We start from the raw sequence: 57671 nt of genomic DNA, 5'->3' as shown, positions 1-57671 counted from the left end.
TGGCGGCGATCTTTGAGGCGAGTGTAATGCAAGGCTCTGGCGAGTTTTACTCGTTTGCCGAACGCTCTGCATGGGCTTATATCGAAGGTGAGATCCGCAGTGAGAACTATTGGCTCGAACGCTTAAAGGGCACCACGATTTGGGTTGCTGAAGCGGATAACATGCTGGTGGGATTTATCAATCTTAAGATAGGTGCCGACAGTGAAGTTGAAGCCGCTGCCGAAGTGGAATGTCTGTTCGTTCATCCCGAATATGCCCGTTCTGGGGTGGCCACCTCTTTGTATTTTGCGTTGTTTGAAGAAGTTAAAATTTTAGCGCTGAAACGATTAACGGTTGAAGCATCCTATCTCGCGCGACCATTTTTTGAAAAACAAGGATTTCGCAGTATTCGCCGTAATGAACATAAGCGTTTTTTGAATGCGGCGGATAAAGCACAGGGCCAAGCCCAAGTGTTGGTTAATTTCAGCATGACACTCGCGCTTTAACTCAGCTTATTAAAGTGCTGGTCTGGTTCGCTCAACGAGGCCGTTAGCACTGCTTTTATAACATCGCTTTATAACATGGCCATCAAAACGCCAATAAAAAACACTGCCAAAGATGACTTGTGGCAGTGCTTCTAGGTTTTCTAGGTGAGTGCTTATCAAGCTGGCATGTAATCACTTGCTCAATGACTTGCTTAATCGTTTGCTCAATCGTTAAGCGGCTGTACTGAGTGGTTCAGTTAAGCCGCTCGTATTACGCATTAGCCGACAAGTCGAATACTAGTGCGGTGACTTGGCCGCTTGTTGCCGTAAAGTCGACACTCGCAAGTTGGGTCAGATGTGCGCCGTCCCCCGCCGTCAGTGTTGTGTCATTGATATCCAGCGTACCTTCAATCAATTGAACATACAGATGACGACTCGCTTGTTCGGCGGTTCTGGCCATCGTCACTTTTTCGCCTTCGCTTAATACTAAACGATATAGGGTCGCATCCTGTTGTACTTTCAGCGTGCCATTTTCACCGTTTGGTGTCACCACAGCCGTCAGCGGTGAGCTTTGCTCGAATGCCTTTTGCTGATAGCCCGCATCTATGCCTAAAGTATCTGGGCGGATCCAAATCTGTAAAAAGTGCAGCGGCTTAGTATTAGAAGCATTGAACTCGCTGTGGTAAATGCCTTTACCCGCCGACATTAACTGAAACTCACCAGCAGGTAAGGTTTTGATATTGCCGAAGCTATCCTTGTGAGCGATAGTGCCGGATATCACGTAACTGATGATCTCCATGTCTTTATGACCATGGGTATCAAAACCTGCGCCGGGTGCCACTCTGTCATCGTTGATGACTCTTAGGGATGATATCCCCATGTGCTCTGGGTCATAGTAGCTAGAGAAAGAGAAGGTATGTTGACTCTTTAGCCAGCCTAAGTCTGCTTGACCGCGATCCTGTGCTTTTCTTAATGTGATCATCTTGCTTCCCCTTTATTTGATGCGGTTAGCGAATAGGTTATCGATAGCGAACTTACCAGCACCTGAAACCGCCAATGACACTGTGGCTGCTAGTAGGGCGAGACCAAATTCGTAACCGTTGTTGGCAAGGAACAGACCGTTGCCTATGTGTACTGAGAAAATCGCTATTATCATAGTGAATGACAATACTAGGGCGGTTGGGCGAGTCAGCAGGCCGAGTAACAGGAATAGGCCGCCGAAGAATTCACTTGAACCTGCCATCAGTGCCATTAAGTAACCTGGCGTCAGACCAATGGATGCCATCCATTGTCCAGTGCCTTCTAAACCGTAACCACCAAACCAACCAAACAGTTTTTGTGAACCATGGGCGATTAAGATAATCCCGATAGGAATACGCAGTGCCAGTGGGGCAAGACTAGGGGCTGATTTGAGTGTTTTTGCGATGAGTGCTTTCATGGGGTATTCCTTATTTCAAATTATTTAACAAGTATTTAAGTGTGTTGTTCAATCAGTTTTAACTCAGTTTTTAAATCTGTTCTAACTTAACTTTACTCAGTATCTACATCCGATTTCGGCAGTGAGTTCCGTAGAACCTCTCCATTGCTAAGCAGTGTAGACTTGACCTTTGGCAAAGAAAATCGGAACATTTTCAATGTCTACTTCAAATAATTTGAATATGAGGTTTTTATGTTGCCATCTATTAGTCTCGATGGATTAATCGTACTCGATGCCATTGATAGAAAAGGCAGTTTTTCCGCAGCGGCCGAGTCCTTGTTCCGTGTGCCGTCGGCGCTGACCTACACAGTGCAGAAACTGGAAAGCGATTTAGGCACAAAATTATTTGAACGTAAGGGCCAACGCGCCGAACTGACCTTAGTCGGCCAACTTGTGCTGCGCCAAGGTCGAGAAATCCTTTCGGCAACGTCTAGGCTGGAAGAAGCGGTACGTCAACTCGAGACCGGCTGGGAGTCTTCGTTAACCTTAGCAATCGATACTGTCGTGCCGGATTTACCCCTATTGCAGTTGATTGGGGAATTTACTGAGCTGGGTAAGCAAGTGACGGTGAACATCAGTGAAGAATCCCTAGGTGGCGGCTGGGATGCACTCTATTCGGGCCGTGCCGATATTGCCATTGGCGTGACGGGTGAACTGCCAAAAGGTCAATATCATGTGGTCGAAATCGGTGAGTTGGAGTTTGTGTTTGCCTTAAATCCTGCCCATCCATTGGCGCAACATGCGGGTCCTATTCCGACCGAGGCATTGTTGCAATTCCCTTCCATCGTGGTGGCAGACAGTTCGACGGCCTTAGCGCAGCGTTCGAGCGGTTTATTTGATAGTCGCCAAGTGATTCGGGTGCCAAATATGCAGACCAAGATAAAGGCGCAGCAATTGGGACTTGGCGTAGGCTATATTCCAAAACACTTGATTTTAGATGCGTTGGCGACGGGAAGCTTAGTGGCTTGTCATGTGGAAATGCCGCGCCCACCCCAAGCTGTGTTTATGGCGTGGCGTAAAGACGCGCAGGGCAAGGCAAAGGATTGGTTTACTGAGCGCTTGCCACAATCCGACTGGCAATTTTAAGAGCCTAGCAATTTTATAAGTCTAGCAATTTGAGATGACAGGCAATGAGAGCAACGTTTGTTTTGCATCACTGTCTATTCAACGCTTTGTAAGGAAGACAGTTACCCAGTCACTCGTTCATTTACTTTGCTCCTCACTGCATCAATGTTGACGGCATGAGGAGCATTGGCACTTAACCCATACGTTGGCTGTGGCTAGTGTAATGCACGTGCTGTGACAGTAAATCAGACAGATTCGGTGAGCGATTCAAAAATCGAATAAAGGCTTGTGGCAAAGTCAGTGACTCCATCGACTCCTGCCAGCGAGCTTGCAGCAATGGATGATAGCCTTCCTTACCCGCAGCTGTGTAAGAGGTCGATACTCCGACATACAGTGACTCAGGCTCAACCGGATACCAAAGGGAGTGGCTGTCTGGCTGCATCATCTCTAGTCTGAATAAACGTTCGCCCAGTGGACGGCGGCCATCGTAGTAATACCGTAAGCCGTAGGTGTAAGGGAAGCTACCCGCACCAGTGCCACGGACGCTGTTGTTGGTCGCCGCGTTAATCGCCGATTCGAGCGCTTGATAGAGGAATTGACCTTGAATTTCATACTTAACCAGCGGTAATTCGAAGGGCAGCAATTGCCCCATCACATCCGCCAGCGTCAACTGGCCTTGGGCCACCGACTGGCGGACACCGCCGGCATTATGCAGGGCAAAGTTCACCCTAGGATCGACAAGCTTAGCTTCTTGGAACATGCTGCGACTGACCCAAGGCGCAATTTCACTGCCGTGGGGCAGGGCCTTAGAGGGCAGGCGTGTATGGACTAAGTTTTTTGGCACCAGTGCTAAGACTTTGTTCTCCATATCCGCGATGGCGGGTTTGTAGATGTCTCGGATCACGCCATCAATATCGGCATCGGCATCATCCCAAAGGACATTCGGGTGCTGACTGAGCTGTTGACGCACCGCTTGGTAATCTTGATTATCGACAGCTGTGTTAGCACTTAAGATAAAGTGTTGATCCAGCATGAAATAGTTGCCGCCTGTTAGGCTCAGCACTTTCCCTTCAGCATCAAACGTTATCTCGGCTAAGCCGACGACTTCGGCATATTTACCCGCATGCACTATCGGCGTGTTGTTGATGACTTCACCGTAGGGCAGGTTGCTCAAACCTAAGGCGCGAAAATCGCCCTGTAGCGTATGCGTGTGACCACCGACGATAAGGCTAATGCCCTCCACTTCGGCCGCGAGGCGCTTATCCTGATCTAAGCCTAAGTGACTGAGCACTATGATATGTTTAATACCTTGATTTTTAAGGTGCTCAACCGTGCGTGCGGTTGTCGCGATAGCATCGACAAAATGAGTGTCAGGATCGGGGCGAGCGATCTCTTTCATTTGATCTAAGGTAATGCCGACAATGGCTAACGTCTTATCGTGGAAAGGCTTAAGCAGGTATTTCGCGCGTTTTTGCTGATGATCATAATCCAAGATATTAGGCAAACCGCGCAGACAACCGGGTTTGTTGAGATCTTCTTGGCTTAAATCCATGTTGCCCGCAAGCAATGGGAAATCAATCTGCTTAGCAAACTCGGCAAGTCTGGCGTTACCTTCATCGATATCGTGGTTGCCAATGACCATAGCATCGGGCGCTAGCAGATTAAGTAAGTGGGCGTTGGCCTTGCCTTTAAAATGGCTGAAATAAAGCGTGCCTTGGAAGCTGTCACCACCGTGCAGGAAAATAAACGGCGTATCGGTTTGTGCGGCGGCTTGACGTGCCTTAGTGATGTGATGGCCGATGCGGGCATAACCACCGCTATGGCTGGTTACATCAAGCTTATGCTGGCCGATATTAAGGTTAAATTGGACGCGGCTGGGTTCAAAATTCGAATGGGTGTCATTGATGTGCGCGAGTGAGAGTGTGTAACCCTGTGTCATAACTTACCTCTATTACGGCGGGTGAGTATATACCCAAGCGACCTCAAAATGCGAGGTTCAGACGGTTCTGAGTCATTTGCATTCTAAAAGAATAAAGGGAGCTAGGCTCCCTTTATATTAACAAGCACTAAATTTGCTTAGCCTTCAGCCGGATTTGGCTTCATCATCATCGGATGCGGCTTCAAAATCACCGTCATCGGATAGGCGAATGCCTTTTTGCTTCATGCGCTTAGTCCAAAGTTTACGTGCTAATTGCTGCATATCGGTCGCGGGATCGTTTAAATCGACAATCTCTAATCCTAACATAGATTCGATAATATCTTCTTGAGTCACGATACCTTGGCTACTGCCGTACTCGTCGACCACCATAGCAATTTGGGTGTTACGCTTAATCATACGCTCAAAAAGTGGCAGAATTTTTGCAGTTTCAGGCACCACAAATAAACTCCGTTTAAGCTCACCAATCGGCGCCTCTGGCGTGTAACGCTCAGCCAGCAACACATCGGTGCGGGTAATGTAACCAATCACATCATCATGATCTTGGTCGTACACGGGAATACGGGTAAAAGGTTTGTCGCGATATTGGCGCACAAACTCATTTTGGGTCAGATCCACTGGCAGCGAGAACATCACAGTGCGCGGAGTCATGATTGCCGTAACGGGCATATCACGTACCTTGAGCATTTGCGTCAGAATTTTTGACTCTTGCTCGTCAAGCTCACCGGATTCATGGCCGATTTTGGCCATAGCGCTCATTTCTTGGCGGATATAATGGCCTTCATCACCTTTGCCCATCAAACGAGTGACTTGCTGCGACATCCAGATCAGCGGTCTAGTGACACGCTTCATCCACATCACGGCAACAGACACGCTCGGTGCGAGGCGACGCCAATGGTTGGCACCCAATGATTTAGGAATAATTTCTGAGAAGAACAGAATAATAAAGGTCAATACGCCCGAGAAAACACCCAACATATCGTCACCAAATATTTTCGCTGCTTGCGCACCCGCAACGGCGGCGCCGACGGTATGGGCGATAGTATTCAACGTAAGGATTGACACCAAAGGGGCTTCGACATTTTCTTTCAGTTTACGCAAGCGCGTGGCTGCGGCACTGTCAGTTTGTTCGAGTGATGCGATATAACTTGGGGTAACCGATAGCAGAACAGCTTCGAACACACTGCACAGAAAAGAAACTCCGACAGCGACAAGGACTATAATGATGAGGGTTAACATATAGGTGGAATTACAACTCCGTATTTTAGGCCAACATTAGCCCGTGGAGATTCTAGCATAGGTTAATTGAGTTACTGGCTAAAATTTATTTGCGTCTGTATAATTCGCCGCCCTGTTACAGGATCCGGTTTTGGTGTTGAGGTTAGCTATATGAGTGAAAAGAAGATCAATTTATTAGACCTTGATCGTAAGGCGATGCGCGCATTATTTGCGGACATGGGAGAGAAACCCTTTCGTGCCGATCAGCTCATGAAATGGCTATATCATTTCGGCGTCAGTGACTTCGAAGAGATGACCAACATCAACAAAGTGTTACGTCAAAAATTGGCGGCACGCTGCGAGATCGTTGCGCCGGAAATTTCGAGCTTCCAAAAATCGACCGATGGGACGATTAAATTCGCGATCAACGTTGGTCAAGGCCAAGAAGTTGAAACGGTTTATATTCCTGAGGATGACCGCGCGACTTTGTGTGTCTCATCCCAAGTGGGTTGTGCCCTCGAATGTACTTTCTGCTCAACGGGTCAGCAAGGGTTTAACCGTAACTTAACGGTTTCTGAAATCGTCGGCCAAATTTGGCGTGTATCGCACTTTTTAGGTTTTGCTAAAGACACGGGCGAGCGTCCGATCACTAACGTCGTGATGATGGGCATGGGCGAGCCATTGCTCAACCTAGCCAATGTGATCCCAGCAATGGACATCATGCTCGATGATTTTGGTTTTAGCTTGTCAAAACGCCGCGTGACCTTATCAACATCAGGCGTAGTGCCAGCGTTAGATAAACTGGGCGATGCCATCGATGTGGCACTTGCCGTCAGTATCCATGCGCCAAATGATGAGCTGCGTGACATTCTGGTCCCAATCAATAAAAAATATCCGCTGGATGAGTTTTTAGCGGGTATTCGTCGTTATATCGCCAAATCTAATGCAAACCGTGGCCGCGTGACGGTTGAATACGTGATGCTAGATCACATCAACGACAGTACAGATCAAGCCCATGAGTTAGCTAAGTTGATGAAAGATACACCTTGTAAGGTAAATCTGATCCCATTCAACCCGTATCCAGGCTCGCCTTACGGCCGTTCGTCTAACTCACGTATCGACCGTTTTTCTAAGGTGCTTATGGAGTACGGTTTTACTGTGATCGTGCGTAAAACCCGTGGTGATGATATTGATGCCGCCTGTGGTCAGTTAGCTGGTGATATTCGCGATAGAACGAAACGTTTAGCAAAAAAACGCATGCAAGAAAACCAGATTTCAGTCACAATGAATTAACTCTTTGTTTGCACAGATTTATAGGCTTGCCCATGAAGCATGGATTGCCAAGGTTTTCGTTGATTTTAACCCTGTCATTATTGATGACAGGGTGCGTCACTGAGCGTACTTATACCGGGACAGATATTCCTGTTTCGGAACGAAAGTTAGACAAAGTCGCCGCCGCGCGCGAACGTTTGCAGCTCGGCTTAACCTATTTAAATCGAGGTAACTCGGAACAAGCCAAATACAATCTTGATAAAGCATTAGAATATGCTCCAGAGCTCGAAGATGTGCATACTGCTTTGGCTTATTACTATCAAACCGTGGGCGATCTAGTACGTACCGAAGAGTCGTACATGAATGCCATTAGTACCAAGGACGCCTCTGGCGATTCCATGAATAATTTCGGGGTGTTTTTGTGTCAACAAAAGCAATACGACAAAGCTGAAAAAATGTTTTTGGCCGCAATCGAGATGCCTAAATATACGCGAACGGCCTCAAGCTACGAGAACTTAGGTCTCTGTAGCCGTGAAGCAGGACAAGCAGAAAAGGCACGACAGTATTTTCAGATGGCGTTAAAGTATGACCCGAGAAGATCGGTGTCGTTGCTGGAGATGGCAGAGCTAGAAGTCGACCAAGGTGATTTTATTCAGGCGCGAAACCAATTAGCGCGATATCACCAAGTGGCTGAGCAAACTCCAGAAAGTTTAGCGCTCGGAATCAAAATAGAGCAGGCAGTGAATGATGATGCCGCTGTGAAGAGATTTGGTATTTTATTGCTTGCCAAATTCCCAGCATCACCTCAGGCCAAGCAATACAGAGTTAATTTGCATCAATGAAAGATCATGAAACCAATGCGCTAGTTGAGTCGGTAGCTCCGCAATCAGTCGCGCTAGATGTAACGCTTGGAACCTTATTAAAAGACGCCCGCGAAAAAATGGGCCTTAGCATTCAAGATGCGGCGGTTAAACTGCATCTACGTCCTCGCATTATTGAAGACATTGAAGCTGACAATTTTACCAATATAGCTTCATCCACTTATGTTCGTGGCTATGTGAAAAACTATGCCCGTATGGTCAGTGCCGATGCGGCCTTGATTGAAGCGTGTTTAGTGCGGCAAGTGCCGGTGGTGACTGAGCCTGCGATGCAAAGCTTTTCACGTAAGACGACTTACCAAGCTAGCGATACGCGCTTAACTTGGCTGAGTATTTTTATCGTTATTGTGTTACTCGGCTCGTTAGTTGTCTGGTGGATGCAAAAAACGACCTTGTTAAGCACTATCGATGTGTCACAGCCTACGGCCGAAGAGGTCGCTGCGGTGAATCAAACGCTGCCCGGTGACGTGCTATTGACCGAAACTGATGCCAGCCAGCAATTGACTGAAATAGCGGCTAACGGCTCTATGTCAATCGACGGTCCGATTAAAGATACCGATGCCAGTACTATCGACGTGAGCACTGGGCCTACTGACAACAATTATCCTCAAACGGCGGATACGAGCAATGAAGATGGTGGCTCAGCTATCGCTGCCACCACTGGGCCGCAAACGGCCGCGACTGTAGCTCAACAACCTGTAGCTCAACAGCCAGTTGCCACCGCAACGCCTTCACCCGCCTCAACATCGCCAGCCAACTCAGTCAACACTCTGGTTGCTGTTGCTGGACAATCGATTATTGATGTTCAGTTAACCGGTGATTGCTGGATAAACATTGTCGATGCTAAAGGCAAAGCCTTAGTCGATGGTGTGAAAGGCGCCGGCGCTGCTGTACAAGTGAGCGGTGTGCCACCGTTTAAAATTATTTTAGGGGCGCCCCATGTGGCGACCTTAAGCTTAGATGGTCAAATGGTTAGCTTAGCGGATTTCCCCAAGGGACGTGTCGCACGTTTAACCTTGCCGAGAGCCTAACGACCGCGTAATGATCTGCAGCACGTACCGAAATAGAGCGTATTAAGCATGTATAATGAAACTCCCATAAAAAGACGTCCTTCCACCCGCATCTATGTGGGTAATGTACCGATTGGTGATGGGGCGCCGATTGCCGTTCAGTCAATGACCAATACTAAGACCACAGACGTTGAAGCGACTATCGCTCAAATTCGTGCCTTGGAAAAAGTCGGTGCCGACATAGTACGTGTCTCAGTACCGACTATGGATGCGGCTGAAGCTTTTAAACTCATTAAGCAAGCGGTCAACGTGCCTTTAGTGGCCGACATCCATTTCGATTATCGCATTGCCTTAAAAGTTGCTGAGTACGGTGTCGATTGCCTGCGTATTAATCCGGGCAATATTGGCAATGAAGAGCGTATTCGTAGCGTGGTTGAATGCGCCCGTGACCACAATATTCCTATCCGTATTGGGGTGAATGGCGGTTCATTAGAGAAAGATCTGATGGACAAGTACAAAGAGCCCACGCCACAAGCATTGCTCGAATCAGCCATGCGCCATGTGGACATTCTGGACAGATTGAACTTCGACCAATTCAAGGTCAGCGTGAAAGCCTCCGACGTGTTTTTAGCGGTTGAATCCTATCGTTTATTGGCAAAGCAAATTCGTCAGCCTTTGCATTTGGGTATTACCGAAGCGGGCGGCGCACGCGCAGGTTCTGTTAAATCGGCAGTGGGTTTAGGCATGTTATTGGCCGAAGGCATAGGTGATACCCTGCGTATTTCCCTTGCCGCCGATCCTGTCGAAGAAATTAAAGTCGGTTTTGACATTTTAAAATCGCTGCGTATCCGCAGCCGCGGGATTAACTTCATCGCCTGCCCATCTTGCTCCCGTCAAGAGTTTGATGTGATAAGCACAGTCAATGAGTTAGAACGTCGCCTCGAAGACGTGACTACTGCTATGGATGTGTCTATTATCGGCTGCGTAGTGAACGGTCCAGGCGAAGCCTTAGTGTCGCACATCGGGTTAACCGGCGGACACAATAAGAGCGGATATTACGACGAGGGCGAACGTCAAAAAGAACGTTTTGATAACGACAATATTGTCGATTCCCTCGAAGCGAAAATTCGCGCCAAGGCCAGTCAAATGGCGAACCGGATTCAAATAAAAGACACAACTGAGTAATATGCATCTGCATTTGGGCATAGATTACGCCTAATGATTTTGAGCTAGGCCCCGAAACCGACGGGGTCGTTTTACGTTTTACGTTCAAAAGCCTATAATGCGTGACATTTTTTATTAATTTAGCTAAATCGGACGAGTCGATACAGTGGCAAAACAGATCCAAGCGATTCGCGGAATGAATGACATTCTGCCAACTCAAAGTCCTCTATGGCAAAAAGTGGAAGCGGTACTACGTTCGAGCGTCAGTGCTTACGGTTACAGCGAAATCCGCACTCCAATAGTGGAAAATACCGATCTCTTTAAACGCTCTATCGGTGAAGTGACTGATATTGTTGAAAAAGAAATGTATACCTTTGCAGATAATAACGGTGACAGCTTAACGCTGCGCCCAGAAGGTACGGCATCGACAGTGCGTGCGGGTAACGAAAACGGTCTGCTGTATAACCAAGAACAACGTCTTTGGTATATGGGTCCTATGTTCCGCCACGAGCGTCCACAAAAAGGCCGTTATCGCCAATTTAACCAATTTGGCGTGGAAGTGTATGGCATAGGCACGGCGGATATTGATGCTGAAGTCTTGATGCTATCGGCCCGCCTGTGGGAAAAACTGGGTATTAGCGATCACGTATCGTTAGAGCTGAACACCTTAGGCGATCCCGCTGAGCGCGCGGTTTACCGTGATGCCTTGATTGCGTTTTTAGAGCAGCATAAAGATGCGCTCGATGAAGACAGCAAGCGTCGCATGTACAGCAATCCGCTGCGAGTATTGGATTCAAAAGACCAAAATGTCCAAGCTATTTTGGCTGGTGCACCTGAGTTGATGGATTTCCTCGGTGAAGAATCGAAGACACATTTTTCACAATTGTGTGAACTACTTGACGCAGTGGGTATCAAATACACCATTAATCCGCGCCTTGTTCGTGGTTTAGATTACTATAATCGCACTGTATTTGAATGGGTTACATCGAGTTTAGGCTCGCAAGGTACAGTACTTGCGGGTGGTCGCTACGATGGCTTAGTTGCCCAATTAGGCGGGAAAGATACCCCAGCGGTGGGTTTCGCTATGGGCTTAGAGCGCATTGTCTTGCTGCTTGAAACCTTAGAGCTAAACAAAGATATTCCGTCAGAAGTGGATGTGTATGTCACTGCAATGGGCGATAGCTGTCTGGTTGAAGCGATCAAAATAGCGCAGGAATTACGCAGCGCGCTGCCAAACCTTAAAGTGATGAGTCACTGCGGTGGCGGCAACGTGAAGAAACAAATGAAACGTGCCGACAAAAGCGGTGCGAGTGTGGCGTTACTGATAGGCGAAGATGAACTTGCCGAAGGTATGGTGACGGTTAAACATTTACGCAATGACATCGAACAACAACGGGTAGCTCGAAGTGCCTTAGGCGCATTTTTAGCTGAACTGGCCATTAAGTAATAGATCATATAAGGGGACGTGCGCGTGGAAATTTATAGCACAGAAGAACAACAAGTTGATGCTATCAAGCAGTTCTGGAAAGATTACGGAAATTCAATTTTAATCGGTGCCGTCGTCGGTTTAGGCGGCCTGTATGCGTGGAATTATTATTCTGACGTTAAAGTGGCCCAAGCTGAAGAAGCCTCAAAAGCCTTCCACGAGTTGACCACTAAATCAGCCGATGAAGCCGCAATGCTTGCGGGCGTCGCCGAGTTTTCTAAAAGTCATGATCAAAAGGGCTATCAAGCGCTGTTAGAACTGATCGTGGCAAAAACGGCGGTAGAAGCCAAGGATTACCCTAAAGCAATAGAAGCCTTGAACAAGGTTATCGCGGCTAAGCCAGGTGCTGGTTTAGATGTGATTGCAACTTTACGTGTAGCCCGAATCCAAGCCGAACAAGGTCAAATTGACGCCGCTCTGGCGACTTTAGATCAAGTCACAGATAAAGCCTTCTTCGCCCTGCGCGATGAATTAAAAGGCGATTTCTTAGTACGTCAAGGTGAAGTTGAGAAAGCGAAAACAGCTTATCAAGCTGCCATGGACAATGGTGGTGTGGTGACAAGCCCTGCGCTTAAAATCAAACTTGATAGCCTAAATCAGGCATAAGGGATCCCTTGATGAAGTCTTGGTGCAAAAACCTGCTAGCCGCCGGATTAAGTCTGGCCATGTTATCCGCCTGTTCGTCGAGTGATGTTGAAGACGAGCCTGTCAGTGAGTTAACTGCCATTCAGGCGACAGTGTTCCCTGAAGTAAGTTGGAGCGCCTCTGTCGGTGATGGTGTGGGTGATTATTATTCTCGCCTCGCTCCTGCCGTCCGTTATGGAAAAATCTTTGCTGCCGATCGTTATGGCGAAGTCACCGCGTTTGATGAAGCGACTGGCGAGCGCGTTTGGACTAAAGATTTCAGCGAAGAATTTCGTGATAACGCGTTAGCAAAAAACAAAGGTGCGCGTATTGCCGCCGGTGTGACTGCTGCGCGTAATAAAGTCTTTTTAGGTGGTGAAAGCGGGCTGTTAGCCGCGCTGAACGCCGAAGATGGCCAAGTGTTATGGCATGTGATTGCGGGCGGTGAATTACTGTCAGCACCAACGGTTGCCGATGACGTCGTGGTTGTCAGCACCAGCTCAGGTTCACTCGAAGCCTTTAACGTCGATACTGGCGCTAAGTTATGGGTGTATGAAATGCAACTGCCGAATCTGACCCTGCGCGGTACCGGTTCTGCAGCTTATGAAGCGGGTGGTTTCTTCATCGGTACTGCCGATGGCAAAGTGGCTGTTGTGATTAAAAACAATGGTCAAGCTGCATGGGAACAGGCGATTTACAATCCAACGGGCGGTAACGAGTTTACGCGTATGGCCGACGTGGATATGACGCCGCTGATCCTTGGCGACAACTTATATGCGGTGAGCTACAACGGTAACTTAGTGTCGATGGAACTGCGCACGGGTCGAGTTGTGTGGACACGTAAGTATTCTAGCTTTAACGAGTTAGCATCAGCGGGCTTAAGTTTGTTCGTCGTTGACGATCACAGCCGTATCTACTCAGTTGATAAACGTAACGGTCTAGAACTGTGGAGCAACTCAGAGTTAGCTAACCGCACTCTGACGTCACCAGCTGTGTATAAAGACTATTTAGTTGTGGGTGATTTCGAAGGTTATTTACACTTCATCGATCGCAGTACAGGGACTATTGTGGGTCGTGTCCAAGTGGACAGCTCTGGATTATACAGCCAGCCATTAGTGGTTGACGATAAAATCTATGTTCAAGGTCGCAGTGGAAAGTTAGCTGTTGTAACACTTCCATAGTTAAAAGTGTTATCCTTGTAGAGCCCCTGGAAGTGTGTTCCGGGGGCTTTTTATTGAAAAGTTTTTTAGAGGCAAAATCATGATCCCTGTAGTGGCCCTTGTTGGTCGGCCGAACGTCGGTAAATCCACCCTATTTAATCGCCTTACGCGCACGCGTGATGCGCTGGTTGCTGACTTTCCTGGCCTAACACGTGACCGTAAATATGGTCGAGCATTCTTATCCGGCTATGAGTTCATTGTGGTCGATACCGGTGGTATCGATGGCACTGAAGAAGGGATCGAGACGAAAATGGCTGAGCAATCCCTTGCCGCCATTGAAGAAGCCGATGTCGTTCTATTTATGACAGATGCGCGCGCCGGTTTAACCGCTGCGGATCTGTCGATTGCACAGCACTTACGTAGCCGTGAAAAAACCACCTTCGTGGTTGCAAACAAAGTTGACGGTATCGATGCCGATTCGGCCTGTGCAGAGTTTTGGTCTTTAGGTCTAGGTGAAGTTTACCAAATGGCGGCGTCTCAAGGACGCGGCGTGACCAACATGATCGAATACGCATTGACACCTTATGCCGAAGCTATGGGCATTGTTCGTCAAGGCGAAGACGAAGTTACCGAAGAGCGTGAATATACCGAAGAAGAAGCGGAAGCTGAGCAAAAGCGTCTGCAAGATTTGCCTATTAAGCTGGCGATCATCGGTAAACCTAACGTCGGTAAGTCAACCCTGACTAACCGTATTCTAGGTGAAGAGCGCGTTGTGGTATTTGATGAGCCCGGCACGACCCGTGACAGTATTTACATTCCAATGGAACGTGAAGGTCGCGAGTACGTGATTATCGATACCGCGGGTGTTCGTCGTCGCAGTAAAGTACATCAAGTCATTGAGAAATTCTCAGTGATCAAGACTTTGAAAGCGGTTGAAGATGCTAACGTGGTGTTGCTTATCATCGATGCCCGTGAAGGTATCGCCGAGCAAGATTTAGGTTTGTTAGGTTTCGCGCTCAATGCGGGTCGCGCTTTGGTTATTGCCGTTAACAAGTGGGATGGTATCGACCAAGGGATTAAAGATCGAGTGAAGAGCGAGCTTGACCGTCGTCTTGGCTTTATCGACTTTGCCCGTATTCACTTTATTTCTGCGCTGCACGGTACAGGTGTTGGCCATTTATTTGAATCGATTGAAGAAGCTTACGACAGTGCTACGCGCCGCGTCAGTACTTCTATGCTGACACGTATCATGCAAATGTCGCAGGACGATCACCAGCCGCCATTAGTAAATGGTCGCCGTGTGAAGCTCAAATACGCTCACGCCGGTGGTTACAATCCGCCAATCGTGGTGATTCACGGTAACCAAGTGAGTAGACTGCCTGACTCGTACAAGCGCTACATGATGAACTACTTCCGTCGTTCATTGAAAGTGGTGGGTACGCCAATCCAGCTACGTTTCCAAGAGGGTGATAACCCATTTGAAAACAAGACTGAGAAGTTGACTATGAGCCAAGAGCGTCGCCGCAAGCGCGCACAAAGCCATATCAAAGACAGAAAAACCAAATAGTGTTTTTTAAGACACATTTGAAACAAAAGGAACCTTAGGGTTCCTTTTGTGTTTTAAAGCTATTTAATCGGGGTCTCCACCAATATCAATTTCCTCTGCAGAGTGGATTTTAATACTCTGTTTTTAGGTTAAATATTGCTTCAGATTAAGCATGAAACACACCTAGCTTTAATATCTTGAATATTTTAGGCAACGATCTGTTTCGGTTGTTTTGTTGGGGTTAGCTTTGTATCGAATAAACATGAACTAGAAGTCCTTCTCGCCCTTTATCAAGACGGGATGACCCGATATTGCTTTTGAGGTGTGCATACCCGCCATCGTCGCCGCTTCGACGCAGCCCACATTTAGGCCTGTCTTTATCCAATCGCCCGTCATATACAAGTTATCTATCCCTGTGCCATCTGTTGTGATGCGATACTGCGAACTGTCCTTAACCGACAACACATAACGTTCGGATGGGTCCACATTTGCGCGCCAATATTGGCTATCGAAACGGGCAACGCCTTGGCGGTCTTGTTCATCGTGTAGCCATTCCCAAGGGAAGCTATCACCGACATTTTGCCAAAGTTTATGGATTTCGGTATTGAGCTGGTGGATAGCACCGGCTTTAGCTTCTAAGGTTTTCCGTTGTTGGAAATCCACATCCGAGCTTGGTGGATAGGCTTCGACAGGCAATGCCGAGCAAAAGTAGCTGGCGTTTTTAGGTTCTAAGCCGCGCCAATCTTCTTTGTCTAGCAGTTGGTTCATCGATGCCCAAGTATCGTAGGGTTCGGTGAAGCCCGATAATACAGGCTCCTCGCCATCTTCAGAATAATTTGGCCAGCCTATTCCATTAAGATCTTGGTTCATCCACAGTTGATAGGCTTGAGTGGCAACGGTTTGCACCTTATCAACACAAAGTGTGAGGGCGGGGCTTTGTGCCATCACTTCACTCGCTACATGGGGCACAGAACCGATGGAAAGACCGAAGATGACTTTGTCGAAATCCACACCTTTGACTAAGCGCTTTTTCGGCAGGGCTTTGCCAAAGTGCGTTTCATATACGCTGTCCCAATCGCTCCAGAAGTGTTCCAGATTGATATTATGGGCTTTAAGCAGCGCCGCTTGTTCAGGCTCAAGCTGCTCATAATTGGGCGTACTTGGCCAGCAGGCGAGACCTTTAACATCAACCAAGGGATCGTAGCTTGTGACAGCTGGTGCCAAGGCAACTTGCTCGGTTATTTCAATTGCTTGAATACTTTGATTGCGGCATTCGAGATTATCGACGCGATTGAAGTAGTGGAAGTTGACACCTCGGCGTTTGAGCACTTCGTAGAAAGGCGTAAAGACCACATCGCCCATGCCGGCCTGCATTTTCCACATTACGCCACCTTGATAGCACAGGGCGATACGCAGCATAGAGCGGATAATCGTCCCCGCCTCGACATTGGGTTTGTCGAAGTTGCCTTTTTCATAGGCGAAGACTAAGTCGTAAAAACCACGCACGGGTGCGCTGTCGACTGTGTACTTAAGGCTGGCGCCGTGTTTGGTTAACCATTCGCGGTAATCATAACCATTGATGGCATCGAAACCTTTTTCAAACACATCATCGGCAAACATGCCCTTGAGAATAGTGAGCCCAAGATCGGCGGCTATGTACAAGTGGCGCAGTTCGTCATTGTTATCTAAATGGCCGCTAAAGCGTTTGACGAGTCGTTTATGCAAGGCATCGACGGCCGATTCGACCAAGCCATCGTCACTTTCACTGTGGACATGCTCATCGCACTCGCGGCCAATCATTTGATTGAAATGGCATTCGAGCTTATCGCCGAGCGCGTCGAGTGATTCTTTAGCATCTTCGACCGAATCCTCTAACTTATCTTTTAAGCGTTCAAACCAGCTGCTATCGAGCCAGTTTTTAGGTGTTCCCATGGATTTTTCATCGGCATCAAGCAAGTCATCCATGTCCTTGAGCCATTCTTTGATCCACGCAAAGGCGACTTTAACGACTTTCCAGAAGGTGAGGGTTTCGGTGCCATCACCAGGAATGCCGGGTAGCATCGGGAAAGTGATCGGCCAGCTTACCGAGCGGCCATCGACCTCTTCCTGTAATACGATGAAATTATGGGGTTTAAAGGCATCAAAAAAGGTTGCGAGCGGCGCGTCTGCCGGTCTATCCAATTCCTCATACGCTTTACGCATTAGAGCAAACGCGTTTTGATAGAAGCCAAACCAAATATGTAAGCCATGTTCTTCAATGCGATGTCCCATTGCTGCATTGCGGCCGCTTGCCCCTTTGCCACCGATACGCCAGCCGAGTTGATAGACATCAATCTCATATTGATTCTGCCAGCCGGGTTTGTCGGTCAGATAACAGGCAGCGGTCATCGCCGCGACACCGCCACCGAGAATGGCGATTTTCTGTTTTTTGATTTCGGAGTTATCGACTAATACTTCACCGGGCGGCACTTCAAAATCAAAGTTAACATGGTAAGGCAGTAAGACGTGCTGCTCGCCAATCTCAACCCCGAGCGTGTCCTGTAACGGGAAGCTGGCATTATCAAATATGGTCGCGACAAAATCATTTTTGAGCAGGGCAACACTGTGCACTTTATTCACTTGGGCAGGTGCGGCGACGATGGCTTGATAAACGGCTTTTTGCCCTGATGAGTCGGGGAACTGCTTTAAAAACACTTGATCGATGGCGGGTTTAAATAGCAGATGAAACAGCTGTTCTTCGCCGAGCTGGTCGAGCTCTGGGATGAAATCGGTCTGTTCTTTAAAGAGTTGCCAGGTTTGGGTTATCGCTTCAAGGGTTGAAAGCTGCGCCTCGGGTTTGGCATCGCAATTCACTTCAATCAATGGATGCAAGGCGAGTTCAGTTTCTGGTGAGAAATGTAAAAAGCTTTTGGCAGCAAGGGATAATCGCGTCAGAGGCTCACCCACAGCTGGCATAGTGTATTCACATAAATATTTTGGATAACCAAAGAGTTCACGGCCATTAATTAAGGCCATAGCATCGTTCACCCAAATGTGGAGTGGCTGAAAATAGACTTGGCTGATTTGTGTGCTGTTGCTGCTATCTTGGCGCCCGACCATGACCCAAGTGATGATGTCCGTTTCTTGGATCCAGCCCTTAGATCTGTCCTCTGGATAAGCGGAATACGCTTTTTCAATCTGAGTGAAGGTTGTCAGTACGTAGGGAGATAATACTTTAAAATACATGGCACTACCGGCAACTTGATTCAAGGTCTTATCGATAGAGCGTTGGAGATTTGCCTGTTTCCCCTTCAGAAAAAAACCGTACATATCGGCTTTATTTAACACTAAGGGGGAGTGCATCAACATACTGCCTTGGGGATAAATAAAGTCGGGGCGCTGTTTTTCCATGGCGTTCATCCTTAAATTTCAGTGTAAGTCCAATGATTTGAAAGCTATAACCCAAAAAGCATAGGGCAAATAAGCCATTAAGCCCATTGATTTTACAATTGAGTTATTAAGAATTTGAGAGGGGGTAACAGGATTGAGTAGCAAGTTGGATTTTATCCAACTTGCTCAGATTTGGCAGGTTTAGCACAGAACGAATTCGTTAAACAAACCCGTGGGACTAGGGGACTTAGGTTCAGTTACTTCGATTTATTTTGGTAGAAATCCACCTCTGTATTATCGTCCGAGTAACGTCGCTTAGTATCCCTGCGGCGCTGTTTCACGCGTTTATTCTTTTGCTTACCTTTGACGTTATCGCCCCATGGCGCATCATCGTCGTCAAATTCATAGGAGTGTGACATGGTCAAAATTCCAAAAATACCTGTGCCATTCGCAGCACCCGATCTTTTTACCCAAAGGTGAGATGAAGCTAAAGCGAAATATTTCATCATTGATGGTGAAAAGTTTTGCCCAAGAGTCATATCTTGCCACTGAAATGGACGTATCTGAGATTTTAACTGGAAGGATGTGGTTTATCTTGATGATAATAAAAGAGTAAATCTGATTTTAATCGTAAGTCACATTATTCGATTGAACTTGGCGCCTAGAAAGGAGGGCGCCAAGTTTTGATACAAAATAATGAGTTAGTGTTACTTACCGCGCAGCATACGTGCGACGAACATGCCATCACTGTTGGCCTCAAAGGGCCACACGGTCAACATTTCTGTTTGTTCACCGCTAAAAGGATGGCGTATCGGCGTGAGCGTGAACTCTGGATGTTGCTGTAAAAACGCCGTTACCACGTCTTGGTTCTCGATGGGCGACAAGGAGCAAGTGGCGTAAACGAGGATGCCGCCGGCCTTAACTGCGCGGCTACTGCGGCTTAAAATATCGAGCTGTAACGCGGCTTTATCGGCCACGGCTTCAACACCATCCAACCAACGCATATCAGGATTACGTCGCCAAGTGCCAGTACAACTGCACGGGGCATCGACTAACACACCGTCAAAATGATCCGCAGGCACGGGGAGGGCATCACTCTTCCAACGGGCCACACTAATGCCGTTAAAGTGGGCTCTTTGGGCGCGTTTCATCAGTTCTTCTAGGGCATTGGAGCGAATATCGGACGATATGATGCTGCCCGCAGATGACGTTTGGTTATCAGCAGCTTTAGCTAGCATCAAAGAGCGCAGTTGCAGGGTTTTGCCGCCAGCACCGCTACAAGCATCCCACCAATGGGCATCGGGTTCAGGCGCACAAATTTGACCAATGACCTGTGAAGCCAAATCTTGGATCTCGATGTTACCGTCTTTATACAGGGCTATTTCATTAAGATTCATACTCTTACTGCCAAGATTGATGGCATCGCTAAAGTAATGACCATAACTCGCTTCTATGCCGAGCGCTTGCAGTTGTGTCGCCGCATCTTGACTCGTGATCCCTTGCGCGCGTCCCCAAATTGGCGGGCGACTGGACATAGCTGCAATTAATTGCGTTTGTTGCGCTGTATCAACAGGGCACACTTGCCAGAACCAGTCGGGTAATAAATCCTGTGCCTTAAACTCAGTCGCGGGAAATAAATGCTGTATCAATGCCAGTTTGTCGTCGAGACTTTCAACGGCAAGTGCTTGAGCTTGCTGATAATCGATGGGCGATTGTGATAACTCATGCCAAGCGCTGGCAATATCTTGCCAAGCGTGAGCTTCCAATAGGGCACTGGCGCTTAGGCTGGCAAAATAAATCGCTGATTCTTGTTGATCGCCTAATCGCTGAAACCACCCCCACCAGCGGAATAGACTAAATAAGGATTCACGAATGACTTTACGATCCTTTGAGCCGTGTTTTTTATGTTCTCTAAAGTAATTTGCCAAAATACGGTCGGCGGGCATTTTACTGCTTTGAATTTCATCGAATAATTGCTTAATTGTGCTGGCGTAACTGAGCGCACGTTTTTGCGCTGGGGTGTTCGCCTGAACATTTAACGCCGATGATGTGACTGAGTTGGATGCCATACCGGAAGAGAAGCTGCTTGGATTACCCATAAATTTAGCCTAGATCATGCTTCTGTGACTGCGCCTTATTTAAGAGGCATAGCTGAACAGAGGAGAAAAATAAGTGGCGCAGAGTGTAGCAGTTTTGCCCGATAACAGGCAGTAAAAAAGCCCCGAATTAGCATTAGCTAATGGGGCTTTTTTGGTTGAGTCACTGAGACTCATAGTGTATTCAGTACCTAGCGGCGATTTGAAGGCTATTCGCGCAATGACCGTTTAGCTGATGACTATTTCGTCACCATCTTTTGGATTTGTTTAGCTCGTTCTTCATCACTCATTTCCACCGGTGGCGGCGTAACTATGCCTTTTTGGCACGCAGGTCTGAGTGCTAATTCATCTAACCAACGTTGCAAATGGGTCAGACCTTCCATATTGATGCCGCTCCACTCGTGGATACGTACCCAAGGCCAAGTGGCGATGTCGGCAATCGTGTATTCGTCACCTGCAAGGTATTGATTTGTGGCGAGTTGAGTATTCATTACTTCAAATAAACGTCGACCTTCTTTTTGATAACGGTCAATGGCTGCGGGGATTTTCTCAGGGAAGTATCGGAAGAAGACGTTAGCTTGACCCATCATGGGTCCGACGCCGCTCATTTGGAACATTAACCATTGGATCACCTGTGAGCGCTTTTTAGGATCGGCTGGCAGGAATTTACCTGTTTTCTCGGCGAGATACAGCAGAATTGCACCGGATTCGAATACCACAAAATCTTCGTTGTCGCGGTCGATAATGGCGGGGATTCGGCCATTTGGATTAATGGCAATAAACTCAGGCTGTTTTTGCTCGTTGGTGCTGAAATCTAGCTTATGGACGCGATATTCTAGCCCCATTTCTTCCAGTGCGATGGAGATTTTAAAACCGTTAGGGGTCGCGGCTGTGTATAAATCTATCATGATGATTCCTTTAGGTTATAACGCTTATAGCTACTCACTTTAGGGCCTATTCAGGCATTCGTGCCGCTATTTTGTAGGGGTTAACGATACTATGGCAGGACGCTGCGCCGTAGCGATGAACCAAGCCTTAAGATGCGGCAAGCTGTCAGTGACTTCAATATCTAAATTCTTAATAAAGCTGATAAAAACGTAAGCCGAAATATCGGCAATGCTGAATTCATCGCCTGCCACAAAGGGTGACTTGCTCAATTGTTGGTCTAAGCTTGGTAGGAAGTCAATGACTCTTTGGCGTGATTCTGCGCCCCAAGACTCGACACAATTTTCCCTGTCTTTATAGACGCCGCTTAAATTACGAAAGGCTTGAAACCCAACCATTAAGCCTTGTAACTCTATGATACGTTGCCACATTTCTACTTTAGCGCGCTCAAGTGGCGTATTGCCAAACAGCGAGTGAACACTTGGGTGGATTTCTTCTAAATAGCGGCAAATGGCAACTGATTCACATAGGTAGCTGCCATCATCGAGTTCGAGTAATGGAATGCGGCCATTTACACTTTTGGCTTTAAACTCGGCACTTAAATTTTCACCGCCGCGGATATCGACGTTCACTCTTGGCACTTCTATGCCTTTTTCCGCAAGAAAAATACTGACGCGACGCGCGCTGGGAGTCGGAGCTAATTCGTAGAGTTTCATCTAAAGTCCTGTAGTTTTTATCTGTGCTTTATGCTCGATTTGAGCATATAAGGCTTTAACGGAACGATCGGTTAGGATAGAATTTACGCCATATCTAAACGATCAGTCAAGAATGATTTTCTCCTCAACTTTCTGTAGTAAAGAAGAGTGTGGTAAAGAGGAATGGTAAAGCTGATCGTGAGCGCGTATTCAAGAGATTAGGTCGCAGGCTTATGGCACGAAGTTGTAATTTTGAACGGCAGGAAAAACTCATATTAGCGATGGAGCTTTTTTGGCAAAAGGGCTTTGCCGAAACCTCGATTTCCGATCTCGTCGGCCATTTAGGCATTAATCGATTTAGCCTTTATAACAGTTTCGGCGACAAGCAAAAGCTTTACCGCGAGTGCCTCAGTTTCTACCTTGATAATTACTCTTTTGGTGCCTCAGATACTCTGCTGCATGAAAAAGCAGGCTTGGCCGAAATAGCAGCTTATCTAGCCCGCTTTGTTGCCCTGCAACGGGAACAAAAATACGGCTGTTTTATGCAAAATGCCGTGTTAGAAAAGAGCCTCGACGATGAGAGTGTACTGCAGGAATGTCAGCGTTTATTTTGCCGATTACAGACCTCATTCACCCAAGTGTTACAGGATTGCCAAGCGCGAGGCGAGTTATTGGCCAATTTACAGCCGCATCAGGTCGCTGCATTTTTAGTACTGCAATTACAAGGAATTAGAGTGTTAGGTAAAGCGGGTGAATATGAACTGCTAGACAATGCATTCGCAGTATTGCAGGGCTACTTAGGCAGTTTAAATACAAAAGTTTAAGTGTAGTTTAACTACAAATGCTTAAGTGCAAATCAAGCCGTTTAACAGCACAAGTTGCTGTTTAAATGGCCTAGGTTTTGCCTAGGCCATTTTGCTTTTTAAAAGTCTGTATTTAAAATTCTATTGTCTAGAAATCCAAGTCCAGCGCGAAACACAGATAGGCCATCAATTGAGTACAGTGCGCAAATTGCTCGGCACAGAAACTGGCGGCATCTGGGCGGCAGAGTTCTTCAAAGGTGATATTTTTTACGGCGATAAAATCTTTGCGTTTTAGCTCTACCAGCATAGGGTGGTTTTTATCAAACCCTTTTGGTGGTCGAGTTAAGCTGTCACCGTCCATGTTAAATCCATGACTCTGCAAGATTTGTAGCGCTTTTTTATAGCCGTTGGGATTATCATCGATACAAGTGCGAATGGCATTTAAGGCTTTCGATTCTGGGTGCCAAATCCCCGCAGCAATAAAACAGCCATCCTTGGCAATGTGTAAGTACAGTCCCGGCGCATGCACGTCTTTGCCCTGAAAATGGCGAAATTGAATACCAACATTGGTTTTATAGGGCGTTTTATCTTTGCTAAAACGGCTGTCTCGCTGGGGGCGCATAAGACTGCCACCGACTTTTTTCGGTACGGCAGTGAGCCGAGGCGAGAGGGCGAGGATACTGGGCTGCATTTGCTCGATAAACTGTAGCGCTGGGGTTCTCACTGTTTCTTCGTATTCCGCCTGATGGGCTTTAAACCAGTCGCGGGAGTTGTTTTGCGCCAGTTGATTTAAAAATTGCAAACTTGCAGCGCTGAACGTTGCACCAGTCGCAATAGGCATTTTAGTCGTGAGCGTGGCCATTATCGGTGAACCTTATTAATGCATGTGAAACGAGTGCCAACAGCCTAGAGATGCAAGCAGGGCGAACTGCCGTATATTCAACTATTTCAAGGTCGCACACTCTATAGAGGATGAAAGGCTATCAAATATGGCAGTCATACTGCCATCCTTAGGCAAGATCTTCACTTAAATTTTTTGAAGCGTACCGTTTCTATCTTGTTTTCAACCAGACCGTTATTTACACGTAAAGCCAAGTGAGAACTATTCTTATCTTCTTCGTTAGTGCCTATAATGCCGCCCTATTTTTAGATTGGTTTGTTAATAGGAAGACGTTAAATGGGTTGCCTGCCTAAATTTGGGAAATGGAAAGCGAATAGAAATCTGTCGCTTATGGGATTATGTATATTGCCCTCAATGCCGTTGTACGCCGCTGAGGTATTGGGCGAGCCTAAGGTTGAGCCGATTGAAATCCTGCAGGTTCATGGGCAGCAATATCGTAGGGCCATCACAGTCGCTAAACCGGGTGAAGCGATTATTTCCATGGAACAAATCGAGGAGATGCAGGCGACGACCTTCGCCGAAGTGATTGATGATATGGCGGGAGCGCATATCGATGGTGGCACCCGCAGCGGCGGTGAGCGGATTAATATTTGGGGCTTTGGCGAGACCGAAGATTTTAACGTTTATGTGGATAATGCTCCGGTGGGATTTGAGCAGTATCGCTATGGCTCATTTTTCCTCGATCCTGATCTCATCAAACGAGTGGAAGTGATCAAAGGTGCCCATGATGTGCGCTCGGGTAATGGCGGTTTTGGTGGGGCCATGTATGTGGTCACTAAATCGGCCGATGATTTTCTTAAATACAATCAAGCGATTGGCGCGCGAGTCAAAACCAGCTACGCCAGCAATAATGACGCTATGGGTTATACGGGAACTGTCTATGGCAGGGTGAATCCACATTTATCGGGGTTGTTGCACCTTACACGCCGTGATGCGGGGGATGTGACTTTAGCCAATGGTGATGAGTTTGAATATTCGGGCTATGAGCAAGATAACTATCTAGGCAAGATTGATTATGAGCAGGGCGATCACCAACTGGCCTTGAGCGTGACCCATTATCTCGATGAGGGCCGCAAACCTTGGGCTAATCGCCGTGGCCCCATGCCTGCCATCTCAGACTACAACATCAAAAAGTACGGCTCCTACGAGCAGGCGCTGTATGCCACAACCGCCTATAACACCTATGAAGACAACACTTGGTCTGCCAATTATCGTTATTCGCCGAGCAATCCGCTGATTGATACCCAAGTGGTGATCTCCCATTCGGCGAATGCGCGTCACTGGGTAAGACCCGATATTGCGTGGGAGAAAATGACGGTTTCCGTAGGCAACTTCGGCCACGAATCTTGGCTAGATTACAAACGTGATTATATTGATATCAACAACTTGAGTTTGATTGGCGATCACGAGATCACCACAGGATTGCAGTACCGCAGTCTCGACCGTACTTCGCTCGTGTTTAACAAGAGTTATGAGAAGAATCCTGAGAAAAACTTTGGCTGGTACACACCTTATTATCAACCTGAAGGTCGCCAAGACACCTATGCCGTGTATGTTCGCGATGCGATTCATCTCACCAACGACTTAACCGTTACTCCCTCGCTGCGATATGACTTTATCTACAGCATAGGTCGGCCAAATATTGCGCCAGATTATAACGACATCAGCGCGGGTCACGATTATAGCTCGACTCACCACTCGGGGTTCTCACCAAGATTAGGCATAGATTACCAACTGACAAACTACGCTCGGTTAAACTTTGATTACGCCTATAGTCTGCAAGCCCCTGTGGTTGATGAGATTTATGCCGTGCAATACGCGAGAGCCAGCATTACCGGCACGAGTCGCGACATCGATGTCGAACGCTTACATGCCTTCAAGCTAGGCTTGATGACACAGCACCAGCATCTGCTTGCCAACGATGATGCGCTGACGACGCAGCTTACTCTGTTTGCCAACCTAGGCCGCGATGATATCGCCCAGCGCCGTGGGGCTAAGTCTGATAAAACCCAGTTAATTCAAAGCGGTTATACCAATCTTGATGGTTACCATATTTACGGTGCTGATTTTGAGGCCCAATATCGCTATCAAGACGTGTTCAGTGATCTGGCGGTTTCATGGCTGCAAGGTCAGCACAATGGGTCACTCAGAGACAGCCAAGATGACGACGAGTATTTAGCCAACATGGCACCGCTCGATATTCGTCTGCGTTTAGGCATGTATATTACCGATGATATTTCAGTAGCTTGGCAGGGTGCTTGGTATGATGCGCAAACTAATGTTCCCCACGGCGATATCTTTAATGCCGAGTCGCCGAGCGAAAATTACTTCTTGCAGAACCTGTACCTCGCCTATGAGCCCCAAGCTGGTTTAAAGGGATTAAGCGTGCGTTTGATGGTGAAAAACCTCACCAATCTGCAAGTGGTGCCGTTTCTCTCCGATGGGATCCCAGCTGCGGGGCGCGATGTTCGCTTGAGTTTAGCCTATGAATTTTAAAGATTAAGAACCAAGGCAGTGTGGGCGCGGTTTATAAAACTTATAAAAAATAGGGTTATATTGCCTCAGCCCCCTGCCGAAAAAAGCCCGTTTATGGCATAATCCGCGTTTTACTAGGCATATAGAACAGAAAAATGACTGAAAATGAATTGCTAAGTCGCTGTGGCGGCAAGTGTGAACTGTGTGGCAGCGAGATCGAACTCTCTATTTATGATCTGCCAGCCTCCGATGGCCGTGACAATGAGATCATGATTTGTGAAACCTGCAGTGGCCAAATTGCGGCACCGGATACCATGGACATGAACCACTGGCGTTGTCTGAACGACAGCATGTGGAGCCCTGTACCGGCAGTTCAAGTGATGTCATATCGTATGCTTAAGCGCTTAAATGGCGAAAGCTGGGCGCAAGATTTACTGGATATGCTTTACCTTGAAGACGATGTAAAAGCGTGGGGCGATGCTGAAGTTGCCGCCGCAGGTGACGATACTGCCCCAACGTTAGACAGTAATGGTGCCGTGATTAACGCTGGCGATACGGTCGTGATCATCAAAGACTTAAACGTGAAAGGCACTAGCTTTGTGGCTAAGCGCGGCACAGCTGTGCGTAATATTGCTTTGACTAACAACCCAGAGCACATTGAAGGCCGTGTTAACGGTACTCGCATTGTGATCCTGACGTGCTTCGTTAAAAAGTCTTAAGTTGTTTAAGTTGTACCTAGTGTGGGCTCGATTTATCGAGCCGCATACCATAAAAAACCGCCATACTCGTTAATCGACATGGCGGTTTTTTTATTTTGAATGAGAGAGTTAAGATACGCAACGGGTGACTTGATATTGGCGTGCATAACCCTGCGGATTAAATTGCCAAGATAGTATCCACGCCATCAGACTTAAGCCCCCGAGCAACAACCATGCACTGTTAAAGCTATTGAAATTATCGCGGATCAATCCAGCAATCCAAGGCGAAATGGCGGCAATGGTATAACCCACACCTTGTACAAAGGCGGTTAACTTACCCGCTAACATCGGATTTTGTTGATGATCCATAGTCACAATTAATCCGAGTGGAAAAATCCCGCCTATGCCTAATCCCGCTAGTCCCGCCCATAAAAATAGCGACACTTGAGGGGCGAGTGCGAGCCCCATAAAACCGATGAGTTGCAGTAAGCACAGTAGGGCAATAATAGCGCGTCTGTCCGTTGACTTGCTGGCAAGCCAAGGAAACACTAAGCCCGCGATCACTTCCATGCTGGTTAAGAAACCTAACACTAATCCCGATTGAGTTTGGCTATAACCTAACTCGACCGCGTAGGGCGCTAACCATGCAAGCACGCAGACATAACAGCTTGTGCCTAAAGCAAAAAATATCGCCAATAGCCAACTGCGATGAAAACGCCAAAAGCTAAGCTGTACAGTTTGCTCCGCAGTTTGACTTGGCAATGCGGCGTTATGTTTAACCATCAGCCATAGCGCCAGTGCTGCTACACCTAACCAAGTCCAATGGCCTAACCCCGCGCGCCAACCTAAGTTCATCCCGATAAAAGGCGCACTGCTGGCGGCCAAAGCGGCGCCGCCCATAATGGCGGTGACGTAAAGCCCCATTATTAAGGGCACCCGTTCACCGAAATTGAGTTTGATCATGGCAGGCATGATGGTTTGAATAAGCGCGATACCGATTCCCGCCAGTAATGCCGAGCAGATAAGCCAGCTTGCATCCATCGCCCAAAAACGCATTGCCGTGGCGACGATCAAGAGGAGCAACGATCCCGTCATCACGGTATTAAAACCTAACCGTTTAGCAATACTAAAACCCGCAAAGCAGCCCAGTCCCATGGCGAGCACGGGCAGCAATGTCAGCATAGACGCTAAGGTAAAACTTAAGCTGATATCCTCTTGTATGCTGGGCAGTAAAGGCCCGACGGAAGCGAGAATGGGGCGCAGATTTAGACCGATAAGAATGAACGCGATTCCGAGAAGCAATAAATTCGCTTTCTCTGACTGGGGTGACCGCATGGATTGTCTCCAAAAATAAGCTGAGTTTGATTTGCTGAAAGAGTGACCTGTAGCGGCATTTAGCACATTTACGATGATTTCCTATCAACAACAGTAAGTTGAAGCAGCATCGCTACAGTTCAAAAAGAATCTCTTTCAGATGTATCTTGATATAAAGATATTTTAATTCTGCGAGAAAATGGCTAAGATGTAAAGAATGATATAAAGAATCTTTATGTTGAGATAAAGCTATGACAGCGAAAACGACACTCACTCACATGAGCCCTGCGGATACTAACTCGAGTTCTGCGGATAAAGACCAAGCAGCTTCGAGCACCAAAATAGATGGCTTGGACAGACAAGATGGTTTGGATAGCATTGTCGGCCAATGGCAGCAACAAGGGGTGACTGATGATTTGATCCCTATGGCTGTGCTCGGGCGAATCGCGCGTTTAACGAAATATATTGAAGTGGTACTGCTGCAATGCCATGGCGAATTTGGCTTAGGTCAGGGCGAGTTCGATGTGCTTGCCACCTTAAGGCGTTCGGGTGAGCCGTTTACACTCTCGCCTTCACAGCTTTATCAGAGCATGATGCTAAGCTCTGGCGCTATGACCAGTCGTTTAGACAGACTCGAAAATAAGGGGCTGATTGAGCGGGCGCACAGTAAGGAAGATCGCCGCGCCGTCCATGTCTCGTTAACTGCTGAGGGTAAGGCGCTCATTGATAAGGCCTTGCCGCAGCATATTCAATGTCAGAGTGCATTGTTAGCGGGCGTGAGCGTTGAAGATAGACCTATGTTGTTGCAGATTTTAAAATCTTGGCTGAACCAATTTGAGCCGCAATAAATTGTTGAAACTTCACGTGATCATTTAGTTTTTGTTTTCTAGTTTTAAGCTTCTATTTTTTAGTTTCTAGTGTTAGACATCTGGCGATAAGCGATAGCCGAGCGCTATTGGCTAATATGGGTCCGCCGTGCGGGACAACATTCGATAGTACAAGGGAGTTGCCATGGTAAAAAGACGTGAAGCATTTGAATTAGCAGGTAAACGAGTCACAGCAGGGACTCAACTGGGGATCAAGCTGGCCGCCGCTAAGTTGTATACCGATACGCAACTCGATATTCATGTGGAAGTGTTTCACGGGGCCAAACCCGGTCCAACTTTGCTGGTTTGCGCCGCCATTCATGGGGATGAACTCAATGGTATCGAGATTTGTCGGCGGTTATTAGCCAGAGTGAATCCCAAGAATCTGACGGGCACGTTAATTGTGGTGCCGATTGTAAATGTGTTTGGTTTTATTCAGCAATCCCGTTATTTACCCGATAGACGCGATCTTAACCGCTGCTTCCCTGGCTCCAGTAAAGGGGCGTTGGCAAGCCGGTTAGCCAACCTCTTTGCCACTCAGTTATTAGTCCATGCAACCCATGTTATTGATTTGCACACGGGCGCGATTCACAGAGACAACTTGCCGCAAATTCGCTGTGATACCAGCGACGAGACTATGCTGGCCATGGCGAATGCCTTTGGTGCGCCGCTTATTATGCATTCTAAAGCGCGCAGTGTTTCCATGCGGGGCTACGCTAACCAGCAGGGCATTCCGTGTATTTTGTACGAGGCGGGCGAGGCATTACGTTTCAGTGAATTGTCGATAAAATCTGGCCTTAAGGGCGTGCTCAATGTAATGCGCAGTTTAGGCATGTTGAAGGGACGGGTAAGCAATAAGGGGTCGAGTGTTAGCGCCATTCGAAGTTATTGGGTGCGCAGCGAATCCGACGGCTTAGTGAATATGAAACTCAAGCTCGGCCAGCGGGTGACTAAGGGTTATATCATCGCCCATATCGTCAGCCCCCACGGCGGTGACAGTGTGGCCATTCGTGCACCAACCGACGGCATCATCATAGGGATCAGCAATATTCCTGTTACCAACGAAGGCGAGGGTATGTTCCATATCGCCCAGTTTGAAGGTGACGAAATTGAAATGGCTAACGAACAGCTCGATGAATTTTTGATGGAATATGCTTAACTGCAGATGTGTTGAAATTGGATAGACAGCCACAGAAGTCGCTAAGATAGTTTTGCGACTTCTGTGATCATTTTTAAGTGCTTATTTTTACCTCGCTAACTCTTGTCTCTAGTCATCCCACGAATACCATTTTCGACATTACTAAAAACCTAAACTCACTAGAGTTTAAAGCGTTCCACTGAGCTGGTGAGTGAATGCGCAAGCGTGGTGACTTCGTTGCTGCGTTTGGCCATGTCCATGGCTTCATTGGCATTTTGATCTGCTGCTTGCGCTGCCTCGCTCATGCTCGACTCAATACGTTGACTGTAATCTAACTGCTCATGGGCGGCGTGGGTGATCTCTAGACTCATGTCATTGAGCGTGTGTAAGGTACTTTCTATGTGGGCGATAGCATCCTGCAGGGTTTGGCTTTGTCCGACACATTCGTTTGCCTGATTTTGCCCTGTGGTAATAGCACTCGCTGCCGTGGAGGTCTCTTTTTGCAGGGCCGTAATCATGGTTTGAATTTCGGCGGTGGCAGCTTGGGTGCGTGAGGCAAGGGATCGCACCTCATCGGCCACGACGGCAAAACCCCGTCCATGTTCCCCCGCTCTGGCGGCTTCAATGGCGGCGTTCAGTGCCAGCAAATTGGTTTGTTCGGCAATGCTGCTAATGGTGGTTAAAATGCTGCCAATATTATCGCTTTGAATGCTCAAGCGAGACATGACCTCAACCGAACTACTTAAACGGGCGCTCAGTTCGGCAATTTTATTGCGATTATCATCGGCAATTTGCTTCACTTGATTGCCGTATTTCGAGGCTTGGCTAATTTGTTTCGCCGACTCACTGGCCTGTTCTGTCACCAAATTAGAACTGGTAAACATCTGTTCTGCTAAGGCTTTAGTTTCATCTACGCGGCTGATTTGCGCGGTTGCGGCATTGGCGATGCGCTGACCTTGCTCATTGGTTTGGGTGGCTGAGCTGTCCAGCGAATGGGCATTTTGGCTGATATTGGTTAATAGCTTGGCAAGATCGTCACTCAAGGTATTCATGTTATCAATTAGGGCGCCAAATTCATCATCATGGCGTTTGTGAATGCGTTTAGATAAATCCCCACGGGCGATGCTTGCGAGTGCGCCATTCACTAAGGCTAATGGATTGAGCATGGCCTTGGAGGTGAAGAAGGAAATAAAACTCACCATAAGGATAAACACTATGGCGAGCACTATCGCTAAGGTTTGCCCTTGCTCAATGGCATTGCTGGCAATGGTTTGCAGGCTGCTAAATCGGCGATCGGCTAAGGTGATTAACTTGTCTAAGGCGAGATTGTTGGCGTTAAATTCTTTATCGGCATCGAGGTAATGTTGCTCGGCTTGTAGCTGCGCCTCAACCACGGCTTGTTGTGTTTTATAAAGCTCGGCAGGCGCTGCGAGTAAGGTATTGATAATCGCATATTGCTGTTCGAAGGTTTGCAGCAAGCCTAAGGTATCAAGCCCATCAGTTTGTTGTTTTAAAAAGGTAAAGTTAGTGGTGAGGTTACCCAGTAAGATGCTGACATCTTGCTGGTGCGATTGGATCACCTCCAAACTTTGAGTGTGGATCAGCTCTCCCATAGTGTTGGTTAGCGTATACAACATGTCGTCGATACGCGTGCCAGTACCGACAATCTCTTCGAGCAGAGTAGGATTATCGGGGATGGACAGGGTTTCGAGATCGATCATCGCATTACTGGCGTTGGTCTTGGCATCGTTAAAGCGTTGGAAAAGTTGTTGGTATTGCTGCTTTGCTTGTTCATTGGCGAGTTTCGCACTAAACATGGCTTGGCTTTGTTGCAAATAGGCTTGGTATCTTGCCTGCGCCTCGTGCAGGGAAGTCTGCATCTTAGGTTGATCTGCCACTCGCTCCGTTAACTCATTTTCGATACTTTGATATTTCTTCTGCAGCGCTGTAAATGCTTGCTGACTTTTGGTTAAGGCGGCTGTGTCTTGCTGGCTATGGGCCAAGGTGGCAAGGCGTGACATTTTCAACAGTACCAGTTGCAAGCTATTACTCTGCTTTTGCACCGGTACGGCTAAGGTTTCGATATTTTGATAGGCGGTTTGTACTTGTGAGAGTGAATAATAGAAGAAGCTGCTGCCAGCGATGAGCAGGGCGCCGATGGCACTAAAGCTAAAAATGATTTTTTGTTTTATGGTAAGCGTCAACATAGTGCGAAAACCTCTTCTAGGACTGTCCCTGTAAAATGGGTTTATTAATGATTAGATCGCTGTTTTTATTGAAATATTAATTCAAGTGTAGCAGAGTTCGTCACAAGTAAAGTGAATTTTTCTATTGAGAGTTTAGCGCTAGTTAAGGTTAACTTCTTGGTTTGATTATTTAAAAATAATCTCAACCGTATCGTAAAAAGGATTAAAAATGAAATCAGTCGTGTTGGGTGAAAAGCGTATCGTACCGACAAAAATTGTCTGCATTGGACGTAATTATGTCGACCATATCCATGAGTTGGGCAATGACATACCCGACGACATGGTGGTGTTTTTAAAGCCCAATTCGGCGATGTCGACTGTGCTGCTTGCTGAGCATCAAGGCGAAGCCTTGCACTATGAAACCGAGCTGTGTTTTATGTTTCAAGATGGCCGTTTTAGCAGCGTTGCCATTGGCTTAGATCTCACTAAACGTGATTTACAAAGCAAGTTAAAAGCCAAGGGATTGCCTTGGGAGCGGGCAAAGGCCTTCGATGGGGCCGCATTATTTAGCCCCTTTGTGGCGATTGATGATGCCGAGGCGCCGCTGCATTTTACTTTGAGTATCAACGATAACTTGGTGCAAGAGGGGCATATCGATTTAATGATCTACAAACCTCAGACCATATTGTCCGAGTTGCAAGCGTTTATCAGTCTCGATGAAGGCGATATTGTGATGACAGGCACCCCCAAGGGCGTGGGAGTGATTCCCGCTAAAAGTGTATTTAACGTCACGCTGAGCCGAGGTCTGCAAGCGAGTGCTGAACCTTTGCTCGAATGGCAATGGCAAGTGTCTTGAGTCTTGAAAAGGTTGAAGTTCGCACGAACAATGTCAATTAATCGCGAAGTCATCAGTGCTGCTACGGCGAGTTATCCGTAATACCGCCGTAGTGTTAATTCGAAAGTGTTAAGGCAAAAGTTTTGACTCTAATTTGCTAGAGTCCCGCAACGGCTTCCATATCGAGTTCGATATCAGTACAGCCTTTGGCACAGTAAATTCCTGCAGCTTGTTCTGTCTTTGCCTGCTCAGGCAATATCACTTTTAATGTCTGTTTACAGCTAGGACATTGCACTGGCTTACCTTTAAATACCCGTTTAATCAGATTCTTCTGCTCATTGAACGAGGTCGCAGTGGTTTGATTTAACACGGCAAAGGGGCTAGTAGACGCTGTTGTCATCGGCAGTGAAATCCTTAAAAATTGAGTGAATGATATGGCTTAAAAATGAGCAACTCACGACGCTGTCAATCGGCATTTGCCTTAGTTGTGGCGATTATAGCCTGAGTTTAGGTGATATTGAAAAGCTCAAATGCAAATAGCGAACGGTGCTTTCATGGCTTAGGCCGCTTTTAGCATTTTCCTCGTCTACTGATATAGGTTGCATATGAGAACTAAACCGAATATAAATGGCATATGCTATAAACGAGGTGTAACATGGTCAGACCAAAAATCCCCAGAACTATTTGTGGCCAAAGAGCCAATATCTGTTTTAAGCCTAATGGCATTCCTATGACACAGTTAGAGCAGGTGCCGCTGGCCGAGGACGAAATCGAGGCTATGCGCTTAGTTGATTTACTCGGCATGCAGCAACAGGAAGCGGCTAAATCAATGGGTGTATCACGTCAAACCTTGGCGAATTTAGTTAAAGGGGCAAGGTATAAGGTGGTTGATAGCTTAATCAACGGTAAAGCGCTGATGACAAACAATATCAACTGAGTATTGAACACTGGTAACGCGTATCGACGTGTCTAGGTAAGTGTAATGCAAGCAGTATTGAAAGACTCGGGCCTTAAAGTCACCACTCAAAGATGCAAGTTGCTTAAGTTTTTAACTCAAGTCGATAAGCAACATTTAACCATCGAAAATATCTATCAGGGGTTAAATGCGCAGGGCGAGACCATGGGCCTCAATACTGTGTACCGAATCATGGCGCATTTCGAACAAGCCGGCTTAGTGGTAAGGCGGCTTTTTGAGTCTGAAAATGCGATGTATGAGCTCAATGGGAAACCGCGTCATGAGCATTTAATCTGCTTAACTTGCGGCAAGTTAGTTGAGTTTGCCGATCCTTTGATTGACTTACGTTTATGGTTAGCAGCTGAACGTCACGGTATGAGTATCGATCATCACAGCCTTAATATTTATGGTCACTGTTTTGATTGTAAGCAAAAGCTTGAGAGCAAATCGGGTAGATAGACGAAATATTATTCGTTAATTTTATTGGAGAAGAACATGACTAAAATAGTGATTGTAGGCGGTGTTGCTGGTGGCGCATCTGCAGCAGCAAGAGCAAGACGTGTATCAGAAACTGCTGAAATTATCATGTTAGAGCGAGGCGAGTTTATTTCATTTGCGAACTGTGGCTTGCCTTATCATATTGGCGGTGAGATAGAGTCTAGAGAGGCCTTGTTGCTGCAAACGCCTGAAAGCTTTAAATCACGTTTTAATATTGAAGTGCGCGTGTTTAATGATGTGATTGCAATTAATCGACAAACCAAGCAGTTAAGCATACGTAATCTGCTCACAGATGAAGTCTATCAAGAGTCATATGATAAGTTGTTGCTAAGTCCAGGTGCCTCGCCAATCAAACCTCCAATTAGCGGCATTAATAGTCATTTTGTGCATAGCCTGCGAAATATTCCCGATATGGATAAGGTGTTAGCTAACCTTTTGCTGCATAAACCTAAGCATGCCACTGTCGTCGGTGGTGGCTTTATTGGTTTAGAGATGGCAGAAGCACTACGACATCGAGGATTAGAGGTGAGTTTACTAGAGCTTGCCGACCAAGTGATGGGGCCGGTCGATGTTGAAATGGCCAATATACTGCATCAAAAATTAGTCGATAATGGCGTGGATTTACGTTTAAAAACAGGATTGACCGCAGTTCATGAGCGTCCTATTCAACCGGCTGAATCCGACATTACCGATGACTACGATACGCCAGTGTTTCCTCATTACCATCTACATTTAGATTTGAGTGATAACAGCAGCTTAGCTACAGATTTAGTGATCCTTGCCATAGGTGTTAAGCCTGAAACCCGCTTAGCATCTGAATGCGGTTTAACCTTAGGCAAGCTCGGTGGAATTTACGTTGACGCCAGTATGCGCACTTCTGACCCGGACATCTATGCCGTAGGCGATGCGATTGAAACTGATGATTTTGTTACAGGTAATCCAATACTTATTCCACTCGCAGGTCCCGCCAATCGTCAAGGTCGATTAGCCGCAGATAATATGCTTGGCGGCAATAAGCTGTATCGTGCCACCCAAGGTACTGCAATTTGTAAATTGTTTGATATGGCAATCGCCTCAACGGGGTTAAACGAGAAGAGTTTGCTAAGGCAAGTTATTCCGTTTGAAAAGATTTATGTGCACACCGCTAGCCATGCCAGCTATTACCCTAGAGCACATCCCATTACCCTAAAGCTGTTGTTTTGCCCTGATAACGGCCGTATTTTAGGGGCTCAAGCCGCTGGGATTGATGGCGTCGACAAACGCATTGATGTGTTAGCAGTAGCACAACGGGCAGGAATGACAGTTTATGATTTAGCCGATCTTGAACTCACTTATGCACCACCCTTTGGCTCGGCGCGTGATGTAGTGAATCAAGCCGGCATGGTGGCTGCAAACGTCTTATTAGGTGATGAATCCATTTGCCATTCTCAGGAACTAGATCATCTGACGGCTGAACAAGTCATTATCGATGTGCGCAACCCGAGCGAGCTAACGGCAGTGGGTGCCATTGTTGGTGCGATTAATATTCCGTTGCCAGTACTGAGAGACAGGCTCAATGAACTTCCTAAAGACAAAGAACTGCTCGTATTTTGCCAAGTGGGTCTGCGCGGGCATGTCGCTTATCGGATGTTAGTGCAACATGGTTTTAAGGTACGCAACCTCAGTGGTGGCTATAAAACTTATCAAATGGTTAATGCACGTTTTTAGTGAAGAACAGCATTAAAGATGGATTTTAAAACCATTTACATCCATCAATAAATAGGTGCAGCGTGAACAATTATCAAGATTGTAAACAAAGCCACAGCCAATGCCTTGTCTGTGGCGACGCGACTCAAAACCCTTTGTCTTTGCAGTGTAAGTTTTTTGCTGACGGTAAGGATCAGGTTGTGGGTTATCATAAGGTCAATCGCCAGCTTCAGGGCTATAACAACCTACTACATGGAGGCGTTGCCAGTTCCTTAGTGGATGCCGCTATGACCCATTGTTTGTTTATGCAGGGCATAAAAGCATTAACTGCTGAAATGACTGTGCGTTTTGTTGCGCCAATAAAGGTGGGAGATGCCATTAAAATTGTCGGCCGAATCGTGAGCCAGCGTATGGGAATGTACCAATTGGAAGCCTCACTTTATGTGGCTGATATCGCGTGTGTGACTGCTAAGGCAAAATTTATTCAACCTAAGAGAGGTGTAATAAATTAACCCTGTTAGGTAGCTGTGTAGCAATTTGATTTTAAATAATTAATTAACTTTTTAGAGAGCTTCAAGCATAAAGTCGCAATCTCAGATTGATAACGTGAGCGTTTCCAAAAAAAACAAATATCAGCGGCATCAGTTGGGCGTTAACGCGTCGGCCATCACATGTGATGGCCGACATTGTGCGATGAACGATTAGAGTGAGCTTTGCCAAGTCGATGGGCGAGAGTAACGTGCGCCATCTTTGACTCTAGCGCGGATGTGTTTGACATCATTAAGCTTGAATGATTGGCGGTAGCTTAGCCAAGGTCCTGAGTCGAGTTGGTATTCCAGCTCGGCATTGGGATATAAGCTATTGAGCACTAACAGCTGATTTTCAATACGTATTCCAGGTGGCGCTATGCGGTAGAAAACTCCCGCTTTTGCTAACTTAGGCTGCACTTTATTGGCGTAAACCGCGGCGAAGGTTTGCCAATCCTGTTTGAGGACTTGCTCGGCTTGGCCATTGAGTTGGCTGGCAAAATGTTGAGTCTGTTGGCTATAGATTTTACCTTGATAATCATAGGCTAATTCCCACGGTGCCTTGTGCCATGCCCGTTCTGCAAGGGCTATCATGCGCGGGAATAGCATGTATTCTGCTTGCTCATCCGATTGCACCATTTCGCTCCAAAGATGCCCCTGCAAGCCGTAAAATCTGTGTCCCGGTTTGAGCTGGCTGTGGCTGTCGTCCGCGATAAATGGCTGATTTAAACTATTGCGCCAGCGCTCGGCATGGGCGGGCAGGTTGTCGGGCATAAAGCTAAACACCTTAAAGCTGTCTATTGCCCTTGCAGCCCAATGATTACCGCGCTCATCTGGATGGCTAACATAGGGAAAATCAAAATAGGTGACTTCCGGCGTTGAGAGCACGACCTTCCAGCCAAGATTTACTTGCTTATGGGCGATTTGATGGCCGTTGTCCGAAATCAGTGACCAAGCGTTAGATTGCACTTGGGGGGGCATGTTTTCGGGGCGCACTTCACCCATACCATCATTCCAGCCAGCGGCAATAATCCCTTTATCTGCCAGCATGTTAGCAACGCGTTCGATAAAGTAACCATTGAGTGAGTGCAGTCCAGCTAACTCATCGGCTTTTTGTTGCTTCATTGCGATACACGCGGGAGAGTCGACCCAAGCGCCCGCGGTTTCATCGGCGCCTATGTGGTAATGCACTAAGGGAATGCCTACGGCTTGGTGCATTTTTTTAACTTCATCAATCACAGTATCGATAAAGTGATAGGTGCTCGCCAAGCACACATTGAGTGTGTTGTCGTGATAATACTGAAGCGATGAATATTGGGTTTTATCTGCAAATTCAGTCAGTAAAAACTCCTCCGCCTTAGCTTTGTCTCCCTTGGCGAGGTAATGGTGATAACGCGCCTCCATGGATTTTATCGCGGCGCGGGAATGCCCTGGCATGTCCAGTGAAGGGATCACTTCGATATGGTGAGCATCAGCCAGTTGTAATATTTCTTGGTATTGTGCCACGGTTAAGTAGCCATCGACGGGATTAACGTCCGCAATTCCGCTGCCTAGTTGTGGCAATAAACAGCTTTGCTCGGTTAAATCGAAACAGCGTTTTGCGCCCACATCGGTCAGTTCGGGTAAGCCGGGTATGGCTAAACGCCAGCCTTCGTCGTCGGCTAAGTGCAAATGCAGTTTATTGATTTTATAGGCGGCGAGCTGTGGAATGATGCGTTTAATAAAATCTAGCGAGTGGAAGTTACGGGCTAAATCGATGTGCAGGCCGCGAAAGGCGTAGCGAGGCTGGTCTTGGATCTCGATGGCGACCAGTTGATCGTCACTTAAACTGATCAACCCTGCGAGGCTTTGTAGACCGTAGAAGAGTCCCGCTTCACTGCCCGCTCGAATACTGATTTGCTCGGCCGTTATGGTTAACCGATAGGCTTCGCTTGTTTTCATTTCACTATCATGGGCTTCAGTGCTGGCGACTTTAGGAGCTTGGGCATCGAGTTGCAATAACAGCGGCGTGCCTTTGTCCTTGGCCGCAAACCCTAAACTGGCGAGGTAATCAAACGCCGCCTGCCGTCCCTTAAAATCGACAGTCGCAGCCGTGAGTCGATAACCTTTGGCAAGAGATAAGGGCGCCGAGTTTAGGCTTTGGCTATGAAGTGGCGTGGGGATGAGTTTGCCGCTAATGTCAGGTGCCTTGTCTGCAGCTAAGGCTTGGTATTGCTCGGCTAAATACTGGCCATCGGCGAAGGGGGTTGCATCGTTTTTTGCCAGTAAGAATTGTTGACCGGCATTAAAAGGCGCGAGGTAGGCTTGCTCGGGCAACCCCGTCTCTTTATTGCGCTGGGTTTGAGTGCTCTTTATAAGCTGCGCTTTATCACCCATAGCGACAAAGAAGTTTGGCATAAACTCGGAACGGGTGATTTGGCTACCTTGGCTGTAAAACTCAATACGATAAACCTGATCGGCGACGAAGCCCTTAAAGCTGGCTTTAGGAGTGATTTTGTGTAAATCGCCATTGATATGCTCAATGCTAAAGTCACCCGCATCGACGAAATAAACGGGCGATAACTGGCTGAAATAAATTTGCCAGTCGCCGTGATTTAACTCTTCATTAGATAACTGAGTGGGCAAGGTCAGCTCAATGGCGGAGTGATAGCACTGGGTTTCTTTAGCGGGACAGGTTTCAAGATAACTGGCGGTTAACTGATAATTTAATTGGAGCTTATCGGCCAATTGATTCAGCGCGACATGATTTGCCTCCTGCACGGCGTTGGCGGCCTGTACCGATGGCATAATAAATATTGAAAGCACTGGCCCCAAGGGAAGCACTGCCATTATGCCGCTGATTAATGCCGTCTTAATCCTCTGCCACTTTATCTTCCCTTTTCCTTTAATTAGTCCTTTCACTTAACTGAGTCCTTTTGTTGTAAAAACCATTGCGCCGCGCCTATGAGTGCCGCATTGTGATGTTGGCTGGCTGAAATCGTCAAGTCCGCCAGTTGGGGGCCATAGACTAAGCTTTGCAATTTCTGTTTAAGCGCTTCAATAAAGAAGGGAAAGCTTTGGCTGACTGAGCCGCCAAGGACGATATCTTTGGGATCGTATACCAGTAAGGTTTGGGCGATCATGTGCGCCAAGTGTTCACCAAAATGGGCGAAGGCTTGCAGCGCTTGGCTGTCTCCTTCACAGGCTTTTTGATACAAATCTTCGCCACTTATGTGATGGTGAGTGGTGAAGTATTGCCCCGAGCAGTAGTGCTCAATAATGCCATCGCGATAACTCAAACTGCCGATTTCGCCTGCGGCGCAATGTTTACCCGAATACAGCTGACCATTAAAAATCACCCCAGCGCCCACGCCTGTGCCTAAGGTAATCCCGAGCATGTCTTGATTGTGATTGAGAACAGCTTCGCCAAGGGCAAAGAGGTTCGCATCGTTATTTACAACCACATCCATTTCAAAGGTATTTTTAAGCTGCTGAGCTAATTGCGTTGCCGTTAATGCAGGGATATTGAGCACTTCGAGTAAGGTGCCGCTGTGCATATCCACCATGCCGGGTATCCCGATGGAAATACCATAGGTTTCAGGCGTGAGGTGGCTGTGGATACAGGTCACGAGGAAATCGAATAATTGTTCGAAATTGCCATCGGCGGGAACGGGATACCGCCAAGTGTCGAGTAAGGTTTTACCTTCCACCTGTGCCAACATCAGTTTAGTTCCCCCAAGATCTAAACATAGGACGCTCATAATAGCTTGTTGCCTCTCGTGTTGGTTGTCGCCATCGGCTCGTCATTCTTTGATGCCGCTTTTGTTGAAAATAGGGTGGTGTTTTTAATCAAGGGGCGAGCCGTTAGCGCGATATAACCTATGTAAGCCATAGGGATTAACAGCACTAACATCCCGAACCGTAACTCGCCGGACAGCTCACTGATAACACCAATGATCGGCGAGATAAACGCGCCGCCGATAATGCCAGTGCAGAGAATGCCAGCGAATGATCCATGATCTTGGGCGCGAGAATTGAGCGCCAGCGAGAAGATCACCGACCACATGATAGAAATGAAAAAGCCAACCAATGGGAAACAAATTAATGCTAGTTGGCTCGGTCCCCAAATCGCCACCAGAAAACAAACCAGTGAACTAAGGGAAAAACTGAGCAGCAAGATCTGACTGTCGATAAGCTTAAGTAGCAGCAAACCGAGTAGGCAGCCGAGCGTCATGTAAAACCAAAAATCGCTAACCACATTGGCGCCGACACTTAAGGTATCAAGGCCATGATATTGCGACAAAAAGACTGAGATACTATTAGCAAGCCCTTGTTCAAGTGCGACGTAGGCGGCGATAGCGAAGAAGAATTTCAAAACGGTTTTATCTTTGAAAAGGCGTAAATGGGTCTTCAGTGCACCCGCAGACTCATCCGCCAATTTATCCACTTTGGGCATCTTCACTAGGCTGGCAAAGAGCACCATGGCGAGTGCGACCACGGCAAATAACCAGTACATGGCGAGCCAACTCATGTTCTCTGGCAATAGCTGTTGCACATAGTTGGCTGATGCTGCACTTGCTTGATCTAAGGCGACAAAATGCTGGTACACCAGCGGCGCTAAGGTTGCGGCACCGCCAAAGGCGAGTTGGGCCAGTACGGAGAAAAAGGCAAAGTGCTCAGGCCCCGCGGCTTGGCGCAGTAAGGGATTCACTGCTACCTGCAATAAACTCATGCCAGTGCCGATGCAAAACAGGCTAAACATGGCGATGCTAAAGGTAGGGAGACACACAAAAGTGACGGCGCCGATAAACGCGAGGCTAAAGGCTAAGATGATCACTCGCTTTTCACCGTACTTGTCCACCAAAATCCCCGCAGGAATCGATGTCACCCCGTAGGCGATAAAAAACGCAAAGGGAAATAACCCCGCCAACGTCAGGCCGATAGCATAACTGTCAATTAACGCAGGGAAAATCGGCCCCATACTGTTGGTCATCAAGGAAATCACAAAGAAAGTACAGAGGACAAACAGAATGATGAGTTTGTGTTTCATGTGCTTAGCCAATTGAATTAAGTGAAATTCATTGTGGACTGACGTTCGCTATGGCGGTGATACGAATGGTGCCTCTGTCGATACTTTTCTCACATATGCAAATCCTGTTCGTGCTGATTTAGCTGATTTAGCTGATTTACATCAGGTGCAGTTAATACGGGCTGTAGATACTTGTAAATACTGGCGATAGATAATGGTGATAGATACGAGTTGCAGTTAGCTGCTGCGGATAGGCATAGGTAAAACCGTGTTTTAGTATCTGCTGATAAAGTGTTTGCTTGTAAAATAGTTACCTTTAATTAACATTGGATAGAATAGTATTAGAGTAACGGAGTTGAGTATCACTGTAGGGCTGACTTGCTATAGACAATAGTGCGCGAAGACATAGCGATTTCGCCGCGCTGATAGGTCAAGGCTTGCATTAAAAATAAGGTCTAAGTAATTGAATAATTTAACTGGATGGCATAACGGCTAGCTTGAGTGAATAGCGTTGATCTGTAAGAGTTGATTGAAGCTAAGGTAAAGGAATGAGTAACTGGAGTTTAATGGATGAAACCTCTGTGTGAAAAAGTGATCCCCGATGAAAACAGCTCTTGGCGTTACTTTCGCTATGAATGGGACCACATGGATCTCAACTGGCATTATCACCCCGAGTACGAAATCTGCTTAACCCTCAACAGTTATGGCATGCGTTATGTGGGCGATCATATTGCCCGCTATGGCGATTATGATTTAGTGATCATCGGCCCTGACATGCCCCACGGCTGGCAATCCGAGGCTAACCTTGATATTTCACCTGACGAGGCTTCAAAGAACGATTGTTTGAAAGGCGGCGCTTCAACTGCGGTCGGTTTGAAAGAGCCCAGTTTGAAGGGATCCGCTTCGAAAAATCGAGTGTCGGAAGTCGTCTATGTGGCACAAATTCCCGCAGCCTGGCTACACCAAATTGTGAATGAGCAGCGCGAGTTAGCATCCTTGCATTCTCTTTTGACCCATGCCAAACGGGGCGTGTTGTTTAGTGAGGAAACGGCACGCAAAGCCCATAGCGTGTTTATCGCGATGGAGACGGCTAATCCCTTTAAACGCTATATTTTGTTATTGGAATTATTAGCGTTATTACAACAGGATAGTCAGCAAGAGCTCTTGTCCAGCACCTTGTTCACCCACGGCAGTAAGCTCGACTTTACCGTGAAAAAGCTCGATAAAGTGATTGAGCATATTTATGACAATTACACTCAGGCCTTGTCGGCGCAGGATTTGGCAAAGTTGGCGCACATGAGCACCAATCATTTCCATCGCTTCTTTAAAAAACGCACCGAGAAAACCTTAACTGAGTTTATCAACCAACTCAGGATCGCTAAGGCGTGCAAGTTATTACTCTCGAACCAGAGCCCGATTTCAACCATCAGCGATCAGTGTGGTTTCAATAATTTATCTAATTTCAATCGACGCTTTATTCAATTTAAAGGCGTCACGCCGAGTCGCTTTCGTCAGCGGTTTAGCAGTAAACAAAGAGCGATTTAACCCCTTACTATCACGAATACTTAGGCTGAAAATACTGCTCCACTAAGGTTTGGCAGTAGCTTATCGCTTGCGCCGTGATCTCCGCTGAAATCGGCTCAAATGGGCGCTTCAGTTTTGGGTCACGGTAATCCATTCCCGCTAACAGCGCATACCAAGAAGGGCGAAAGTAGGCGAGCTGCTGGTCGTATTGGTAAAGCAGCAGATCAAAGTCTTCCCCTTGATACCAAGCTTTTAATAGTTGCGTCAGCCTTTGGGAAATCGCGACTTTTCTCGCTGCCACCCAATAAGGTTCGCTGCGCTGACTGGTGACATAATGGGCCTGAATGTAATCCTTTATGCCGAGCACTAACTGCATTACTGCTTGATTTAATGTTTGTCGACTTAAGGTTTCTGCCTGCTTATTTAATTGATAACGCTCGAATAATGACATAAATCTTTCAAGGGTGAACTGAGTCATCATGATCGACGTGGCTTCGAGCGGCTCGATAAAACTTTGCGCAAGCCCTATCGCCAGCACATTGTTGTGCCAAGCCTTGTCACTGACGCCGACCCGCATTTTAAGAAAACGCACTTGGGTCGACTCGGGTAAATTTACACTGTGCAATAATTCCTTAGCCGCGGCATTGGCACTGAGGTGGCGACTGCTATAAACATAGCCATTGCCAAGCCTGTGGGTGAGGGGGATTTGCCATAGCCAGCCCGCACTGAGCGCCGTGGCGCGGGTATGGTACTTGGCCTGCTGTGCTTGAGTCTGAATGGGATCCATTAATACAGGTACAGTAACGGCGCTGTCGTTGAGTAACTCATCTGCGAAGGATTGAAAGGGCACGCCTAGGGCTTTATGGATTAGCTTAGCGCTAAAGCCGCTGGCATCGATGAAAAAATCGGCGTTAAGTCGTTCGCCATTCGCCAGGATCAGTGTCTCAATCTGCTGGTGTTGGGTGGTTGAAACCTCAACCACATCAGCAATGATCTGCCGTACGCCGCGCTGGCAGGCATAATCTTTTAAGTAGTTGGCCAGCTCAGTCGCATCGAAGTGATAGCCGTATTCGTTAGCGCAGGGTAGTGTTTTCTTCGGCCTTGGGCTGAGATTGTGTTTGGCCAGTACGCCGCTAGAGAAAAACGCATCGGGTTTAACGGCACTGCCATGACCGCGGCGTCTTGCATTGGCGTTGATAAAAAAGACTTCGGCGGGTTTTACATCCATTTGAAAATAGAAAGGGTGGAAATATTGCTGCCCGTCACCATTCCAATTGATAAAGTCGATGCCGGTTTTATAGCTGGCGTGGCATTGCTCCATCCAATCTTTTTCGCTAATGCCTAAGTTGTCCATAAAGCGTTTTAGGTGTGGCGTAGAGCCTTCGCCAACGCCGATAGTGCCTATGTTGTCCGATTCCACTAAACAGAGTTCAATGGCGGCAAATACGGGGTTATTCGCGAGGGCGGCCGCGGCCATCCAGCCTGCGGTGCCGCCACCTAAGATAATGATTTTTCTGATTGCTTGTTTCACTTTCATGGCTTATCCCCGCTGCATTATCAACGCAAAAAGCCGACCCTAAGGTCGGCTATGGTGTGACTCAAGTTTAAAATTTGTAGCTGGCACCGACGAAATAACGCGAACCAAATTCGATGGTATTTTGCGTCAATCCGTATTTAACATCATAGGATTGCACCACTTCATTGGTTAAGTTTACCCCTTCGAGTGAAACATCTAAGTTCTCCATTGCATGCCAAATAATCGAGGCATCGACTTGTTGATAGCTGTCGTTTAACACGTTTTGAATGTTACCCACGCCTAAGTATTCTGAACGCCAGTTATAGGCGATACGGGCGCTGAATAGATCATCTTCGTAGAAGAGTGAGCCGTTGAAGGAGTTTTCTGATACGCCTTCAATCATCTGTTCAGTGCCATCGGGGCGAGTGCTCTTACTGTCAACATAGGTGTAGTTGGTCAAGAAGCCAAAACCGCTTTCAAAGTTATGTTGAAGCTGGATTTCAAGCCCAGTCACTGAGCCGCTGCCGCCGTTGGCGGGGGCTGTGACTCGGCATTTATCCCACTCGGATTCTGACGCGCCGCAACCTTCGATATATTGCGTCGACTCAGTGACAAACACTACGTTATCAATATCTTTGTAGAACAAAGCCGCCGACAACATAGAAGATTCAGTGAAGTACCATTCGATGCCAAGGTCGGCTTGATTCGCCTTATAGGGTTTCAAATTTGGATTACCGCCGGTCGCAGTACCAAAGTTTTTCGCTATGGCTAAGCCAGGTTTGAGGTCGCTGTAGTTGTTACGCGCCATCACGGAAGAGGCCGAAGCACGCAGGATTAAATCTTCTTGCAGATCAAAGGCGACGTTGATGCTCGGTAGCCAATTATCGTAATTGACGGATTCATTGTAGGGCTTGCCATCGGCAAAACCAGTTGAGGTTTGGTCAGTGTTAACGTAACGCACGCCAAAGTTACCACGGTAGAATTCACCGCTGAAATCCGCTTGGGCGTACAGGGCCAACATATCCTCTTCGACAGTGAAGGTGTTACCGAGATCGGCGACTTCCACTAACTCGCCATTGGCGTATTTCTCGCTGATAAAGGCCCACCATTTGTCTTCATCTAACTTGGCATAGGAGTCGAGCACATTGCCGCCGCTCTGGGAATGTAGCCCAGACAGCACGCCATCGCTCCAGTTAGCGAGGTTGCCATTAGGCACGAAACCTAGGATTTCTGCGGGGTTACGGTTGAAGGCATTACGCTCGAAATCACTGGTGTTGTACTTAATCCCGACCGCAATTTTGTTAATAAAATCATGGTCGAGTTGATATTCGAAATCGGACTGTGCGTAGGTCACTTTATGATCTTGCACTGTGGTTTCGTAGTTCGCCTCTTGGGCGTGCTTGAATTGGCTGGCATCGTTGGCATCTAAACTCGTCAGCACCACTTGGTAGGGACCGGTGGCATCGTAACTAAAGCCGCCATCGACACTGCCTTGACCGTTAGGGAAGGCGGGATCGCCAATTTTGCCCCCTTGGTCCGTCGCGGGGATCCACCAAGAAGATGAGCCGCCTTGGGTGCCACCATCTGAGGTCGATTGGCCAATGACGCCACTCACCGTAAAACTGTCCCCGACGTATTTTCCGGTTAAGTTGAGTACGTCAGACTTCATATTGACCGCGTGGCGTACCACAGGGTTATAAATAATCGACGCATACGCCGGTAGAATCGTTGCCGATGCTGTGCCGCCTTGGGCGTTGTTCACTACGTTGGTGGAGCCTGAACCGCGCGCGCCAACGGTTAAGAAGTTATGGTTTACGTGGGGGATATCGAGTTCAAAATTAAAGTAATCTAAGGTGAACTCGGTATTGTCAGTTGGTGCAAATTGCAGTGTGACTTGGGCGCTGGTCCGTTCACGTTCGGCTCTAAAGGCCTGCGAGCCTATGCCCCAAGCGCCAACGGTAGATTCTTGATTTTGCGCGGGATCGGCAGCGAAGTATTCATAATAACCGCTGAGTGATTCCAGCACTTGGCGGCCACTGGTAATTTTTTCTACTGAATAGGCGCCTAAAATACCAAACTTTTCGTCGTCATTTTTCCAGCTTCCGAGGAAAGAACCACTGGGGTCCGTTTCATCGTAAAGACTGCTTTGGCTCAGCTCGCCAGCCACTTGATAGGTGTGGGCATCGAGATCTAAGGGCTTGCGGGTTTTGAGATCAACAGTACCGCCCAGCGCACCTTCTTCAAGTCTCGCGGTCGGGGTTTTGTGCACTTCAACCGCACTAACTTGCTCGGCCGACAATAATTCCATATTGAAGGTACGAGTGGCGGGGCCAAGATCATACCAAGAGGTGCTAGCAACGGTTTGACCGTTCAGCAAAATACGGCTCTGCTCTGGCGCAGTACCGCGAATAGTGACACCGCTTACTTCGCCGTATTGCCTATCGACTGTGACTCCTGAAATTCGCTGCAGTGCATCACCGATGTTTTTATCGGGAAACTTACCTATGTCTTCCGAGGTGATGGCATCGACCGTGGAGTCGGCGAAGCGTTTGGTATTCATCGAGGCTTCAATCGAGCGACGTATGCCGCGGACTTGGATCACCTCCATATTTTCTGCCGTTGCCTCTTGTTGCTCCGCCGCGACTGCGGTTGAGCTCATCCCGAATAAGACGTTAGCGATACACAATGCGAGCAAAGAGCTCTTAAATAGTTGACCTTCTGACATGTTATAGCGTCCCTGTAGTGCTTTAGTGTTGTTTTTTCTCCAGTTAACTTACCTGTTATCGAATTGTTGATGCGGTACTTTTCACACTAGGATTGGTATTTTTCTATTGTGTTTAACGCGAGGGCGGCGGTGATTTCAACTTGAATGCTGATGGACGATTTAACGATTTAACGATTTAACGACTTAGCGTAGAAAAGTATGGCTTGTTGCTAGGATGGTATAACTAACGCTGGCTAGATTACTCACTATAGATAAGCCGAGCGAATGAGTGCGAGACTGTGTGCGAATTGAGATGCATGGGCGTTAACTCATTGCTTTTTAATCATTAGCCTCAAACATTATCTATAGGATGAGATCATGAAACTGAAATCGATAGCCGCCGCAGTTGGACTCTGTTTAGCGAGCGTAAGTCTTGCCCACGCCAGCGATAAAACCATTTACCTCACCTTTGATGATGGTCCAATTGACGCGACTTTAGGGGTATTGGATGCGCTAAAGGATGCCAATATCAAGGCGACCTTCTTTATCAATGCATTTCATATGTATGGCGAAGGGGATGAAAACGAAGCGTTAGCGGCTGTCGCCCTGCAACGTTTATTAGACGATGGTCATATTCTGGCGAACCACAGTTACGATCATATGCTGCATAACTGCACCGATGGCGTGCAATCGGGGGCGGTTTATTGCAATCAAGTGGGTCTATGGCCGGTGAAATCCTATCAAGATGCGGCCACCGACTTTACCTACTTTGTGACGAACACCGCCAAAGTGGTTGAGCTTATCCCTAATGCCGCCAGTTATCCTAACAACAAGATGACTAAGTTGGCGCGTTTGCCCTATACCAATGGCTGGCGCGTGAGCAGTAAACTCAAAGGCGACGGCTTGTGTGCCACCTCTGATACTGTGCCGCCTTGGGACCCTGCTTTTGCTTGTACCGCCGAAACCTCTACCAACAGTTCGCAAGTTGCGGTGCAAATTCAAAATATGCTCGCCGAGAGTGATTATAAAATATTTGGTTGGGACTTTGATTGGGGGCCAGAGGATTGGGGCGTGGCTTTTCCTGCTGAATCTATGGCCGATGGGGTTGAGCTGGTGGATAAAATCAATCAAGTGATCAACACCTGTGCGGGCACCACAATGAACCCTCTCAACAGTCGCACGCAAAACTTAGACTGCAGCGATGGTTTGCACGACGGTAAAGTGGTGATCTTGACCCACGACTTCCTGTTTGAGAATGCGCACCGTGGTCAAGGTGCGACCATCAATTTGCCTAAAATTAAACGCTTCGTGGAAGAGGCGCAGCGCCAAGGATACCGTTTCGACACGCTAGATAACTATGCCCCTGCTTGGCAGGATCAGCATGATTATCAGCAGCCTGATTTTGTCTCGTATCAAGATAAAATCTATTCCTTAGTGCAAGCCCATTTCTCCCAAAGTAATTGGCAACCGAGTCAAACTCCAGCCTTGTGGAAAAACGAGAAGTAGCTAAGTGTTGGGCTGAGTATTTACTCGGCCCATAATATTCACCGAGTAAAGGACATGTTGCTGAACTTAGCCTGACAAATTTCAAAATAGCGTCACTTTTTTACACTTTACCCACTCCGCTTTAACTCAGTATCTGTAATACTGCTCCGACATTGATTTGAAGTTGATCAGTGTTAGAAAAGCAGCGCACAAAGCGCGCGATTGGGGAGAGAAAATGAGTACGTTTGTAAAGTTAACCTTAGCGGGCACCTTAGTGATATTAGCCATACTCGCCGCAGGTATTTACCGTTTCAACATGACCAATGATGATATTTATATGGTGATGGAAGATGGTAAGGTCATGCAATACGACGAGGCCATGGCGCAGGAGAAAACGCAGGCACAGGCCAATGAGGTTGAAGTGGTGACACCGCTTGAGGTTAAGCCGGTGGCGAATGCGTCGGAAGTGATGCTTAAACTCTTTAGCTTAAATACCGCTAACCCGTTTGAAATTACCCTACCAGAGGGCGGTAAATCGGTTGCCTTGACCCATTTTATTAAGATCAAGCAAACGGAATTTGCGATGGGCGATTATCAAGATGGCGAGGTAAAAGGCCGAGTATTACTGGATTATTTACGTATTACGCCGTTAAATTTCGATCCCGCTTTAGAGCCTGATACCCAGAGTAACGCGCCAATTCAAGATGATCCTAAAATGCAGACTATGCCCTTTGTGGCACCGTTTATTGTGACGACTCAAGGTTCGGGGGCATTTTGGTATCTTGGCTTGTTTAGCCTCGATTTTGAACACAATAACTTGAAGCATTTAGGCAGCGTTATGCTGGGCGATCGCATCGAGGTGGACAGTATTGAACCTGTTTATCCCTTCGAAGCTCCGTTCAAAATTGCCGTGACTTATCGCGATAGAGCGCCTGATCAACCTATGTCTGAAAGCCCTGAAATCGTCAAAACCTTAGAGGTGACAGTCAGCGAAACTGGCATCATTAACATAAATCAGTAGTGAGTAGTCGTGCGCAACGGGTCGTGAGTAAATGCATTATGGATCTGTGCAGGCTTGTGCTAAGTTATTTTTCGTTCCGTGTGTGATGCTTGCCGCAGCGGCAAGTTTTCTCGGGTAGATAGACTTGGCATAATGTTTTGACAAGGAGAGTGTCATGCAAGTTAGCAAAATCACTGGGAAATTTGATGTTAAGCTCACCCCAGATAGCACCTATGCTACGGGTGTGGGCGGCGTGACGTTAGGTCGTATGGGTTTAGATAAAACCTTTTATGGCGAGCTTGAGGGCCGTAGCCAAGGGGAAATGCTCAGTGCAATGACGTCAGTCAAAGGCTCGGCTGGCTATGTGGCGATTGAGCAAGTGGTTGGCAAGGTGTGTGGTAAACAGGGTAGTTTCGTGCTGCAACATTTTGGCATTATGACCGATGGACAAAACCGTTTGATCTTAGAAGTGGTTCCCCATTCCGGCGCGGGCGAGTTGCAGGGCTTAACGGGCACTATGGCCATCAGTATCGAAAATGGTCAGCATTTTTATGAGTTCCAGTTTGGCTTTGAAGCCAGCGCTGAGCCTGCATTTTAACGCGACTTCAGGCATGATTTTTTAGGCATGATTGTTTCTGAAAATATAGTTTCAGGCACTATTGCTTAAGGTGTTATCGCTTAAGGTACTATCGCTTCCAGCATTAGCCTGATGTCGTTCAATGTTCCTATTTCGCTTTCTCAACCTAGTTTTATCTATTTGTCCTAGAAAACCTTGCTTGATTGAGTGACATAATGGACATAAAAAAACCAGCCTAGGCTGGTTTTTTGTTATTATTTTTTCTTATCAATCGAGTTCAAAAGTTGAGGCAAGATTAACGCCTTGTACTTAACTCTGACTGTTAAAGCGCTACTTTTTAAAGCTAGTTTCAGAAAGTGCAGCTTTAGCTAGCGTTAAGAGGCTTTTTTAACGACTTTGATTTTATCGACAACTTTTTTCACATCGTCGGTATTCTCGGCAATTTTCAGCGCTAACTGACGTTCGGCATCGCTAGCAACTTCACCTTTTAAGGTGACGATACCATTAGCGACATCCACATTAATCTGAGTGCCGGAAACATCGGTTGAAAACAGTAAGCGGGTTTTGACGACTGTGGCCACTTTAGAATCGGTCAAAGTCGCGACAACTTCACTGGTGCCTTCTTTCTCATTCATCACAATGAGTTGATTATCGACATCTTTTACGCCGTCTAAACTTTTGATCAGTTCAGTGGCAAGGGCTTTATCGACACTGCTTTCCACTTTACCCGTTAACGTCACGTTTCCCTCTTTGACATCCGTTATAATGTCAAAGGAATTGAGATTGGTATTGAGCAGTAAAGTGGTTTCAGCTTTACCATCGATCCACGCATCCTTAGCCCCGTCCTTCCAATCTTGAGCTGCTGCGACATTTAAACTGATTGAGCCGACAAGTAAGGTCGCTAGTACTGATGCTGTTGTGGTTTTCATAATCATATCCTCCGTTGTTTTCTCGATGTTAGATATTGCGTGAATCGTGCCAACATTGTTAAGTGACTGATTTGAAGGTGTTTTATTGCTATTTCTGATGTTTTAATGAAAGGGTTATTTTGCTTAAGTCGGTCTTTTTTACCGACAAAATGTAATTTTTTCTGGCAAGCGAAGTCATCTTTAAAGCATAAAAAACCGCACGACTGTGTGCGGTAAAGTGTGTGCGAAATAGTGTGTGGAGTAGCAAACGGAGCGTTAAAGCTGGATATCGCCAGGTAAAGAGGCTCATACTGATGCGCACTAATGCAAACTGATGTAAACAGGTGCAAAGGATTACCCAGGATTGAGCGAACTCATACCATCGCAACTGATTTGCAGCCAAGCGGCGCCTTCTGCGAGCTGATTGGCAAGTTGTGGCTGATGTGCTTGCCTTACTGCTTGCTTCATCTGGGTTAACACTTGCTGCTCTATAACGACAAGTGCGGCCATCGCCTGCGATATATGGCACTGATGCAGCAACTTTGTCGCTTGAGTGTAAGTGGCAGGTATCGTATGACTCAGGCCATGAAGCGGCTCGCTAGACAAAGGGCGCAGCTGCTCAAATCGCCTCAACATTCGCTGGTGGATATTCGCTTTGGTCGAAAAAATACGCTTAAGGTTATAGTCTTCGACGTACGTCATCGCCTGGTTGTAAAATGTGAGTCCTTCTTGATTGAGCGTTATCATTTCATCGATCAACATGATATCGGCGCGGATATCAGTCTGATGTTGCACAACATTAGACTTCATTATGGGCCTCCTAATGCCAGTGTTCGACATAGCCTTGTTTAACTGCTTGGGTCAACTAATTGAGTTTCGTTCAGCTACCATGCATATTCTGTTCTCGTTTTTAATGATATGTTAACAGGCTGATTTTTAGACTGATATTCTCGGTTCATTACGCCATCTTCTTAGAATATCGGCAACTATTACCGCTGCTGTTGTTAAAATTTCACGACTGACATACAGTAGCCCTTCATACACAGGGAGTGGGATAGCATGGCTCGATTGACACTTTTTTATCACCTGCAGGATGTAAACGCCGAACAAGCCATCTTAGAACTCGCCGGCGCTGCCGACTTTAATAAGCTACGCAGTGTCGATGATTTGCCTTGGATAGAACAGCTTGAGGCGAATCACGTCGATGTTGCCATCATTGAGCTGTCCAGCCTTAGCCGTGAGGATTATCTCGGGCTACTGGATAATGTAGCTCTGTCTAATATTGAGTTTATTTTTCTCTCCGACGGCCAGCCGAACCCCAATCTTGATCAGTTAATGTCGCATTTTGCCGGTTATCATTTTCGTAAACCCTACGACATGACGTTAATCAGCGATATTTTCGCCGATTTTGCCCAGTATCTAGTGTCATCCCCAATTCGGCCTCGGCCTTTTTCCAGCGAGCTAGACCAATATGGTTTACTTGTCGGTTCCTCTGCTGCGATGCATAAGCTGTATCGCACGATTCGCCGCGTCTCTGCGACCGACAGTAATGTGCTGATCATTGGTGAGAGCGGGGCGGGGAAAGAGCTGGTCGCCAATACCATACATCTTGCCAGCCCTAGGCTGAACGAGCCTTTTATCGCGATTAACTGCGGCGCCTTAAGCCCTGAATTGGTCGATAGTGAGTTGTTTGGCCATGTAAAAGGCGCGTTCACTGGCGCTCATCGCGATCACAAAGGCGTATTTGAGCAGGCAGAAGGCGGAACCTTATTTCTCGATGAAGTCACCGAAATGCCAATTGAGCATCAAGTGAAGTTACTCAGAGTGCTTGAAAATAGTGAATATCGCCCCGTTGGCGGTGCCAAAGTGCAACTCGCCAATGTGCGGATTGTAGCGGCAACCAATCGTGATCCCATCGCGGCAATCGAGGCTGGGCAATTTCGCGAGGATTTATATTTCCGTTTGGCCCAGTTCCCTATCCGCGTTCCGCCATTAAGGGAACGTGGCGATGATATTCTTGGGTTGGCGCAGCATTTTCTTGCCTATCGTAACGTGGCAGAAAAGCAGAATAAAAGCCTCGCTGATGACAGTGCGCAGATGATCGCTGCGTACCCTTGGTCGGGTAATGTGCGTGAATTAAAGCATGCCATTGAGCGAGCCTATATTCTGGCAGACCAAGAGATTTTACCCAGCCATTTACAGTTGCCACAGGCAAGTGAAATGGGCGCTTCTGGCGATGACCAAGTCGTTATCCCGCAGGGCATGCGTTTAGATGACTTAGAAAAAATCGCCATTTATCAAGCATTAGAAACCACTCAAGGCAATAAAACCGATACTGCCGAGCAACTGGGGATCAGCGTGAAAACTCTCTACAACAAGCTCAGCAAGTACGAGCAGCAAGTCGAAGCGGGTGAATCGACGGTGGAATAGTTTTTTGCGCTCAAAAGCCGTAGATGTGAGTGAATTTAATATCTCATTGAGCTTTATCCTGCGGCTTTAGCCATCTTAAGCATACCGTTGATGTGGTTGCTAGCAAGGAGGTTTAAGCCAAGTGGCATCGGCTCTTTGGAATTGGATTTCACTACGCTAGGCCACTTTTTGCAGCGTTAGGAGCGAGATTTGACGATAGTAAAGTTGATTACTTGTCAGGTTGAAAATGAACAAGAGCAAGATTTTTCTCAAAGCCAACAGATATGGAAAGCGTTGAGCAACTGCGTAGGTTTTAGAGGCCAGTTCGGTGGTTGGAGTCAACCCGAAAGGCAGGCGATTATTGTGGGCGTATGGCAATCAATTGAAGATGTTACGGCTTTCATGGGGTCAGTTCACGATGAGCTGTTCTCCAAAAGTGGTCAGCAAACAACTTATAAACAGTGTGATGTCCATTATTTTGAAAATATACTGAGTATCCCTTCGCTAACTCATCATCCTGCAGATCAAAATGACAATGTCATTCGCTTGGCTTATTGCCGAGGAGTGCAAGATGTCGAACGTTTTTTAAGTGACCAACGAACGATTTGGAACGCCCATCTTGGACAAGCAGACGGCATGCTTGGCGGTTGTGTCGCCCGCAGTCTAAAACAGAGTGACTACTTCATCGTTATGACGCGCTGGGCGTCGAACCCAGCTCATGAAAATTACGTAAAAACCGTTCTGCCAACCCTTAAAAAGCAAGTGTTACCTGAAAGCTATATTGAAAATATGTCGGGTTGTTTAGTGCAGGAAGAATGCTTATGGGAAGTCGTTCCTAGTAATGACTCAAGCGTGCCAGCAAGATGTATCAACCATCCTCTTCAGTTATTTCCTGATAAGGCACAAACACTTTAAGGGATGCGGGTTGGACTTCAATAGTGAGATCTGCGGGTTCAAAGATTTCGCCATCAATCACATATTTACACTTGGGCTGACTACTAATATTCACTTTTTTCGCATGGGCGTGGTGGACTTTGGTCGCGGTAGAAGGCGCATTAGGTAGCTTTGAATGTGTGTCTTTATTACCTTCTTTTACCCATCCAGCAATGGCTAATTCGGCCAGACTAAGGAGCTGTTCCTTGGGTTCATCCCCTGAATCTAGCCAGGTAATATCGAGCAGGCCATCTGTCATGTTTGGCTCGCCATCGCCCTGCGCTAATACGCTGGTAAACGGGGCTGCATTGGCAACAATGAGGCTATGGGTGGTCAATGTTGTGGGCTCGGCATCATCTAAGCTGAGCTGTACGGTTAAAGTGATATCGGCATTGACGGCGCGCCATAAACCATCGAGGTAGGCAAACTGGCCGAGGGCATTTTTACGTTCACGGTTGGCAGATTCAATCATCTGCTGTTCAAAGCCTATCCCCACAAGTAACAAGACTAATTGTTCATTACAACGAGCTGTATCAATGGCTTGGTAATGCCCTTGGATAATATTGTCCAGCGCCTGAGAGACAGGAATGAGCTTACTGCCTAAACCAAATAGCGCGTGGCTGAGGGCGTTAGTCGTGCCTAACGGAATGATCCCTAAGTCGATGTCAGTGTTCACTATTTCCGATGCTACCTCTGTCACTGTGCCATCGCCACCACAGGCAATAATGATATCTGCGCCGCTATTGCGGGCTTTTTTGGCGAAGGTATTTGCGGTGATATTTTCGGTAGTGAGTTTTAACGTTAGGTCAAAATAGGCTTTTAGTTCGTCTTGGATTTGCTCGCCATATTGTTGCCATTTGCCGCCGCCGGAGACAGGGTTAGCGATAATCCACGCCACTTTATGGATGTTGATTTTGCCTTGCTTGAGCATGTGTTCAAGGGCACGTAATTGCCATTTGTTTAAGCCCGCGGTTTTGCGGACTTGTTTAATTTGTTGTAATACTTCGGCGAAGTTACGCTGTTTATCTTTACAGACTAAATAGGCGGCGAGCACCAGTACTGAACGGCCGCGCCCCATAGCACAGTGGATCAGCACCTGTTTATTGGCGCGCACTTGGCGATGCAACCAGTTAACGGCTTGATTGAGCTGGGCGCTGGTCGGCACGCTATGGTCGAGGATGGGAATGTTTAAATACTCGATATGATCTTCAAACTGCGACCAATCTAAGCCATCAAATTCGGCGGTCACATCAAGAATTGCGGTGATCTTATTGGCTTTGATTTTCTCCAGATCCGCAGAAAATAATCGGCAGCCGAGATACAACTGCTCATCTATCTTTTGCATCGACGGCACTGAGTCGCGTTTTCTCGCCCAATGGTTATACAGCCGGCTACCCAATAGAAACGGAATAAAGCCCCAGCGAATATACCAAGGGATAGTGCCATCTTGGCGCTTTCTAAAGATGCTGGCGAGATTAAACCAATAGGCTGAACCGACTAAAAATAGCGACAGGCTCGTCCAAGCCCAAATAAAGGTGAGCAGGGGAGACGTGCCCGTTACCGCAAAATAGGCTAGCAGTACGGCACCTGCTAAGTAGAAATATTTGATGTGGATTTTGCTTAGCATACGCGCCCTCCAATGCTGTTCATTTGATTTTACCGCTGGCTGACTGCATCGGTGAATCGCGTCGTTGAAATCAGGTTCTAACGCAAGTTTAAATTAGGTGCTAACTCAAAAGGGTGGCAGTAGACGAGTCTATTGCCACCTTAAAATGAGGTTTGTTTAGCACTTAGTATCTTTAGCTTTAACACCTTCTTTGACTTCTTCACAGGCATCTTCGATGGCATTACCTGTATCTGTCATCACTTCATCAATTTTTTCACCCGCGTCTTCGGCTTTGTTATCGCTACAAGCGGTTAAACCGAGGGCGAGTAATAATGCCAGTGAAGCGCTTGTCATCAGAGTAAATGGTTTCATATACATCTCCTTTTTAAAAAATAATTAAAGTCGCGGTGACTTACCTCTAAAGGCATTAACCAGCAGGGAAATCACTAATAACACAATAAAGATTAAGAAAATGATTTTCGCTATGCCCGCCGCTGCGCCAGCTATCCCAGTAAATCCTAATAGGCCTGCAATAACAGCAACAACCAGAAATACTAATGTCCAACCTAACATATGAACCTCCTGCCCTTGTCTTAATCCTTCGCATGACCGTTTGTGTCATTTGTAAGGTAACGGCTAATGGTTATTTCTAGATTGCGAACATAATGCCAACTTTGCATATTTTAATTAGTTTATTGATTTTAAATGAAATTTAATTTATTAGTTTTAAGTGGGCGCGAATGTACTAAACGTAGTACAGGCAATTTTTACCTA

The 57671-nt window shown here is 47.1% G+C and carries 49 protein-coding genes (1 of these 49 running past the window's edge); 26 read left to right on the top strand and 23 right to left on the bottom strand.

Annotated elements, in window-relative coordinates:
• Positions 1–485, top strand: partial view of a GNAT family N-acetyltransferase gene (locus OX890_RS16280; RefSeq protein ID WP_006082491.1) — the 3' portion only. It extends 40 nt beyond the left edge of the window; the window shows 485 of its 525 coding nt (coding positions 41–525); its start codon lies beyond the left edge, outside the window; it ends in the stop codon at positions 483–485.
• A 250-nt stretch (positions 486–735) separates the two neighbouring features.
• Here the strand turns inward: OX890_RS16280 and OX890_RS16275 are convergent, their stop codons facing one another.
• Together OX890_RS16275 and OX890_RS16270 are read right to left on the bottom strand one after the other, a co-directional pair.
• Positions 736–1446 carry a pirin family protein gene (locus OX890_RS16275; protein ID WP_126492432.1) on the bottom strand — a complete coding sequence of 237 codons (711 nt, stop codon included), beginning with the start codon at positions 1444–1446 and terminating at the stop codon, positions 736–738.
• 12 nt (positions 1447–1458) lie between these two features.
• Complete coding sequence (locus OX890_RS16270; RefSeq protein WP_011847349.1) at positions 1459–1902, bottom strand: DoxX family protein; 444 nt, start codon at positions 1900–1902, stop codon at positions 1459–1461.
• 231 nt (positions 1903–2133) lie between these two features.
• Here OX890_RS16270 and OX890_RS16265 point away from each other — a divergent pair, with 231 nt between their 5' ends.
• Positions 2134–3027 (top strand): LysR substrate-binding domain-containing protein, encoded by an 894-nt coding sequence (locus OX890_RS16265; protein WP_126492431.1) that lies wholly within the window; start codon positions 2134–2136, stop codon positions 3025–3027.
• Between the two features lie 172 nt (positions 3028–3199).
• Here the strand turns inward: OX890_RS16265 and OX890_RS16260 are convergent, their stop codons facing one another.
• Positions 3200–4945, bottom strand: a complete 1746-nt coding sequence (locus tag OX890_RS16260; protein WP_126492430.1) for a bifunctional metallophosphatase/5'-nucleotidase — start codon at positions 4943–4945, stop codon at positions 3200–3202.
• 144 nt (positions 4946–5089) lie between these two features.
• Positions 5090–6181, bottom strand: coding sequence for a CNNM domain-containing protein (locus OX890_RS16255; protein ID WP_006082486.1), 1092 nt, complete (start codon positions 6179–6181; stop codon positions 5090–5092).
• Positions 6182–6331: 150 nt separating this feature from the next.
• On the opposite strand from OX890_RS16255, the gene OX890_RS16250 reads away from it, so the two are divergent.
• From OX890_RS16250 to der, 8 genes are all read left to right on the top strand, one after another.
• Positions 6332–7453 (top strand): bifunctional tRNA (adenosine(37)-C2)-methyltransferase TrmG/ribosomal RNA large subunit methyltransferase RlmN, encoded by a 1122-nt coding sequence (locus tag OX890_RS16250; RefSeq protein WP_006082485.1) that lies wholly within the window; start codon positions 6332–6334, stop codon positions 7451–7453.
• A 32-nt stretch (positions 7454–7485) separates the two neighbouring features.
• Complete coding sequence (pilW, locus tag OX890_RS16245; RefSeq protein ID WP_006082484.1) at positions 7486–8274, top strand: type IV pilus biogenesis/stability protein PilW; 789 nt, start codon at positions 7486–7488, stop codon at positions 8272–8274.
• Positions 8271–9341 carry a RodZ domain-containing protein gene (locus tag OX890_RS16240; RefSeq protein WP_268649585.1) on the top strand — a complete coding sequence of 357 codons (1071 nt, stop codon included), beginning with the start codon at positions 8271–8273 and terminating at the stop codon, positions 9339–9341. Before pilW ends, OX890_RS16240 begins: the two co-directional genes overlap by 4 nt.
• Before the next feature lie 48 nt (positions 9342–9389).
• The gene (gene ispG, locus OX890_RS16235) at positions 9390–10505 is read left to right on the top strand and encodes a flavodoxin-dependent (E)-4-hydroxy-3-methylbut-2-enyl-diphosphate synthase (RefSeq protein ID WP_006082482.1); all 1116 of its coding nucleotides are present in this window, start codon (positions 9390–9392) and stop codon (positions 10503–10505) included.
• A 145-nt stretch (positions 10506–10650) separates the two neighbouring features.
• On the top strand, positions 10651–11931 hold the full coding sequence (gene hisS / locus OX890_RS16230) for a histidine--tRNA ligase (protein ID WP_126492428.1): 1281 nt from the start codon (positions 10651–10653) through the stop codon (positions 11929–11931).
• Positions 11932–11955: 24 nt separating this feature from the next.
• A complete protein-coding gene (locus OX890_RS16225) occupies positions 11956–12576 on the top strand; it encodes a tetratricopeptide repeat protein (RefSeq protein ID WP_126492427.1) in 621 nt (206 codons plus the stop codon).
• 11 nt (positions 12577–12587) lie between these two features.
• The gene (gene bamB, locus OX890_RS16220) at positions 12588–13775 is read left to right on the top strand and encodes an outer membrane protein assembly factor BamB (protein WP_006082479.1); all 1188 of its coding nucleotides are present in this window, start codon (positions 12588–12590) and stop codon (positions 13773–13775) included.
• A gap of 79 nt (positions 13776–13854) precedes the next feature.
• Positions 13855–15321 carry a ribosome biogenesis GTPase Der gene (gene der / locus OX890_RS16215; RefSeq protein WP_006082478.1) on the top strand — a complete coding sequence of 489 codons (1467 nt, stop codon included), beginning with the start codon at positions 13855–13857 and terminating at the stop codon, positions 15319–15321.
• Positions 15322–15567: 246 nt separating this feature from the next.
• Here der and OX890_RS16210 read toward each other — a convergent pair whose 3' ends face one another.
• From OX890_RS16210 to OX890_RS16190, 5 genes are all read right to left on the bottom strand, one after another.
• A complete protein-coding gene (locus OX890_RS16210; protein WP_268649584.1) occupies positions 15568–18690 on the bottom strand; it encodes an NAD(P)-binding protein in 3123 nt (1040 codons plus the stop codon).
• Between the two features lie 236 nt (positions 18691–18926).
• On the bottom strand, positions 18927–19088 hold the full coding sequence (locus OX890_RS16205) for a hypothetical protein (RefSeq protein ID WP_006080915.1): 162 nt from the start codon (positions 19086–19088) through the stop codon (positions 18927–18929).
• 288 nt (positions 19089–19376) lie between these two features.
• Positions 19377–20768, bottom strand: a complete 1392-nt coding sequence (locus OX890_RS16200) for an RsmB/NOP family class I SAM-dependent RNA methyltransferase (protein WP_126492425.1) — start codon at positions 20766–20768, stop codon at positions 19377–19379.
• A 236-nt stretch (positions 20769–21004) separates the two neighbouring features.
• Positions 21005–21673 carry a glutathione S-transferase family protein gene (locus tag OX890_RS16195; protein WP_011846304.1) on the bottom strand — a complete coding sequence of 223 codons (669 nt, stop codon included), beginning with the start codon at positions 21671–21673 and terminating at the stop codon, positions 21005–21007.
• A gap of 66 nt (positions 21674–21739) precedes the next feature.
• Positions 21740–22366: a glutathione S-transferase gene (locus OX890_RS16190; protein ID WP_259577268.1), complete on the bottom strand. Its 627-nt coding sequence runs from the start codon at positions 22364–22366 to the stop codon at positions 21740–21742.
• A 212-nt stretch (positions 22367–22578) separates the two neighbouring features.
• Here OX890_RS16190 and OX890_RS16185 point away from each other — a divergent pair, with 212 nt between their 5' ends.
• Positions 22579–23169, top strand: a complete 591-nt coding sequence (locus tag OX890_RS16185) for a TetR/AcrR family transcriptional regulator (protein ID WP_268649583.1) — start codon at positions 22579–22581, stop codon at positions 23167–23169.
• Between the two features lie 127 nt (positions 23170–23296).
• On the opposite strand, the gene OX890_RS16180 is transcribed toward OX890_RS16185, so the two are convergent.
• Positions 23297–24010, bottom strand: a complete 714-nt coding sequence (locus OX890_RS16180) for a DUF2461 domain-containing protein (RefSeq protein WP_268649582.1) — start codon at positions 24008–24010, stop codon at positions 23297–23299.
• Positions 24011–24325: 315 nt separating this feature from the next.
• On the opposite strand from OX890_RS16180, the gene OX890_RS16175 reads away from it, so the two are divergent.
• On the top strand, positions 24326–26545 hold the full coding sequence (locus OX890_RS16175; RefSeq protein ID WP_268649581.1) for a TonB-dependent receptor domain-containing protein: 2220 nt from the start codon (positions 24326–24328) through the stop codon (positions 26543–26545).
• Between the two features lie 134 nt (positions 26546–26679).
• The gene (locus OX890_RS16170; protein ID WP_107402299.1) at positions 26680–27243 is read left to right on the top strand and encodes a PhnA domain-containing protein; all 564 of its coding nucleotides are present in this window, start codon (positions 26680–26682) and stop codon (positions 27241–27243) included.
• A gap of 108 nt (positions 27244–27351) precedes the next feature.
• Here OX890_RS16170 and OX890_RS16165 read toward each other — a convergent pair whose 3' ends face one another.
• Positions 27352–28557 (bottom strand): MFS transporter, encoded by a 1206-nt coding sequence (locus OX890_RS16165; RefSeq protein ID WP_268649580.1) that lies wholly within the window; start codon positions 28555–28557, stop codon positions 27352–27354.
• A gap of 230 nt (positions 28558–28787) precedes the next feature.
• Between OX890_RS16165 and OX890_RS16160 the strand changes: the two genes are divergently transcribed.
• Together OX890_RS16160 and OX890_RS16155 are read left to right on the top strand one after the other, a co-directional pair.
• Complete coding sequence (locus OX890_RS16160) at positions 28788–29384, top strand: MarR family winged helix-turn-helix transcriptional regulator (protein WP_268649579.1); 597 nt, start codon at positions 28788–28790, stop codon at positions 29382–29384.
• A 163-nt stretch (positions 29385–29547) separates the two neighbouring features.
• A complete protein-coding gene (locus OX890_RS16155; protein ID WP_006080925.1) occupies positions 29548–30561 on the top strand; it encodes a succinylglutamate desuccinylase/aspartoacylase family protein in 1014 nt (337 codons plus the stop codon).
• Between the two features lie 158 nt (positions 30562–30719).
• On the opposite strand, the gene OX890_RS16150 is transcribed toward OX890_RS16155, so the two are convergent.
• On the bottom strand, positions 30720–32747 hold the full coding sequence (locus OX890_RS16150; protein ID WP_268649578.1) for a methyl-accepting chemotaxis protein: 2028 nt from the start codon (positions 32745–32747) through the stop codon (positions 30720–30722).
• A gap of 208 nt (positions 32748–32955) precedes the next feature.
• Here OX890_RS16150 and OX890_RS16145 point away from each other — a divergent pair, with 208 nt between their 5' ends.
• Positions 32956–33582 carry a fumarylacetoacetate hydrolase family protein gene (locus OX890_RS16145; RefSeq protein ID WP_006085186.1) on the top strand — a complete coding sequence of 209 codons (627 nt, stop codon included), beginning with the start codon at positions 32956–32958 and terminating at the stop codon, positions 33580–33582.
• A gap of 136 nt (positions 33583–33718) precedes the next feature.
• Here the strand turns inward: OX890_RS16145 and OX890_RS16140 are convergent, their stop codons facing one another.
• Entirely contained in the window at positions 33719–33961 is a 243-nt protein-coding gene (locus tag OX890_RS16140; RefSeq protein ID WP_126492416.1) for a hypothetical protein, read from the bottom strand.
• Positions 33962–34216: 255 nt separating this feature from the next.
• Here OX890_RS16140 and OX890_RS16135 point away from each other — a divergent pair, with 255 nt between their 5' ends.
• From OX890_RS16135 to OX890_RS16120, 4 genes are all read left to right on the top strand, one after another.
• On the top strand, positions 34217–34498 hold the full coding sequence (locus OX890_RS16135; RefSeq protein ID WP_006085187.1) for a DUF134 domain-containing protein: 282 nt from the start codon (positions 34217–34219) through the stop codon (positions 34496–34498).
• A 45-nt stretch (positions 34499–34543) separates the two neighbouring features.
• Positions 34544–34975, top strand: a complete 432-nt coding sequence (locus OX890_RS16130) for a transcriptional repressor (RefSeq protein WP_006085188.1) — start codon at positions 34544–34546, stop codon at positions 34973–34975.
• A 36-nt stretch (positions 34976–35011) separates the two neighbouring features.
• The gene (locus OX890_RS16125; RefSeq protein ID WP_006085189.1) at positions 35012–36721 is read left to right on the top strand and encodes an FAD-dependent oxidoreductase; all 1710 of its coding nucleotides are present in this window, start codon (positions 35012–35014) and stop codon (positions 36719–36721) included.
• A gap of 62 nt (positions 36722–36783) precedes the next feature.
• On the top strand, positions 36784–37212 hold the full coding sequence (locus OX890_RS16120) for a PaaI family thioesterase (protein ID WP_006085190.1): 429 nt from the start codon (positions 36784–36786) through the stop codon (positions 37210–37212).
• 189 nt (positions 37213–37401) lie between these two features.
• Here OX890_RS16120 and OX890_RS16115 read toward each other — a convergent pair whose 3' ends face one another.
• Genes OX890_RS16115 through OX890_RS16105 form a run of 3 tightly spaced genes read right to left on the bottom strand, consistent with a single transcriptional unit; the run spans position 37402 to position 42256 of the window.
• Positions 37402–40128 (bottom strand): family 20 glycosylhydrolase, encoded by a 2727-nt coding sequence (locus OX890_RS16115; protein WP_268649577.1) that lies wholly within the window; start codon positions 40126–40128, stop codon positions 37402–37404.
• On the bottom strand, positions 40125–40967 hold the full coding sequence (locus OX890_RS16110; protein ID WP_268649576.1) for an ROK family protein: 843 nt from the start codon (positions 40965–40967) through the stop codon (positions 40125–40127). Before OX890_RS16110 ends, OX890_RS16115 begins: the two co-directional genes overlap by 4 nt.
• The gene (locus OX890_RS16105; protein ID WP_268649575.1) at positions 40964–42256 is read right to left on the bottom strand and encodes an MFS transporter; all 1293 of its coding nucleotides are present in this window, start codon (positions 42254–42256) and stop codon (positions 40964–40966) included. The genes OX890_RS16110 and OX890_RS16105 overlap by 4 nt, the downstream gene beginning before the upstream one ends.
• A gap of 549 nt (positions 42257–42805) precedes the next feature.
• Here OX890_RS16105 and OX890_RS16100 point away from each other — a divergent pair.
• A complete protein-coding gene (locus OX890_RS16100) occupies positions 42806–43780 on the top strand; it encodes an AraC family transcriptional regulator (protein WP_268649574.1) in 975 nt (324 codons plus the stop codon).
• A 10-nt stretch (positions 43781–43790) separates the two neighbouring features.
• On the opposite strand, the gene OX890_RS16095 is transcribed toward OX890_RS16100, so the two are convergent.
• Positions 43791–45296: a tryptophan halogenase family protein gene (locus OX890_RS16095; RefSeq protein WP_268649573.1), complete on the bottom strand. Its 1506-nt coding sequence runs from the start codon at positions 45294–45296 to the stop codon at positions 43791–43793.
• 67 nt (positions 45297–45363) lie between these two features.
• On the bottom strand, positions 45364–48000 hold the full coding sequence (locus tag OX890_RS16090; RefSeq protein ID WP_268649572.1) for a TonB-dependent receptor: 2637 nt from the start codon (positions 47998–48000) through the stop codon (positions 45364–45366).
• A gap of 357 nt (positions 48001–48357) precedes the next feature.
• Between OX890_RS16090 and OX890_RS16085 the strand changes: the two genes are divergently transcribed.
• The 3 genes from OX890_RS16085 to OX890_RS16075 all read left to right on the top strand — a co-directional run bounded on the left by OX890_RS16085 (position 48358) and on the right by OX890_RS16075 (position 51062).
• Positions 48358–49485, top strand: a complete 1128-nt coding sequence (locus OX890_RS16085) for a polysaccharide deacetylase family protein (protein ID WP_268649571.1) — start codon at positions 48358–48360, stop codon at positions 49483–49485.
• Positions 49486–49699: 214 nt separating this feature from the next.
• A complete protein-coding gene (locus tag OX890_RS16080) occupies positions 49700–50485 on the top strand; it encodes a hypothetical protein (protein ID WP_268649570.1) in 786 nt (261 codons plus the stop codon).
• A gap of 154 nt (positions 50486–50639) precedes the next feature.
• On the top strand, positions 50640–51062 hold the full coding sequence (locus tag OX890_RS16075; RefSeq protein WP_006080939.1) for a DUF3224 domain-containing protein: 423 nt from the start codon (positions 50640–50642) through the stop codon (positions 51060–51062).
• 353 nt (positions 51063–51415) lie between these two features.
• Here the strand turns inward: OX890_RS16075 and OX890_RS16070 are convergent, their stop codons facing one another.
• Entirely contained in the window at positions 51416–51970 is a 555-nt protein-coding gene (locus tag OX890_RS16070; RefSeq protein ID WP_012588155.1) for a BON domain-containing protein, read from the bottom strand.
• 333 nt (positions 51971–52303) lie between these two features.
• The gene (locus tag OX890_RS16065; RefSeq protein WP_268649569.1) at positions 52304–52759 is read right to left on the bottom strand and encodes a glutamyl-tRNA reductase; all 456 of its coding nucleotides are present in this window, start codon (positions 52757–52759) and stop codon (positions 52304–52306) included.
• Positions 52760–53008: 249 nt separating this feature from the next.
• Between OX890_RS16065 and OX890_RS16060 the strand changes: the two genes are divergently transcribed.
• Positions 53009–54379, top strand: coding sequence for a sigma-54 interaction domain-containing protein (locus OX890_RS16060; protein WP_259505540.1), 1371 nt, complete (start codon positions 53009–53011; stop codon positions 54377–54379).
• A gap of 189 nt (positions 54380–54568) precedes the next feature.
• Positions 54569–55273, top strand: a complete 705-nt coding sequence (locus OX890_RS16055) for a DUF4937 domain-containing protein (protein WP_268649568.1) — start codon at positions 54569–54571, stop codon at positions 55271–55273.
• On the opposite strand, the gene OX890_RS16050 is transcribed toward OX890_RS16055, so the two are convergent.
• From OX890_RS16050 to OX890_RS16040, 3 genes are all read right to left on the bottom strand, one after another.
• On the bottom strand, positions 55227–56918 hold the full coding sequence (locus OX890_RS16050) for a diacylglycerol kinase family protein (protein ID WP_268649567.1): 1692 nt from the start codon (positions 56916–56918) through the stop codon (positions 55227–55229). The genes OX890_RS16055 and OX890_RS16050 overlap by 47 nt on opposite strands.
• Positions 56919–57074: 156 nt before the next feature.
• A complete protein-coding gene (locus tag OX890_RS16045; protein ID WP_006085205.1) occupies positions 57075–57269 on the bottom strand; it encodes a hypothetical protein in 195 nt (64 codons plus the stop codon).
• Positions 57270–57293: 24 nt separating this feature from the next.
• Positions 57294–57470 (bottom strand): DUF1328 domain-containing protein, encoded by a 177-nt coding sequence (locus OX890_RS16040; protein WP_011846326.1) that lies wholly within the window; start codon positions 57468–57470, stop codon positions 57294–57296.
• Between the last annotated feature and the right edge of the window lie 201 nt (positions 57471–57671).

Origin of the sequence: Shewanella sp. DAU305, assembly GCF_026802235.1 — a bacterium.
Classification (GTDB): domain Bacteria; phylum Pseudomonadota; class Gammaproteobacteria; order Enterobacterales; family Shewanellaceae; genus Shewanella; species Shewanella baltica.
Note: the sequence above shows the minus strand (reverse complement) of the source record. Positions and strands in the feature narration are given on the sequence as shown.

What these genes read in the sequence shown, in the direction of transcription:
- OX890_RS16275 (WP_126492432.1), bottom strand. Translation starts at nt 1,446, where the DNA reads ATGATCACATTAAGAAAAGCACAGGATCGCGGTCAAGCAGACTTAGGC.
- OX890_RS16270 (WP_011847349.1), bottom strand. Translation starts at nt 1,902, where the DNA reads ATGAAAGCACTCATCGCAAAAACACTCAAATCAGCCCCTAGTCTTGCC.
- OX890_RS16265 (WP_126492431.1), top strand. Translation starts at nt 2,134, where the DNA reads ATGTTGCCATCTATTAGTCTCGATGGATTAATCGTACTCGATGCCATT.
- OX890_RS16260 (WP_126492430.1), bottom strand. Translation starts at nt 4,945, where the DNA reads ATGACACAGGGTTACACACTCTCACTCGCGCACATCAATGACACCCAT.
- OX890_RS16255 (WP_006082486.1), bottom strand. Translation starts at nt 6,181, where the DNA reads ATGTTAACCCTCATCATTATAGTCCTTGTCGCTGTCGGAGTTTCTTTT.
- OX890_RS16250 (WP_006082485.1), top strand. Translation starts at nt 6,332, where the DNA reads ATGAGTGAAAAGAAGATCAATTTATTAGACCTTGATCGTAAGGCGATG.
- pilW (WP_006082484.1), top strand. Translation starts at nt 7,486, where the DNA reads ATGAAGCATGGATTGCCAAGGTTTTCGTTGATTTTAACCCTGTCATTA.
- OX890_RS16240 (WP_268649585.1), top strand. Translation starts at nt 8,271, where the DNA reads ATGAAAGATCATGAAACCAATGCGCTAGTTGAGTCGGTAGCTCCGCAA.
- ispG (WP_006082482.1), top strand. Translation starts at nt 9,390, where the DNA reads ATGTATAATGAAACTCCCATAAAAAGACGTCCTTCCACCCGCATCTAT.
- bamB (WP_006082479.1), top strand. Translation starts at nt 12,588, where the DNA reads ATGAAGTCTTGGTGCAAAAACCTGCTAGCCGCCGGATTAAGTCTGGCC.
- der (WP_006082478.1), top strand. Translation starts at nt 13,855, where the DNA reads ATGATCCCTGTAGTGGCCCTTGTTGGTCGGCCGAACGTCGGTAAATCC.
- OX890_RS16210 (WP_268649584.1), bottom strand. Translation starts at nt 18,690, where the DNA reads ATGGAAAAACAGCGCCCCGACTTTATTTATCCCCAAGGCAGTATGTTG.
- OX890_RS16205 (WP_006080915.1), bottom strand. Translation starts at nt 19,088, where the DNA reads ATGTCACACTCCTATGAATTTGACGACGATGATGCGCCATGGGGCGAT.
- OX890_RS16200 (WP_126492425.1), bottom strand. Translation starts at nt 20,768, where the DNA reads ATGGGTAATCCAAGCAGCTTCTCTTCCGGTATGGCATCCAACTCAGTC.
- OX890_RS16195 (WP_011846304.1), bottom strand. Translation starts at nt 21,673, where the DNA reads ATGATAGATTTATACACAGCCGCGACCCCTAACGGTTTTAAAATCTCC.
- OX890_RS16190 (WP_259577268.1), bottom strand. Translation starts at nt 22,366, where the DNA reads ATGAAACTCTACGAATTAGCTCCGACTCCCAGCGCGCGTCGCGTCAGT.
- OX890_RS16185 (WP_268649583.1), top strand. Translation starts at nt 22,579, where the DNA reads ATGGCACGAAGTTGTAATTTTGAACGGCAGGAAAAACTCATATTAGCG.
- OX890_RS16180 (WP_268649582.1), bottom strand. Translation starts at nt 24,010, where the DNA reads ATGGCCACGCTCACGACTAAAATGCCTATTGCGACTGGTGCAACGTTC.
- OX890_RS16175 (WP_268649581.1), top strand. Translation starts at nt 24,326, where the DNA reads ATGGGTTGCCTGCCTAAATTTGGGAAATGGAAAGCGAATAGAAATCTG.
- OX890_RS16170 (WP_107402299.1), top strand. Translation starts at nt 26,680, where the DNA reads ATGACTGAAAATGAATTGCTAAGTCGCTGTGGCGGCAAGTGTGAACTG.
- OX890_RS16165 (WP_268649580.1), bottom strand. Translation starts at nt 28,557, where the DNA reads ATGCGGTCACCCCAGTCAGAGAAAGCGAATTTATTGCTTCTCGGAATC.
- OX890_RS16160 (WP_268649579.1), top strand. Translation starts at nt 28,788, where the DNA reads ATGACAGCGAAAACGACACTCACTCACATGAGCCCTGCGGATACTAAC.
- OX890_RS16155 (WP_006080925.1), top strand. Translation starts at nt 29,548, where the DNA reads ATGGTAAAAAGACGTGAAGCATTTGAATTAGCAGGTAAACGAGTCACA.
- OX890_RS16150 (WP_268649578.1), bottom strand. Translation starts at nt 32,747, where the DNA reads ATGTTGACGCTTACCATAAAACAAAAAATCATTTTTAGCTTTAGTGCC.
- OX890_RS16145 (WP_006085186.1), top strand. Translation starts at nt 32,956, where the DNA reads ATGAAATCAGTCGTGTTGGGTGAAAAGCGTATCGTACCGACAAAAATT.
- OX890_RS16140 (WP_126492416.1), bottom strand. Translation starts at nt 33,961, where the DNA reads ATGACAACAGCGTCTACTAGCCCCTTTGCCGTGTTAAATCAAACCACT.
- OX890_RS16135 (WP_006085187.1), top strand. Translation starts at nt 34,217, where the DNA reads ATGGTCAGACCAAAAATCCCCAGAACTATTTGTGGCCAAAGAGCCAAT.
- OX890_RS16130 (WP_006085188.1), top strand. Translation starts at nt 34,544, where the DNA reads ATGCAAGCAGTATTGAAAGACTCGGGCCTTAAAGTCACCACTCAAAGA.
- OX890_RS16125 (WP_006085189.1), top strand. Translation starts at nt 35,012, where the DNA reads ATGACTAAAATAGTGATTGTAGGCGGTGTTGCTGGTGGCGCATCTGCA.
- OX890_RS16110 (WP_268649576.1), bottom strand. Translation starts at nt 40,967, where the DNA reads ATGAGCGTCCTATGTTTAGATCTTGGGGGAACTAAACTGATGTTGGCA.
- OX890_RS16105 (WP_268649575.1), bottom strand. Translation starts at nt 42,256, where the DNA reads ATGAAACACAAACTCATCATTCTGTTTGTCCTCTGTACTTTCTTTGTG.
- OX890_RS16100 (WP_268649574.1), top strand. Translation starts at nt 42,806, where the DNA reads ATGAAACCTCTGTGTGAAAAAGTGATCCCCGATGAAAACAGCTCTTGG.
- OX890_RS16095 (WP_268649573.1), bottom strand. Translation starts at nt 45,296, where the DNA reads ATGAAAGTGAAACAAGCAATCAGAAAAATCATTATCTTAGGTGGCGGC.
- OX890_RS16090 (WP_268649572.1), bottom strand. Translation starts at nt 48,000, where the DNA reads ATGTCAGAAGGTCAACTATTTAAGAGCTCTTTGCTCGCATTGTGTATC.
- OX890_RS16085 (WP_268649571.1), top strand. Translation starts at nt 48,358, where the DNA reads ATGAAACTGAAATCGATAGCCGCCGCAGTTGGACTCTGTTTAGCGAGC.
- OX890_RS16080 (WP_268649570.1), top strand. Translation starts at nt 49,700, where the DNA reads ATGAGTACGTTTGTAAAGTTAACCTTAGCGGGCACCTTAGTGATATTA.
- OX890_RS16075 (WP_006080939.1), top strand. Translation starts at nt 50,640, where the DNA reads ATGCAAGTTAGCAAAATCACTGGGAAATTTGATGTTAAGCTCACCCCA.
- OX890_RS16070 (WP_012588155.1), bottom strand. Translation starts at nt 51,970, where the DNA reads ATGAAAACCACAACAGCATCAGTACTAGCGACCTTACTTGTCGGCTCA.
- OX890_RS16065 (WP_268649569.1), bottom strand. Translation starts at nt 52,759, where the DNA reads ATGAAGTCTAATGTTGTGCAACATCAGACTGATATCCGCGCCGATATC.
- OX890_RS16060 (WP_259505540.1), top strand. Translation starts at nt 53,009, where the DNA reads ATGGCTCGATTGACACTTTTTTATCACCTGCAGGATGTAAACGCCGAA.
- OX890_RS16050 (WP_268649567.1), bottom strand. Translation starts at nt 56,918, where the DNA reads ATGCTAAGCAAAATCCACATCAAATATTTCTACTTAGCAGGTGCCGTA.
- OX890_RS16045 (WP_006085205.1), bottom strand. Translation starts at nt 57,269, where the DNA reads ATGAAACCATTTACTCTGATGACAAGCGCTTCACTGGCATTATTACTC.
- OX890_RS16040 (WP_011846326.1), bottom strand. Translation starts at nt 57,470, where the DNA reads ATGTTAGGTTGGACATTAGTATTTCTGGTTGTTGCTGTTATTGCAGGC.